The sequence below is a fragment of the Enterococcus cecorum genome, assembly GCF_052119425.1.
Taxonomy (GTDB): Bacteria; Bacillota; Bacilli; order Lactobacillales; family Enterococcaceae; genus Enterococcus_E; species Enterococcus_E cecorum_C.
Genome location: NZ_JBQKFH010000007.1, coordinates 1 through 57,671 on the forward strand (window position 1 = coordinate 1; position 57,671 = coordinate 57,671).

Here is a 57,671-nt window from a genome sequence, read left to right on the forward strand (position 1 = left end):
CTCCAGCGTTTCAAACTCTGCTAGCTCCTCAGCGTTTAACTCGGCTTTCTTTATGCGTCTATCGCCTGTGACTAGCTTAATAATGTTACTGTTCATTGTGGCTATATTCATACCTAGCCTTGCGCTTCCTTTATAGCGTGGGTGCTCTGCGATGGCTTGAGATAGTGCCTTTTGTGTTGGTTTGCTCGCCTCGTATTGTTGGCGGTATTTGGTCAATTCTTTCTTAATGCGTTCAAATTCATCAAGCAAAGCCATTTTATACGCTATAAACTTCTTGCCGTTGTAACCCATCGCCAAAAGGTTGAACCCTTTTTCAGTCAATAGATACATTGGATAGGTTCGCCCTCGTTCGTTGATGTATTCGGACTTGATGAAATATTGTTTCAGTTTGTTTTTAGTGATATGAATGTCTTTGTATCTTTCGTTTAATCTGTCCGTTTTTGGATTGATTATTTTTTCACTCCCCATTTTTGTGGAGTGAGATTTACTCACGGTTTCAATAATCGCTTGAATATCTCTCAAAATTGTGTCGTGTCTTTTCTCGAACCCTTTAGCAACTGTCAAACTGTCAATAGTCGCTGTGTCTTTGGTTACTTGGATGTTAAATTGATTTGTTGGTAAGTTCATCGTGCGCCCTCCTATCTCGGTTTTCTTGCATCTACTAGCCAATTAGTCAGCTTAACATAAACACTTTGGCGCACTCGGCTTACTTTTTCATTTTCGATAAGCCCTAATTGTTTTGAAGAAATGCCTATCTCTTGGCTTGCTTTTGCTAAAGTGATATTCTTTCTCGCTCGTGCTTCTCTTAACTGGGCTATCATTTCGGTTGTTAAGTCAATCATGGTTTCAGCTCCTTTTTTAAATTCTTAAATTCCGATTACAAGATATATCTTAATATCAGAATATAAGAATGTCAACAACAAAATTCTTAAATTCTGAAAATAAGATTTACTTAAGTTACAAAAAATGTTAAATTATTGAGTAGAAAGGCGGTGTTGAAGATGAATAGAATTAAAGAATTAAGGAAAAATAAAGGTGTAACTGTTAAAGAATTATCTGAAATAATCGGCATTTCTCAAAGTATGCTTTCTAATTACGAAAACGGTAATAGCAAGCCTAGAAATCAAGATACATGGGATAAGTTATCTGATTATTTCAATGTTTCAAAAGCTTATATAATGGGGCTTAGCGATTATAAAACAAGTGTTGCAAGTAGTGCACAAACTCTAAAAAAATTCGTAGAAAAAGGGGTTAGTTATCCTAAGGCTAACAGTTTAATAGCTGAATTTTTAGGCGAAAAGATGATTTTTGAATTCCAAGAAATTATGAACCTTGATAGTCAAGACCCTGAATATACAGATAAATACTTTATGATTATGGAAGCGCTAGAGGCTCTTTATGGGGCTGATGATGAAAGTAAATTATTGATATACTTTTGTTTTCTTGATAACAAACAGAAGAATGCTGTTTTGGAATTATTAGATTCTATTGTGGCAAATTACCAACCCTAACCCCCACCACATTAGCATTATAAGGCTGTATTTCTAACTACGCCCTGAGTCGGTGTTTTGCCTAGTCAGATATTTATTATTACGCCCTAAGTTCAACTTATACGGTGAACAACTCATTCAGCGTTTCTATTTGATAACTGTTAGTCAAAATTGACTTATAGTTTTTTTGCGTGACGGGTTGAAATATCCTGTCATGATGTGTTTTATAGGTTTTTCCGTTTTTTCGGATAAAGTCAATTCTTAGGTTTTCTGAGGTATTACCCTGATGTCTCACCTACCGTTTCGGTACTTTAGAATTTACCTGATGCACTAATTCGGTGCATGGGGGTAGCGTTTTGCGACTCCCTAAAATGAGGACTCATGTTTTAACCTGTACCCTAAATTAGGGCGGTGTTTGCCTAGCTGATAGAACAATTCGTTCGGTCAGATATGCTATGAAGTCGTAACTACGCACCAATGTACTTACAACTACGGAGGTACAAGGGTAGTTATAACTACGGTTGTTCCTAAATGGTGCAACGTTGCACTATTTGAAATTGTAAATTGTTTTTCTAGCACTGTTAACCGGCTCAAATTTGTACCCGTTGCTAAATGTTGCAACGTGTCAACATTTGAAATTATGCAACGTTACAAAATTCCTAACGTTTGGAAATTTCGGCATAAGTGTCGAAAATTCGCAAGATGTTGCGATGTCTATACTTCCCCAGATTATCGGGGAAACCTTCCCCAACTTACCAGGAAACTTCTCCACTCGTGGGGAATTATTTAAAAAGTTAGGTTTTATTAGGTTGGCCGTTCATTTTCTCACGGTTCGCTCTCGGTTCGTTTGAATACCTGCGTTTTATTGCATCGCGTTGAATTGTTATTATATATGTCAATTTCTCGCTGTTCACTCGCTGTTCATTTCTCGATGTCGGTTATTTGGTTTCTCGGGCTTCACTCGGGCTTCAAGGGTTACGATCAGCATTAATTGCACCATCGCCATCATTAAATATTTTAGTCATTCCACTTTTTTCTTGTGTACGCTCGATTTTAAGAAAGGACTGGAAACAATGGCAACTTTTAAGAAATACACAAAAGGCGATGGCACTTATTGGCAATTTAGGGCATATCTTGGCACTGATGAAGCAACGGGCAAACGTATTTCAACCACAAGAAGGGGCTTCAAGACTGAGAGAGAAGCGAAGAAGGCGTACAAGCAACTGTTAATTGACTACGAAAAAAACGGCGGTCTGAATAGCAAACCAACCGTAAACATAAAGACCTTTGAAGAGCTTTATAATTTATGGCTAGAAAGCTATCAAACCACCGTTAAAGAAAGTACATTTAACAACACCAAGCACTTCTTTGATAAGCACATTTTGCCATCTTTAGGCAAATACAAATTTGATAAAATCAGTATACCACAAGCACAAAAAGCTGTGAATGAGTGGGCTAAAAAAGTTAAAAGCTATGGTTTGTTTTTATCTTACTGTAAATCTGTAATGAATTATGGTATTTCTTTAGAATTACTTAAAGAAAACCCATTTAACCATGTTATCAAACCTAAAAAGAAAGATACCGATGTGTTAAAAGAGTTAGAAAAAAGCGACGAAAATTTTTTCACTAAAGATGAATTACAAAAGATTTTGAATTATCTAGATGAACAAGCAAAAATAGGCGATGAGTTACAAAGGCATGATAATTACTTAAATTACGCTATTATTCGCTTACTTGCTTTCAGCGGTTTGCGCATCAATGAAGCCCTAGCGTTACAATGGTCTGATGTTAGCTTTACTGATTACACGATCAGCATTACTAAAGCAATGTCTAGATGTAAAGGTGGATACAAACCATCAACACCAAAGACTAAAGCAAGTATTAGAACAATTCCGATAGATAGCACCACCATTCAAATATTAAAGGCATGGCGTACTATCCATAAAGAAATGCTATTCATGAATGGCAAGCGGTCTGAATATATTTTTTCTAGTTTTGAAGGTGTACCCCGTCATATTCGTACAATTGAAAAGATGTTAGATAAAACAATTGAAGCTGTCGGGGTTAAGCGCATCACTTTGCACGGATTGAGGCATACTCATGCTAGTTTGCTATTTGCTAGTGGTGTATCAATCAAAGAAGTGCAAACACGGCTAGGGCATTCAGATATTGAAACAACTATGAACATTTATATTCATGTTACACAAGAGCAACAAACAGAAACAGTTGAAAAACTCGCTAAATTTGCAAACTTCTAGCAAACAAAAAATATCATCGCCATACCTAAATTTTAAGGCGTGGCGATGGTATAATTTGGCTCGTGATGTTCAAAATGATGTTCATTAGTTGGAAAAGTGTTTTTATTGCTGATATATCAACAACCGTGAAATGCAATTCGTCTTACATCTTTAATAACGGATGGAAGAAAGAAAATGTCAAAAAAATTTTGAAAAAAAATAAAAAAATCCTCAACTAGCATCAAACTAGCTGAGGAAAGTTAGGATAGATTACGCTTCTGGTTGAATTTTGGCAATTTTTCCTTGTTCGATATAAACCATCAAAATAGAGATATCAGAAGGGTTGACGCCACTGATACGACTCGCTTGGGCAATGGTTTCCGGACGAATTTTAGATAATTTTTGACGGGCTTCGGTTGCTAGACTATTGATCGCATCATAGTCGATATTTTCTGGAATACGTTTGGCTTCCATGCGTTTTAATTTTTCGACTTTATCTAGAGCCTTCTTGATATAACCTTCATATTTGATTTGAATTTCGACTTGCTCGATTTCTTTATTGGTTAACTCAGGACCCGCTGGAATAAATTGCGTTAATTCTAAGTAGCTAACTTCTGGACGGCGTAGGAAATCCAGGGCTAAGACGCCATCTTTTAAGGCCGCTGCTTGCTTTTGAGCTAAAAATTCATTGATTTCTTTGGTTGGTTTTAAGCGAATTTCACTTAAACGTTTGATTTCTGCTTCGATATTGGCTTTTTTCGCTAAGTAGGCTTGGTATTGGTCTTCTTTGACTAAGCCGATTGCATGCCCCATTTCAGTTAGGCGCAAATCTGCATTATCATGACGCAAAATCAAGCGGTATTCAGCACGTGAAGTCAATAAACGATAAGGTTCGTTGGTGCCTTTTGTGACTAAATCATCAATCATCACACCGATATAGCCATCTGAACGACTTAATACAAATGGTTCTTTGCCTTGGACTTTCAATGCAGCGTTAATTCCGGCAATCAACCCTTGGCCGGCTGCTTCTTCATAACCACTGGTACCGTTTGTTTGGCCAGCAGTGAAAAGATTGGCAATTTTTTTCGTTTCAAGCGTTGGGCGCAATTGGTGAGGGACAACCACATCATATTCAATAGCATAACCTGTACGCATCATTTCCGCTTTTTCTAATCCAGCAATTGAGTGCAACATTTTCAATTGGACATCTTCAGGTAGCGAAGTAGAAAAGCCTTGTACGTAAACTTCTTCATTTTCTAGTCCTTCTGGTTCTAGGAAGAGTTGGTGGCGTGGTTTATCGTTAAAGCGCACAATCTTATCTTCAATCGATGGACAGTAACGCGCACCGACCCCTTTCACAATGCCGGTAAACATAGGCGCACGATGTAAGTTTTCTTGAATAATTTCATGGGTGCGTTTATTGGTATAGGTCAACCAACATGGTACTTGTTCTTGTTTATAGGCACTATCTGGCGTTGAGAAACTGAAATGGTTAGGTGTGGTATCGCCTGGTTGAATTTCAGTCACTGAGTAATCAATCGTGCTTGATTTGACGCGTGGTGGGGTACCGGTTTTAAAACGTGTGATTTCCAAACCTAATTCTTTCAAATGATCAGCAAGGCCAATGGATGGTTGCGAATTGTTTGGTCCGGATGAATATTTTAATTCCCCAATAATAATTTCTCCGCGTAATGCCGTACCAGTCGTGATGACTACCGCTTTTGCATCATATCGCGCACCTGTTGAAGTCACTACCCCTTTGCAGACATTATCTTCAACAATTAAACGTTCGACGATACCTTGACGCAAAGTAAGGTTTTCTTCTAATTCAATGGTATGTTTCATCGCGCGGTGGTAAGCATGTTTGTCTGCTTGTGCTCGTAATGCGCGGACAGCTGGCCCTTTCCCGGTGTTTAACATACGCATTTGGATATAGGTTTTGTCGATATTTTTTCCCATTTCGCCGCCGAGTGCATCGATTTCGCGCACGACCACGCCTTTTGCTGGGCCACCGACAGAAGGATTACATGGCATAAAAGCGACCATGTCTAAATTGATGGTAACTAATAGGGTTTTGTTTCCCATACGACTACTTGCTAAAGCTGCTTCACAACCCGCATGACCGGCACCGACAACGATGACATCATACGAACCTGCTTGATATTCTTCCATTGATTTGTTCACCTCTTGTTATTTTCCTAGACAGAATTGACTGAATAATTGTGTGATTAATTCATCTTGAACACTTTCACCCGTGATTTCTCCTAATAGATCCCAACAACGGGTTAAATCCATTTGTACTAAATCGACGGGCATCCCTGCATCAATGCCATTCTCCACTTCTTTTAGACTGGCTAGTGCTTGTTCTAAAAGGGAAATATGACGCGTATTGGAGACATAAGATGCTTCTTTGGATTGGGTTTGACCGGCGAAAAATAGGTCTTTAATGGCTTGTTCTAATTGCTCCAAACCATCTTGGGCCAACACGGAAATCGCAAAAACTGGGCTATCTTGGGCCACTTCTTGTAATTGTGCGCGGTCTAAAGCACTTGGTAAATCTGTTTTATTGAGCAAAATGATACGCTTGGATTGTTTGGTTAAATCTAATAGCGCTAAATCTTCTTTGGTTAGTGCTTCGGCTTGGTTTAAGACTAACAATACCAAATCGGCTTGTTGGAGGGCTTTTTTACTGCGCTCCACTCCGATTTTTTCCACGACATCTTCTGTTTGACGAATGCCGGCTGTATCAATCAGTTTCAGTGGTACGCCATTGACATTGACATATTCTTCGATGACATCGCGCGTCGTTCCGGCAATGTCAGTGACAATCGCTTTTTCTTCGTCCAATAAATAGTTTAATAGACTGGATTTCCCAACATTTGGCCGGCCGATAATCGCTGTCTGCAAGCCTTCACGCAAAATTTTTCCTTGCGTGGCGGTCTTTAGCAGCTGTTCGATTTTTTCTTCTATATGTTTGGCCGTGTTTAGCATCAACTGGCTGGTCATCTCTTCTACATCATCGTATTCTGGATAATCGATATTGACTTCAACTTGCGCCAGGGTTTCCAAAATTTCTTGACGTAAACTTTTAATCAAAGTCGATAAGCGTCCTTCTAATTGTTGGTAGGCCATTTGCATCGATTGGTCGGTTTTGGCTTGGATAAGGTCCATCACCGCTTCAGCTTGCGATAAGTCGATACGGCCATTTAAAAAAGCGCGTTTGGTAAATTCACCTGGTTCAGCAAGGCGGGCACCTTTGCGTAAAACCAGTTGTAAAATTTGATTGGTAACGACCATCCCACCGTGACAGTTGATTTCGATGATGTCTTCGCGAGTAAATGTTTTCGGTGCTTTTAAGACGCTGACCATGACTTCATCTAGAAATCCTTCTCGTTTGTCGTCATAGATATGGCCATAATGAATGGTATGGCTGTCGACTGGGCTGAGTTTTTTCTTGCCAGCGACAAATATTTCATCGGCAATCTCTAACGCTTGGCTCCCACTTAGGCGCACCATGCTGATGGCTCCTTCGCCGGGTGCTGTCGAAATCGCTGCAATCGTATCAAATTCTTTGGTAATCTGATCCATATTCTCCTCCGTTAATAATAAAACTACTACAAACCTACTAAATCAAACAGACTCAAGCGCGTGAAATAGGCTGTCAGCTAGGTAGATATTAGGGACTTTCCCGACGTTCTGGACAGACCTTATCCGCTCGTAGCTGACCGAGTCGCTTCACATCCTTTTAATCGGCGTTCAGCAGCTAGACATTGTGAAATTCGCCCTCCCACTTGCAAAAATCTCCTTTCATCCGATTTTCTCAGCGTGAGGTAAACACACGAATTTCTTCGAGGCTTCCCGAGCTGCTTTGCGACCTAACTAAAAAAGTGCCCACTCCACCTATTGTTTTCTCATAAATGAAAAGTAATAGGTAGACGAGCACTTTGACTGCCTGTCTGATTGAATTCGTTTGTAGATTATCATAGTTTCACGCAAAATTCAAGACAAAAGCGAAAAATAAAGATTTAACATTAAATAAACCTAATTTGTGAAGTTAGCCTAAGCATAGTTGTCGTATCTGTTGAAAATAGTATTCCCGCCCCTGTTCTACTTGAAGAAGGTGAATCAAACCTCGTATGTTTATATAAATATTCTTTTAATCTATTCCTATCGTATATATGGTAACAGACTATTTCTCCATCTTTTTTTACAATAATATAGCCACCATTAGCTTCATCCAAACCACTCCACTTAGTTTTTGGAACCATTCCAAGTGCAATTGCAACAAGTAAATCTTTAACCTTATATTCTACTAGTTCTTTATCTTCATAATAATGTTTACAATAATAATTTACAACATCTTCTACTCTCTTACCTTGAACAAAGTATGAACATAAAAATAAATTACTAAAGATTTCAGGCATTCTGAAATCTATCATACTTAAATTATGTGAAAATGTTGTATCCGCTAATCTAGAGAATTCTAGATTAATATTTTTTTCCTTCAAAAATAAAAGTCTATCTTTTATCTTTTGTTTTCCAGAGATACTATTTACTTTTTCTACAATATCAGTAGACAATTTTTCTGATGTAGTAAACTCTGACACAGTAGCTCCTGAAGCATTCAATAATGTTGGTGTATTACCAAGATACGACTTAATGCTGAAATCAATTACTGGCTTAAACCCCGTAAACTCATCATGTATTTGAATAGTAATATCACCTTTACTTGTACTTTTAGCTTTAATATTTTTTATACCAATTTTTTCTAAAAAAGAAGCTATATTAGGAATCTCGAAGCTACTTCCTTTTGCAGCTTTAATATTTTCTAATAATCGTGGTGCTTCTTTCAAAAATTCATTTATAGAAACTGAATATGACTCATTTTCAGTATTAATTATTATCTGACCGTCATCATTGTTTCTAACATATTCCACATTATCTCGAATAACTTTTAATATCACATAAAAGGTATTCTCTATTTTTTGTAAATTCTCATCTGCTGCATAAATTTTCCCTTCAGCTAGTGCAGAAAAAAATACATATAATTCAGACCATTCACCTTTATTAAATTTTTTCATAGCAAATTCCTCACAAATTAGATACTAACTTCATTTTTTTTGAAGTTGAAATAAAAAATGCCTTTTTCATCTCATCTGCAACTGCTTTTATCATTGGAACAGCAACAGAATTACCAAATTGTCTATACATTTGAGTTCGACTAACCGGAACAATAAATTCGTCTGGAAATCCCATCAATCTTTTACATTCTAATTGAGAGAATAATCTTACACCTGTTTCTCCATCTTTCACAAAAGTGCCTGTAAGTCTTTGAATTTTATGGTAACTTGCTACTAAGGTCTTTACTTGAATAGTTGAATTATAATCAACTAACTGAGGTTTTCCATCATCTTTTTTAAATAAATAACTTGATTGTAAATGTTCAGAAATAGCGTACCCCTTCACATTTTTTTCCAATATAGAATTAATTGGTATACGTATCATCGGATTGCCTTCAGGAATTTCAAAATCTACTATTCCCAAACTTTCATGAAATCCTACAATTACTACTCTCTTTCTCACCTGAGGCAACCCAAAATTTTGGGCATCTAGCACTTTCCAATACACTTTATAACCGTTGTTCTTTAATGATTCTATTATTATTTCAAATGTTTTTCCTTCTTGAATCGTCAATAACCCTTGAACATTCTCCAATAAAAACATTTTGGGTTTATGGTATTTAAGAATTCGTAGTACGTCGAAAAATAAAGTACCCTGTGTTGCATGTTCAAAACCTTCCCTCTTTCCAATGCTCGAAAAAGGTTGACAAGGAAAACCTGCTAATAAAACATCATGATTTGGAATATCCTTTTCAGAAATTTTAGTAATATCTCCAAAAGGAATTTCGTTAAAATTTGCCTCATATGTTTGTACAGCAAATTTATCCCATTCCGAACTAAAAACACACTTCGTACTTTCATCTTCAAAACCTTGCCGAATTCCCCCTATTCCGGCAAACAAATCTATAAACTTTAAAGTATTGTGCATATCTTCTTCGTCCTTTTTATTATAGTTAAATGATAGGTTACATAAGATTCTATCATAGATATGAACTTAATTCAAAGTTAACGAAGAAACATCAGTTCGCAAAAACAGCAACTCTATTTCATTTAGTATTATTGTAAAAAAATTAAGATTGAGCAAAAGCAAGAAAATAATAATTCATAATGAATATTTTGTAATTTAATATTTATAATTTAATAGCAATAAAAATAAATGATCTATTAGTTATATTCCACAAAAAAATGCTAGCTAGAGAAATACGACACGCAAAATAATTAAAAAATTCGAGATGAAGAATAATGGAAAGCATTCAATTTGAGGACTTTTTCAACAAGAATTAGACAAAGTACGCAATAATCTTCATCTACAAAAATGCGAGAAAAACTTGATTTCATCAGGTTTTGACGTTTCCTTAAACTGAGCAATTGTAAAACTTAGATGTTGCTTGTCAATTTGAACAAAAAGTCATAAAATAAAGGTAAATCAAGGAAAGTGAGGGATTGCTCATGAATGAAGAATCTCATATCTTATTATCTACTGGCAATGTCAATCGGCCTTATATTGTCCGTGATATCGCCTTTGCTACGGAAACTTTCGATAGCGATGTATTCAACAAATCCGAGGACTTAAATGCTTTATTAGCAGGCGTCAAGGAACAATTAAAAAAACGTGCGGATGAATATGGTGCCAGTGCGGTAATCAACTGCCACTTTGACCACAACCACATCAACACGCCAGACGGTAAACAATATATTAAGATTTTTGCCTATGGAACCATTGTACAATACACACAAACAACAATTGGTTAATAACTAAAAAGCCAGAGGAGAACCCTGTAAATCGCGTTTTCCTCTGGTTTAATTTTTATGCTTTCTCCTCATTATTTTTGATATAACGACTGAATTTGTACCATTGCAAAATAATTTGCGCGGCTAGTAATCCCATCATCGCAAAGTAGTACCAACGTCTATCTTCCTGAACCACACGATAGATGAACAGCGTAATCATGATTTGAAAAAGCAGAATAGACAAAAATGACGAAAAGATTTGTTTTTTCATGGCAACTTTCCCCTTTCTAAAATAAAACCGTTTTCAATATTATATCATAACTACTTTTTATCTGTCACTTTAAAACACAAGCAGCTTTACACCATTGAAATCAGGAAAAATAAAAAAACAGAGAATGACTCGTACGATACGGTCTTCCTCTGCCTTTTTTGAATGGAAAAATTGCCCATTCATTGATAAGAATGATTACCCTATGAATATACTGACTTTTCCTTTAAATGTCAAACCTATCTGAAAAATACCCGACAAACCATCTGTGCTTGTCTAGTGATTTGCGTTAAGGTGTAGTCTTTATCCATCGCCTGAGCTAACGGGACCAACTGCGAATGGATGCTAAAACTGGCCAAAAGTACCTCTGACATTTGCCCCAAATCTTCACCTAAAGCCCCACATAGCGCAATTGTAGGGACCTGGTATTGGTTGGCTATCTGTGCCACACCAAATGGAACTTTACCAAAAGCGGTTTGTGCATCCATCTTACCCTCGCCAGTAATCACCAAATCAGCACCGGCAATATGGGTGGCTAATTGCGTCAACTCACTGATTTTTTGAAAGCCTGGCGTAATTTGACCGCCTAAAAGCACCAAAGCACCTCCAAGCCCGCCTGCAGCTCCAGTCCCAGGAATTTGCTGCAAATCAATGCCTTGTGTTTGCTTAAGAAAATCAACTATTCTTTGTGCTTGTTTAGCCTGTTCATTCAAATAAGTCGGATTGCCCCCTTTTTGCGGACCAAATATTATACTAAAACCCGAACGTCCGGCATAAGGATTGGTCACGTCGGATAAAATCGTCAGCTGCACCTGGCTAAAATCTGCCATCTCGCTAAAATCTAGCTGCGAAAAAGCCATCAAATCCGCGCCCTTCACACCTAAACCCGCCAAGAGCCCCATCCCGCCATCAGAAGTCCCACTACCGCCTAGACAAATGATGATTTCAGTGACCTTGCGTTTCAAAGCATCTAATAATAATGCCGCCAAGCCAAATGTACTGGCTCGTTGAATCGTGTCCATGCTTGGAGTAATTTTATCAATGCCGACTACTTCTGCCACCTCAATTACCGCGATATCTTGACTCAATAAATAGTTGGCCGTGATAGGACGGTTTAATAAATCCACCGTGGCCACTTGGATGAATTCACCGCCTAATGCCTCATAAATCGCCTGCATACTTCCTTCGCCACCATCGGCAATCGCTTGGCAAGTCACGCTTATTTGCGGATTATATTGTGCAATGCCTTGTTTGACCGCTGCATTTAATTCTGCACTCGTCGCACACCCTTTATATGAATCAATCGCCACTACAACTTTTTTTACCATCGCTATGTTCCTTTATCATTTATAATTTCTTCAAGGCTTCCCGAGCTGCCTCACAACTTAGATTTACAACCTAATGAACGGTGTTTGGCAGCTAGACATTGTGAAATTCGCCCTCCCACTTGCAAAAATCTCCTTTCATCCGATTTTCGCAGTGGTAGGTAAGCACACGAATTTCTTCATGTCTTCCCAAGCTACCTCACAACCTTGATTGACGGTGTAAATCGACTAGCTACTTCGGCGTATAAGCCACCCCGTCTGGGAAAGTCTTAACTTTTGGGACTTTCCCGACGTGTTGGACAAACTTATCCTTATCGGTATCAATCAACTAAATACTCGGAAAATTCACCCTACTGCTTAAGAAAATCTCCTTTCATCCGATTTTCTAAGCAGTAGGTAACACATGAATTTTCTCGTATTTGCCCAAGTTGATTGATATCCTTTTGCTCGTAGCTGATCAAGTCGATTTACAACCTTATAAAAAAACGAGTATGTGCCTACATTCTTGCCACATACTCGTCATTGTTTTTTATAAAGTTTTCACTGGTTCAACCACTAAATAACGATAAGGTTCATCGCCTTCTGAATGGGTTTGAACATATGGCACGTTGCTTAAAGCCGCATGAATTTGTTTTCTTTCAAAAGCTGGCATTGGCTCTAAGAAAACTGGACGTTGACTGCGTTTGACTTGTTGTGCGGTACGATCAGCCAAACGTTTCAAAATCGCTTGACGTTTTTCACGATAATCCCCCACATTTAAAACAACAGATAATTTATTTTTAGCGATGCGGTGAACGTAAACTTGCACCAAATATTGTAACGCATTTAAAGTCTTGCCGTGTTTGCCAATTAAAATCCCTTGTTTTTTCGTATCTAATTGGAAAATCACTACACCATCTTCGCGTTTCATACGTACTAAAGCAGGTGCCCCTAATTTTTGACTTACTTCTGTCACATAGATAGCCACTTTTTTCAAGGCTTCTTCATCGCTTAGACCATCGTTTTCCAATGTTTCTTGGCTAGGCGCTGCATTTTCCTCAACTTCTTCAACGGCTACTTCTGCAGTTTCTTCTTGTACATTTTCTTCAGGAGTCTCCGTCATGACTTCTTTGATTTCTTCAACGATTTTTTCTGGTACCACTACTTCTTCTGTAGTTTCAGACACAACTGGCTCGATTTTGACTTGGGCATTTTTGCGGCCCATTCCTAAAAAGCCTTTTTTCCCTTCATCGATGACTTCAATGGCTACTTGCTCTTTGCTTAATCCTAAATCTTTTAAACCAATTGCAATTGCTTCATCTACCGTCGTTCCTACATAAACTGACATATGAAAGCCTCCTTATTTTTTCAATTTCTTCTTCATCGCTTTTTGTAAGGCACGTTTTTTCGCCCGTTCAGCACGAATTTTTTCCTCGCGCTCTTTTTTGATTTTGAATGGATTATTAATCAATAACGTTTGCACCACTTGGAAAGCATTGGAAACCGCCCAGTACAAGGCAACCCCACTGGCCAAGTTCACACCCATTGCTAAAATCATCAACGGCATGAAGTACGTCATAATCTTCATACTTGGATTTGACTGCACTTGGCTCATGCTTGAAAGATACATACTACCAAATGTAAAGACTGCCGCTAAGATCGGTAAAATGTAGTACGGGTCTTTTTGTCCGAGATGCAACCATAAAAATTCGCCTTGTTGTAAAGCCGGCACACGTGATAATGCTTGCCACAATGCCGTTAAGATTGGCAACTGAATGAGTAATGGCAAACATCCAAGATAAGGATTCGCACCATTTTCGGAATATAGTCTTGAGGTTTCTTCACGTAATTTATTTTGCGTTTCGATATCTTTAGACGCATATTTTTCTTGCAGTGCTTTTAACTGTGGCTGCAATTCTTGAACTTTTTGCATGCTCTTCATTTGCATACTCATCAATGGGAATAATAACAAACGGATAATCAAGGTAAAGATGATAATCCCCATTCCCGTATTGCCAAACGAAAGAAACTCAATCGCCTTAGCAAAATAATAAACAATATAACGGTCCCAAATGCCGGTACTATTGACACTGACTTCACTTGTCCCACAAGCACTTAGGAATAATACCATTGCTGCTAGACTCGACAGCAATATCATGCGCTTACTTTTTTTCACTCAATTTTTTCCACCCTTCATGCAATTTAACACATCTTATGCGTTATTTTCTTCTTGATAAATTTTGGCAAGTTTTAACACATGCTTCAAATTGGAGTAAATCTCAGCAGATGGCAAGTCCGCACAACTCGCCCTGGCAATCACGATAAAATCGATATCGCTTCTCAACTGATCTTTCATTTGATAAATACTCGCACGAATTTTTCGCTTCACCGCATTTCTTGTGACCGCATTGCCGACTTTTTTACCAACGGATAGGCCGACACGAAAATGAGGCTGCTCTGGTTTTTCGATAAAATAAACCACAAAGCGACGATTCGCAAATGAAGCACCTTGATTAAAAACCCTTTGAAATTCGGATTCTTTCTTCACTCGATACGATTTTCTCATAATTCGTCTAATCAATTCCTTTTTTTCTTACTCACTTGACTATTCTAACATATTTTATAGACAATCTTCATCCTATTTATGTAAAAATGGGCAAAAAAAAACCACTGTGTAATCCAGTGGCTTAAGCAGCTAAAACTTTTCTGCCTTTACGACGACGGCTAGCTAATACGCGACGACCGTTTTTAGTACTCATACGTTTACGGAATCCGTGAACTTTTTGACGTTTACGTTTGTTTGGTTGATAAGTTCTTTTCATATTTTACACCTCCAAAAAGAGTCTTTTTCTGCTATTTATACGACATACTAACTCAGTATAACGAGTCAAACGCCATTTTGTCAACTAAAATTTGAGTTTTACGCTTGAAAATTTCTCAAAATCATTACTTATTTAGAAAAAAATGTTTTTTCATTCTTACCAAATAAAGACAACGAATTCCTTATAGTTTATCCACATTTTCGTGATTTGCTGTGAATCCTCTGTGTATTTACTTTTTTCCACAAGCTAAAAATCCCCAGTCTTATCCACCACTTTTCCACAGAGCCACAGGTGTGGATGAATTTATTCAAGGTGTGGATAGTTTTTGTGGAAAAGTATCTCTTCCTTTTGCGCCCCTTCACTTCATGATTGAGGATAACTTTGTGCAAAACTCCCGACCTCACTCATAATATCCACAAAGTTTTATCTTTTGTGGATATCTTTTTGTGCTTTTTGCGTATAAAGTTTTACACAGATTACAATTCTGTGAAAAAAAGATAGAAATTCGCGCTAGACTGTGGAAAACTTGCCGTGAAAATGTTAAAGTATAGTTATCCACAATTTATCGGGGTCTTTGCGCCCAATTTTAGTGAGGAGGTTTTGTCATGCCTTCTTTAAATGAACTTTGGACACAGCTACAAAAAATTTATAAAGATGAGATGAGTACGGTGAGTTACAACACCTGGATTGAAAGTGCTCATCCTATTTCATTTGAAGGTAATGAACTATTAATTGAAGTTCCGAGTGCTTTACATAAAAAATATTGGGAAGACAATTTAGCGGGAAAAATCGTTGAAACTGGCTATCTATTATATGGTAGCGAGGTCATTCCTAATTTTTTGCCAGCCGATGAAAGACGTCAGCAAAAAACACAAGAGGCACAGCAAAAAACAGAGAAAAAGGAACAAAACAAACAAAAAACACTCCTAAATCCGAAATACACCTTTGATACCTTTGTCATCGGGAAAGGCAACCAGATGGCCCATGCAGCAGCCTTAGTCGTAGCCGAAGATCCAGGTTCGATTTATAATCCGCTGTTTTTCTACGGAGGTGTCGGTTTAGGGAAGACGCACTTGATGCACGCAATTGGCCATCAAATGCTGTTAAAACGCCCAAATGCCAAGATTAAATATGTCAGCAGCGAAAATTTCACCAACGATTTCATCTATTCTATTCAAAAAAATCGCATGGAAGAATTTCGGAATGAATATCGCACCGTTGACCTGCTTTTAGTCGATGATATTCAATTTTTGGTCAATAAAGAGGGCACCCAAGAAGAGTTTTTCAATACTTTTGAAGAGCTTTACCGCAATAACAAGCAGATTGTCCTCACTTCAGACCGTCTGCCAAATGAAATTCCGACCTTGCCAGAACGTTTGGTATCGCGCTTTGCCTGGGGATTATCCGTAGACATTACGCCGCCGGATTTGGAAACCAGAACCGCGATTTTGCGTACCAAAGCCGAGGCCGAAAACTTAGAAATTCCAGATGATACCCTTAGCTACATCGCCGGTCAAATCGATTCGAACATCCGTGAATTAGAAGGAGCCTTGGTGCGAGTACAAGCTTTTGCGACAATGCAAAATGCGGATATCACCACCAGTTTAGCCGCTGAAGCCTTGAAAGCACTGAAAAATAGCCAGCCATTAACCCAGGTAACGATTCAAGACATTCAAGAGCAAGTGGCGAAGTATTATCATGTACAAGTCAAGGATTTGAAAGGCAAAAAACGGGTCAAAACCATCGTCGTACCAAGACAAATTGCGATGTATCTAGCCCGCGAATTAACCGATCATTCTTTACCAAAAATCGGAGCAGAGTTTGGCGGCAAGGATCATACCACCGTCATCCATGCGCATGAAAAGATTCAGCAGCTTCTTGGCAGTAATACCCAACTACAAGAAGAAATCGCCGAAATCAAAAATGCACTCAATGGCTAATGTGGATAATTTGTGCGCAAGATTTAAAGTTGTCCACAAGTTTTCCACAGTGGATAAGCTTTATATTTCAAGGTTTTAGCCCTAGTTTTCCACAATAGTAACAAGCCTACTACTACTATTACTTTATATTTAATTAATATAATATAAAATAAGCGTACCAGATTAATAGAAAAGAGGATTTTCAACTGATGAAAGTAACCTTAAATAGAAGCGTCTTTATGCAAGAATTACAAACCGCATTAAGAGCCATCCCAGGAAAAGCAACCATGCCAATCTTAACTGGGGTCAAAATGGAACTTACCCCTGATGGTATCTACTTAACAGGTAGCGATGCGGATGTCTCTATTGAAACCTTTTTAAGTAAAGAGAGTGAAAAAGCCCAAATGCAAATTGAGCAAACGGGTTCTGTTGTAATACAGGCGAGATTTTTTAATGAAATCGTGCGTCGTTTGCCAGAAGATACGTTAACGATTGAATTATTAAGTAACCAACAAGTCAGCATCACCTCAGGAGAAGCGAATTTCGTGGTGGCTGGTTTAAGTGCCAGTGAATATCCACAATTACCGGAAGTTTCTAGCGCGACACCATTGAAATTGCCGATTCCATTATTAAACCAAGTGATAGCCGAAACCGTATTTGCAGTCTCAACCCAAGAAACACGCCCAATTTTAACTGGGGTACATTTTATTTTAGAAGAAAATCAATTAACAGCTGTAGCAACGGATTCTCATCGCCTAAGCCAACGTGTCATTCCATTAGAAGAAGCAGCTGCCAACTTTGATATGGTTATTCCAGGTAAGAGCTTAGTCGAATTGTCTCGTAGTTTGCCTGAACATGAAGAATTTGTAGAAATTTCCATTATGGATAATCAAGTGATGTTTACAACCAGTACGATGAAATTCTACTCACGCTTATTAGAAGGCAATTATCCTGATACGCGTCGTTTGATTCCTACTAATTTTGAAACGAGCATTACTTTTAACGGACCACAATTTTTACAATCCGTTGAACGTGCTTCTTTGCTATCTAATGAAGGTCGTTATAGCATTATTCGCCTATCAATTACCAATGAAGGCGTGATGTTATATGGTCGCTCTCCGGAATTAGGGAAGGTAGAAGAACGCTTATCTTATGAAAAAGTCGAAGGAGAACCGCTAGAAATTTCCTTCAATCCAGAATATATGAAAGCTGCCTTACGCGCGTTTAAAGACAGCCAAATCGTGATCCGCTTCTTATCTGCGGTCCGTCCATTTATCTTAGAACCAGCAGAAGACAACGGCAACTTCGTCCAACTCATCACACCCGTCCGAACGAATTAATCAAAGGATGTGAGCCGGGTCGGTCAGCTACGAGTTTAGAAGTAAATAAAGATAAACCCCAACTACGCTAAGCATCAAGCGTGTAGTTGGGGTTATTTTTTATAGGGTTGAATAAACACAAAAAGAATTAGGATATTTATCATTGGATATTTATCATAATTATGCTAAAATCAGGGGAGAGGAGTGATTTATTATGAATCTTATTAGACCCGTTTCTGATTTAAGAAATAATTTTGCTGATATTTCAAAAACAGTACATGAAACTGCTCAACCCGTCTTTCTGACAAAAAACGGTTATGGTGACATGGTTGTTTTAAGTATGGAGGCATTTGAAAACTTACAACTTGAAAGTGAAGTATACTTTAAGCTACAGGAAGCAGAAAAAGAGGCTGAACTAACAGATAAGCGTTATTCTTCAAAAGAGGTTTTAAAGGCGATGAAGGACGCTATTGGAGGAGAATAAATTGTATAAATTAGAATATCTGCCTATAGCAAAAAAAGATATGGTTGAAATAGTTCAGTATATTAGTAAAGAGTTACAAAATCCTGAAGCAGCTACTCGTTTGGCTATGAATCTGACTGAAGCAGCAGAAAGTTTGCTTACTTTTCCATATTCAACTCCAGTTTACCAACCAATTCGCTCTGTGAAACATGAGTACCGAAAGATTTTGGTGCAAAATTACTTGATTTTTTACTGGATTGATGAAGAAAAAAAGTTAGTAACAATTGCTCGAGTTATTTATGCAAAACGAAATTATAATAGATTATTAGATTGATTCATTTGAATACTTGAATAGAAGTAACATAACTTGTTCAGTCATATTTTAAGTATGATTGACTATCAAATAAACCCCAACTACGCCAAGCATCAAGCGTGTAGTTGGGGTTATTTGATATCCAGCATTATGAATGCGTTTTTTCAAGATAGTGTTTGAAAAAAGTAGTTATGAGAGCTAAAAGATACTGTCGCGATAGATTTACTTATTTTGCAAATTTTATCTTGTATTTGGAAATAAAATATGTTATCCTTTTGAAACATTAAAAAAAAGTGAGAAGAAGGTGAAAGAATGAGACAGAAAAATGTGGATTTGCAAAACTCGAATCGTATCATGCTGTCGAGTATTACTTCAAGGGTAGGAAATGCGGTATTTGATTATGCCAACAAGATGATTTTGGTCTCCGTTTTTGCGAGTAGGCCGTTGTTGATGTCTTTGTATCAGTCCTCAGAAACAATGATTGGGATTGTCTTTAATTTATTTGCAGGTGCTTTTGCTGATAAAGTGAACCGTAAAAAAATCTTGATCGTCACTGACTTTTTGAGTGGGATAACTTGTTTGATTGGCTTTTTATTCTTAGATACGCCTTATTTGTACTTGGCGATGCTAGTTGGTAATATCGTACTTGCGATTTTGTCCACGTATAACAGCCCGAGCTACAATGCGATGATTAAGGAAAGTATTACCGAAGATTATATCGAGACGCACTTTTCACGTTTTACGCTGGCGAAGGAAATTTTCTCGATTGCCTCGCCAAGTATTGGGGTCCTCGTCTGGCAGTTGTTTGGCTTAAAAGTTTCTTACCTGTTTAATGCGGCAACGTTTCTGTTCTCGGCTTTCATCTCTAGTAAAATCGTGATTCAGCTACCTCCAAGCAAGAAAAAGCCCCAAGAATCTATCTTCAAACAAATTGCAGAAGGGTTGCAGTACATGTTCAAGCACAAAACGATTATGTATCTGTTAATTATTTCGGCGATGGTGAATTTCTTTTTGAGTGGGTATAACTTAAGTATGCCTTATTTAAATAACTATTTTGCTAAAGAGATGAGCAACTTTTTCGGCGCAGCGTTAATTGCTGAATCGGTTGGAGCGATTGTCTTTTCAGCTGTGAATACCAAACTTTCAAAAAATAAACAAAAAGAAGTTTCGCAAAATAAAATGTTATTATTCTTAGTTTTGTGTGGCTTATCAATTGCACTTTTACCCTTGCAAGATGCCGTGTTCAAAAATGCTTACCTATCCTTGGTGCCGTTTGCTTTGATGGGTGGTTTTTTAACTATGTTTAATATCCAGTTCTTTACGATTGTTCAAAAGAGTGTTGATAGCGAATATGTTGGAAGAGTATACTCTGTTATTTTCACAATTGCCATTCTCTTTATGCCAGTCGGATCGATTGTATTTGGCTTTATCTTAAATCCGGCCAATCTGCTTGTGATGCTGATTTGTGGCATCGGCGTCATCCTTTCAGTGGTCTTATACAAACTACTGCTGCTAGGTAAATAATCATGAAAAGTACCGTCAAGTAAGGGTTTCTTGCTTGGCGTATTTTTTTGCTTTCAATCGGTGGGTGAAATGGCCGCTTTTTTGTTATGCTTTGGCTATTTTCAGAAAAGCTTTACCAAACGTACGAGCGGCTAGTTTTATGTTTAAGCAGATTTGGCCGAAAGCAAGCAAAAAACCTTAAAAGCACTAAAATAGCTGAAATCGAAAAATAACCGTTTAAAACTGGATATTCATTTGTTTTCTGACCGCAAAAAAGGTATAATATCTATGTACGCCTTAAAAAGAATTGAGGATGAAAATGAAACAAAAAATTTTCTTACAAAGTGAATTTATGACACTTGGGCAGCTATTAAAAGAAGCCAATATTATCGCAAGTGGTGGACAGGCTAAATGGTATTTGGCGGAAAATGCGGTGTATGTCGATGGTGAGTTAGAAAACCGCCGTGGCCGCAAGCTGTATGCCGGAATGATGGTCGAAACAAGCGAAGGGACGTTCTTTATCAGCGAACCTGAGAAAAATGAGGAAGCAGATCATGTTTCTGAATAAACTACAATTAAAGCATTTTCGCAATTATGAGGAATTAAGTCTAGATTTCAAGAAGAATTTAGTGATTTTTTTGGGAGATAATGCGCAGGGCAAGACCAATATTTTAGAAAGTATTTATTGCCTGGCGCTTACCAAAAGTCATCGTACCAACAACGAACAAGAGTTGATTTCCTTTGAGGGCGATCAGGCTTATTTATTTGGTGAAGTCAAAAAAGGTCACCAGCAGATACCTTTAGAGTTATTTTTAACCAAGAAGGGCCGCAAATGCAAGGTCAATCATATCGAACAAAAACTTTTAAGCAGCTATATCGGACAAATGAATGTGATTTTATTTGCCCCAGAAGATCTTTCCTTAGTCAAGGGTAGTCCTCAAGTTCGCCGCAAGTTTCTCGATATGGAGATTGGCCAGATGAATCGGGTCTATTTATATGAGTTGCAACAGTATCAAAAAATCTTAAAGCAGCGCAATCAATATTTGAAACAGGCAGCCATCAACCAGAAATTTGATGCTGTTTATTTTGAAATATTGACCGAACAACTCGTCGAACATGGCAGCAAAGTGTTATTGACCCGCGCGCAGTTCACGAAAGAATTGGAGCATTGGGCAAATGGTTTGCATCAAAAAATCAGTCATGAAAAAGAAACCTTGACCTTGCGCTATGATAGCACGCTGAAATCATTGGATACGCTGGATTTAGCGCAAATTCAAGCGGAATACCAATCCAAGTTAGCTGAACAACTCGACAAAGAGCGTCAACGCCAAAGCACGTTAATTGGCCCTCATCGTGATGATTTGTTATTCTTTATCAATGGCAAAAACGTGCAAAACTTTGGCTCACAAGGTCAACAGCGTACCACAGCTTTAAGTGTCAAATTGGCAGAGATTGACCTGATGCATCAAGAAACGGGTGAATATCCGATTTTGTTATTAGATGATGTGATGAGTGAGTTAGATGATTTAAGACAGCTCCATCTTTTACAGACGATTGAAAACAAGGTGCAGACTTTCTTAACGACCACGACTCTCAATCATTTAAAAGATAAAATGACATTAGAACCAGAGATTTATTATGTTTCACATGGAACAATTCAAACCAAAGCAAGTGAAGAAAGGAGCGGACTTTAGATTTTTCTAGAGTCAAATGTGAGTAAATGGCAGATGAAAAGAAAGATTTAGCTGAATTAGCAAAACAATATGATGCCAGCCAAATCCAAGTATTAGAAGGCCTGGAAGCTGTTAGAAAACGTCCAGGAATGTATATCGGCTCAACCAGTTCAGAAGGTTTGCATCACCTTGTCTGGGAAATCGTGGATAATTCCATCGATGAAGCCCTAGCTGGTTTTGCGACAAATATTCAAGTCATCGTAGAAAAAGATAACAGTATTACCGTAATTGATGACGGTCGGGGGATTCCTGTAGATATTCAAGAAAAAACGGGCCGCCCTGCAGTGGAAACCGTCTTTACTGTCTTGCATGCCGGTGGGAAATTCGGCGGTGGCGGATATAAGGTATCTGGGGGACTACACGGGGTAGGTTCCTCCGTTGTGAATGCCTTGTCCACTAGCTTAGATGTCAAAGTCTACAAAGATGGCAAAATTTATTATCAAGAATATCGCCGCGGTCATGTCGTGGATGATTTGAAAGTAATCGGTGAGACTGAGCGCCACGGGACGACGGTTCATTTCGTGCCAGATCCTGAAATTTTTACCGAAACGATCGAATATAATTTTGATAAATTAGCCACACGTATTAGAGAATTAGCCTTTTTAAATCGTGGCTTACACATTTCCATTGAAGATACTCGCTCAGAAGAACCTGAAAAGCGCGAATATTATTTTGAAGGTGGGATTAAGAGTTATGTCGAATATCTCAACCAAAATAAGACCGTGTTATTTGATGAACCAATTTATTTGGAAGGCGAGCAACAAGATATTACCGTTGAAGTTTCCTTACAGTATACGGATGGCTACCACAGCAATCTTTTAAGTTTTGCGAATAATATCCATACGTATGAAGGGGGCACGCACGAGTCAGGATTCAAGACCGCTTTAACACGGGTGGTCAATGATTATGCCCGCAAGCAAAAGTTGATGAAAGAAAATGATGAAAACTTAAGCGGGGAAGATGTGCGTGAAGGGATTACCGCGGTGATTTCCGTGAAGCATCCTGATCCACAATTTGAAGGACAAACCAAAACAAAATTGGGGAATTCCGAAGTTAGAGCTGTAACCGATCGTCTATTTTCTGAGCATTTATTGAAATTCTTGATGGAAAATCCAACGGTCGGCAAGCAAATCGTCGAAAAAGGCTTACTAGCTTCCAAAGCGCGCTTGGCAGCCAAACGTGCACGCGAAATGACACGTCGCAAGGGTGCGCTAGAAATCAGCAACTTACCAGGTAAATTGGCGGATTGTTCAAGCAATGATCCAGAGCAATGCGAATTATTCATAGTCGAAGGGGATTCTGCCGGTGGTTCTGCTAAACAAGGGCGTAACCGAGAATTCCAAGCCATTTTGCCAATCCGCGGGAAAATTTTAAACGTAGAAAAAGCTAGCATGGATAAAATTTTAGCCAATGATGAAATTCGCTCGTTATTTACAGCGATGGGGACTGGGTTTGGCGAAGATTTTGATGTCAGCAAGGCTCGTTATCATAAATTAGTGATTATGACCGATGCCGATGTCGATGGCGCCCATATCCGTACACTTTTATTAACGTTATTTTATCGTTATATGCGTCCGGTGGTGGAAGCCGGCTATGTTTATATCGCGCAACCACCTTTATATGGGGTGAAACAAGGCAAGAATATTACTTATGTGCAGCCAGGAAAAGATGCGGAAGAAAATCTGAAAAAAGTCATTGAAAGCCTACCGCAAACACCTAAACCAAGCGTTCAACGTTACAAAGGTCTAGGGGAAATGGATGATCATCAACTTTGGGAAACTACGATGAATCCAGAAAACCGCTTGATGCTTCGAGTGAGTGTGGAAGATGCGATTGAAGCGGACCAAATCTTTGAAATGCTGATGGGTGATAAAGTCGAACCACGGCGCGCCTTTATTGAAGAAAATGCGCATTATGTACAGAACTTAGATATTTAATCAGGAGGGAAGAATCGAAAATGGAAGATAAAAATCAAAATATTCATGACGTCAATCTAGCCAGCGAGATGAAAACCTCTTTTATTGATTATGCCATGAGTGTTATCGTTGCCCGGGCTTTACCAGATGTTCGTGACGGATTAAAGCCGGTGCATCGACGTATTTTATATGGAATGAATGAACTAGGAGTTACCCCAGATAAACCGCACAAAAAATCAGCGCGTATCGTCGGGGATGTTATGGGTAAATACCATCCACACGGGGATAGTGCGATTTACGAGTCAATGGTGCGGATGGCGCAACCATTTAGTTATCGAAATATGCTTGTCGATGGTCACGGAAACTTCGGATCAGTCGATGGCGATAGTGCGGCGGCGATGCGTTATACCGAGGCCCGCATGAGTAAACTCGCTTTGGAAATGATTCGTGATATTAATAAAAACACCGTTGATTTCCAAGGCAACTATGATGATAGTGAAAAAGAACCCGTTGTCTTGCCTTCTCGTTTTCCAAATTTATTGGTCAATGGGACGACCGGGATTGCCGTGGGGATGGCGACGAATATTCCACCGCATAACTTACGCGAAGTCATCGGGGCGTTGAATTTATTAATGGACAATCCTGAGGTGACGACCAACGAATTGATGGAAGTCCTACCTGGGCCAGACTTTCCAACGGGTGGTTTGGTGATGGGCAAATCAGGTATCCGCCGCGCTTATGAAACAGGTAAGGGTACGATTACGGTGCGTGCCAAAGTCGAAATCACGCAGATGCCAAACGGAAAAGAACGCATCTTAGTGACCGAGTTACCTTATATGGTCAACAAAGCCAAATTAATTGAACGTATTTCTGAATTGCATCGTGACAAACGCGTCGAAGGGATTACTGATTTGCGCGATGAATCCAACCGCGAAGGCATGCGAATTGTCATCGATGTGCGCCGCGATGTGAGTGCTTCAGTGATTTTAAATAACTTATACAAACTCACTGCCTTGCAATCTTCATTTGGGATTAATATGCTAGCCATCGAAAACGGGGTGCCAAAGATTTTAAGTCTAAAACGCATCTTGGTCGATTATCTAGAGTTCCAAAAAGAAGTCATCACCAGACGTACTGAATTTGAAAAGAAAAAAGCTGAAGCCCGTGCCCATATCTTAGAAGGTTTGCGCATTGCTTTAGATCATATTGATGAAATTATTCATATTATTCGTAGTTCGAATTCCGATGATGAAGCGAAACAAACAATGATTGAACGTTTTGCTTTCAGCGATCGTCAAGCCCAAGCGATTTTGGATATGCGTTTGCGTCGTTTGACCGGTTTGGAACGTGAGAAGATTGAAAATGAATACCAAGATTTACTTGCTTTGATTGCGGATTTAGCCGATATCTTAGCTAAACCAGAACGTGTCGTAGAAATTATCAGAACAGAACTAGGTGAAATCGGTGCGCGTTTTGGCGATGACCGCAGAACCGAATTACTAGTCGGTGAAGTCTTGAGTTTAGAAGATGAAGACTTAATTGAAGAAGAAGAAGTTGTTATTACATTAACGAATAAAGGTTATATTAAACGCCTGGCGAAGAGTGAATTTAGAGCTCAACGTCGCGGCGGTCGAGGGGTACAAGGAATGGGCGTCCACGATGAAGACTTTGTGAAAACACTGGTCTCTTGTTCAACACATGACACGCTCTTATTCTTTACTAACCAAGGAAAAGTTTATAAAGCAAAAGGTTACGAAATTCCAGAATACGGTCGTGCTGCCAAAGGAATTCCAGTGATTAACTTGCTAGGCATTGATTCTAATGAGTTGATTCAAGCGATTATCCCAGTCAGCAGCCAACCAACAGCCGGTCGTTACCTATTCTTTACTACTAAATATGGTGTGGTAAAACGTACCGAAGTGACTGCCTTTTCAAATATTCGCAGCAACGGTTTGATTGCGATTGGCTTAAAAGAAGGCGATGAACTGGTTAATATTGTCGAGACCAATGGCGAAAATACAATTATTATTGGTACGCATGATGGTTATTCCGTCCGCTTTGAAGAAAGTCAAGTTCGTGATATGGGACGTACGGCTGCTGGGGTACGCGGAATTAAGTTGCGTGAAGGCGATTATGTCGTTGGAAGCTCAGTCATTAGCGATAACCAAGAAGTGCTGGTCATTACCGAAAATGGTTATGGCAAACGCACCGCAGCGAGTGAATATCCAGTCAAAGGCCGCGGTGGTAAAGGAATTAAGACGGCCAATATTACCGAGAAAAATGGCCCACTTGCTGGACTGACAACCGTTGATGGTAGCGAAGACATCCTATTGATTACCGATAAAGGGGTTATCATCCGCTTTAACGTTGATTCTGTCTCACAAACCGGCCGTGCGACTTTGGGTGTGCGTCTAATGAAGATGGAAGAAGATACCAAAGTTGTAACCATGGCAACCGTTGAACCAGAAGAAGACGAAGATGTGTCAGAAGATCAAGCAAATACTGAAAGTTCAGAGGCTCCGGATACACCAGACGAAACAGAATAAAAAGTTCCACGTGAAACAATGAAAAACTCACAGCTAACTCTTGTATTGGAGGAAGCTGTGAGTTTTTTTGCGTTGTTGTATGCCTTGAAATCAACTAGTCTCACTATTAGACAGGAAGCGTTTGATTGCCTATTTTTCGGATATTTAGGTTCAATTCATTGCTTTCAAAGGATTTTTTCGCGTATAATAAAGAAGTTCATGAAAGAAAGAAGGGCTGAAAATGGAAAAAGCAGCGTTACAATCCTGGGTAAAAGCGCAGTTTGAGATTGAAGGCGAGCGGATTTTTAACAAACATCCTGAATTTTTAGTATTCAGACATGCTCGCAATCAAAAATGGTTTGCCTTATACATGAAAATCCCTCCTGAAAAACTTGGACTAGCAGAAGATGAGATATCTTTTCCAAAAGACTCGCTACTTGAGATTGTCAATGTCAAAGTCAATCCCGAGGAGCGTGAAATCCTGACCAGTCAAACAGGGGTTTATCCTGGCTATCATATGAACAAAAAATACTGGATTAGCCTGGATATTCACAAAGTTCAGGAACCTTTACTCAAAGATTTAATCCAAGAAAGTTATCTGAGGACCTTATGAAGAAAAAGAAAATATTACGTGTATTTATCGCTTTAATTTCGTTATTTTTGTTTGTGTTTATTAGTTATTTAGCTTATCTCTTTTTCAGCTATCATCGCTTACCAGATAATCAAGAAATAGCAATCGAACAAGCACAGAAAGCAACAAATAAAAATAACGTTAAAAAGAAATATAAAATTACAACTTTTAATATTGGATATGCAGCCAACCCCCACAATTATAGCTTCTTTATGGATGGTGGAAAGTATGCACGTGGATTTAGCAAAGAAAATGTGCAACAAAACTTGGAGGGAATCATTCGACAGGTTCAAAAGACGCAGCCAGATTTTGTGTTACTGCAAGAAGTAGATTCAGATGCCACGCGTTCTTATCATATTCCTCAAGAAAAGCAAATTATGCAAGCCATGCCCGAAATGAATGCCGCCTTTGCATTAAACTATGATTCGGCGTATTTGTTTTACCCATTTACCGAACCCATCGGCAAGAGTCAGAGTGGTTTGTTGACACTTAGTCGCGAAACGATTCATAAAAGTACGCGTTATCAATTACCGATTGAAACCAATTTGAATAAATTCACCGATTATGACCGTGCCTTTACGATTAGCTTAATAGCTACCACGCCTAAACCACTGGCATTAATCAATGTGCATTTGTCGGCCTTTACTAAAGATCAGTCCATCCAAGCAGCCCAAATCAAAAAATTAGCCAAATACATGCAGCTTTATCAGCAAAAAGGTTATGGAGTGATTGTCGGTGGTGATTATAATCATGATGTATTAGGAGATACCCCAAGTCTGTTTGGTACGAAAAAACAAACACTGACTTGGACGCATCCCTTCCCTAAAGCCGACCTTCCAGCTGGTTTTACCTTGGTGAATCAAGATATTGTCGCCGCGAAAATTCCTTCCGTCCGCGCCAATGACCGTCCCTTTACCAAAGATAGCTATGTGAATTTGGTCGATGGCTTTATCGTGTCAGAAGATATTCAAGTCAATCACCTCAAAGTTTGGGACCATCATTTCCAATATTCCGACCACAACCCAGTAACGATGACATTTGAAATTAAGTAAAATGCAACACCGCCAACACTTAAGCGCGCTATGCAAGTGCTGGCGGTGTTTTTTATTAGGAAGAATGAGCGGTGTAGAAATTGAAAAAGATATCTTGTGGATGGTTGCCCCAATGTTCCCCAAAGATTGTCAACCCACCTGCATTTTTGGCTTGCTTATCAACTGCAATTTTAAAAGTAATAAAATCTAAGTGATCAATGGCGACTTCATTTAAGTTACAATTCGAAACTTTTTCCCCATCAATCGAAGTATCATAGCGATTAATACGAATATGTTTCAGCAAGCCGTATTGACTGAAAGCATCATTCCACCAAGCTGGCGTATATTTCCCACGGACGTCAGAATAATTTCCAGGTACGGTATACGAACCAATTTTGATATCATTTAAATAAAAATCGATATCACTCGGCCAGTAGTTATTGGAAATTGGAAATTCCGAAGCCAACTCTAAAGAAATATCCAGCATTTCTACACGTTCTTGATGACTGAATGGATTTGGGATTTTATATTCTAAAAAGCCGTTGTTCAGCCAAATAATACTTGCATTGACACGATCCTGGTCTAAAAATGATTTCGGTTCATCTAAAGCACCGATGACTTGTTGTGCAGTGGCCATGCCGCAAGAAGGCTCAGCATAAAAATCGACAAAATGCCCAATTTTTACTTTCACCGATTGCAAAGATAAATCAGGGAATATTTTTTCAGGAAAATGAATTTGAATTTGATCCACTTTTAAGCGAATGTATTTTTTGCGCCATTCTTCGCCGATGCCTTGCTCGATGACAATCAATTGCGCTTTTTCTAATATTTTAATATGTTTCGTCATCACAGCATTTGAAATATTTAATTCTTCCGCAATATCAGAAATACTGCGCCGATTTTTACCGATAATATTTAAGATTTCTAAGCGCGTTTCGTTGGCTAAGGCTTCGTAAACGGGTAAAGAAGTATTGTCTAATGATAAATCCATAATTATCTAACCTTTCTATGTTCCTCCGTATGTTTGTTCTTAGTATAGCGTAAATTATCTATTTTTTCAATATTGTAAAATGATACTTTGCTTGTTTTTTAACAAATTTCCGTTTATGATTTTACATAAACAAAAAATGATTAATTGTAAAAAATACTTTAAAAACAATGTTGACAACGTTTTCTAAGTATGTTAATTTTAGCGTGTAAGGGATAAGTTGTTGAATCGTTCGTTTAAATCGTAAAATGACTTATCTAAGAAAATAAATATCGTTTTACGTTTTAGTAAAATGAATTACGGAGGCAAAATTATGAAAATCTCAAAAGCAGTCAAATTATTAGGAACGATGTTAGTGTGTGCAAGTTTCTTAGCAGCATGTGGCAAATCAGATGACAGTGCTAAAGAATCTAAAGAAATTTTGCTTTGGTCTTCTACAACTGGTCCTGATGGTGAAAAAATTAAGAAAACCATCGATAATTACAATGCGACGAAACCAGCTTATAAGGTGAAAATTGTCAGCATGCAAGCCGATACTTTTAACTCTAAATTAACAACAGCAGGAAAAACTGGAAAAGGAGTCCCTGATTTAGCACTTGTTGCTTCAGAAGCCTTGCCTAGTTATCAGAAAAAAGGCATGCTTGAAAGCTGGGATAGCATGATTAAAGGGACAGACTTAAATGAAGATAAGTATGTAAAAGCAGCTTGGGAAACCGGTCAAGTAGACAAGAAACAATATGGCATTCCAGCGACCATGGGTTCTTGGGTGATGTATTACAATCAAGATTTAGTAGATAAATACGCTCCTGGTGCAACAGATGACGGGATTGTGACTTATGAAGAAATCGAAGCAGCAGGCGCCAAAGCTAAAGCCGATGGTATTTATAGCTATGGATATACTTGGGGCATGCAAAATTACTCCAACCTATACTTACAAATGGGCGGTCAATGGTTAACCGATAAGAAATTAAATATCAATAATGACTACTCATATAAAGCTGTAGGTGAATTCAAGAAATTATTCGATGAAGGCTATATGGTTCCAGATGGAGAAGATGCCAACAAACTATTTGTCAACCAAAAATTAATTTTCTTACCAGAAGGCACTTGGATGTTGAGCAATATGCAAAAAATTACTGATTTCAAATGGGGCGAAACGTTCACTCCGCAATGGGATGCCAACCACATTGTCCAAGGTTCTGGGGTTGACCAATTTGCAATGTTCAAGACAAAAACTAAACGCTCTGAAGACAAACAAAAAGGTATGGTTGATTTCTTAACATGGTTACAATCGAATCAATTGGAATGGATTAAATCAGGTGCCAACCCAACCGCTTTAGCAATGTTAGAAAATGAAGAATATACGAAGATGCCTCAATCTTTCTTGCTAAAAACACCAAAAGGACAAGATTCACTTGCTATCAATACCCAAGATGGTCTAACTTATGTGTTCTCAGAATATGACAAACGTTCATGGGATATGATTACTGGTAAAGCAGACATTAAAGATACCTTTGGGGAAATTCAACAAATTGTAGATCAAAAAATGCAATAATCGCTAAAAGGTAAAGAGGCTGCATCATCTATCCTGCAGCCTCTTTTTAAAAATATTTTTACATAAAGTTTCAGCAATCAGAAAGGGGAAAAGAATCATGAAGTCAAAAGCAAAAATGAATCTGTGGCCGGCCTTATTTATCGGTCCGCATATGTTACTGTTTTTAGTCTTTTTCTTAGCACCTGCCATTATCGGGATTTATGTCTCTTTTACCCATTGGGATTTGTATAATAGCCCAGTATTTACGGGATTAGATAATTATAAGACGATTTTATTTGATAAAACATCCATTTACCATACGCAATTTATGAATGGGATGAAAAACACCTTACTTTTTGTACTTTTCTCCGTTCCAGGATGTATTATTATTCCTTTATTATTAGCAGTTGGCCTACATGCGAAGCCAAAATTTAATCGCACTTTTCAATCTATTTTATATTTACCGACTTTATTTGCGATTTCAGCAGTCATGATTATTTGGAGTTTCTTACAAAGCCGTTCATTCGGTCCTATCAGAGCTTTGTTTGGTGTCGATATTAATTTTGCCGGTACACAACCATGGGCCTGGATTTTATTAGTGTTAGTTACGATTTGGTGGACTTCAGGTGGTAATTTGATTATCTATGTAGCTGCATTAAATGGCGTGGCAAAAGAGCAATTAGAAGCAGCGGATTTAGATGGTGCGAATGTGGTCATCAAATTTTTCAAAATCGTTTTACCAAATATCAGAAATCAATTAATTTTTACAACGGTGATGACAACCATTGCCCAGTTCAATATTTATGGACAACCATTGATGTTAACGCAAGGGGGACCAAATAACTCAACGCGTGTGCTGATGATGTATATTCAAGAAAACGCCTTTGGTAGTAGCGATTCTTATGCAGGTATTTCTTCGGCGATGGCGATTTTATTAGGGTTAGGAATTATGGTTGTGTCAGTGATTCAATTTATTATCATGCGTAGACTAGAAAAATAGGAGGAAAAGAGAATGAAACAGAATCGAGTAGGAAAAATTATCGCCTTTATTATTTTAGCAATCGTCTGTCTCGTTTGGATTTTTCCATTAGTCTGGGCGGTACTCACTTCCTTTAAATCAGATGTTGAGATTCAAAAGGTCGGTTTTAGCTTACTTCCAAAACACTGGACAGTAGAAAATTATTTGAAATTACTCTTTGGAAATGATTCTTCCCCAGTTTTATCCTGGTTTATCAATTCATTAATTATTTCATTGTCACATACCGTTTTAGTATTGTTTATCGTTTCTTTTGCAGCTTATGGCTATACACGTCTGACTTTTAAAGGTCGCGATGTCTTATTCAGCATTCTTTTAGGAACGATGATGTTTCCCAGTGTGATGAATTTGATTCCAAACTTCAAAATTGTCGATACGTTAGGTTGGACCAATACCTTCTTATCAGTTATTGTTCCAGGTGCTGCGGGGGTTTATAATATCTTTCTTGTTCGTCAATTTATTTTAGGTATTCCAAAAGAGCTAGATGAATCAGCCGTGGTGGATGGCGCCAATGAATTTCAAATTTTCTATTACATTATCTTACCGTTGATTCGTCCGGTATTAACGGTGGTGGCGCTATTTAGCTTCACAGGTTCATGGAATGATTTCCTATGGCCATCTATTGTGATTAGCGACATTGATAAATTACCTATCACACCAGGTTTACAATTATTACAAGGACAATACTTAACTTATCCTGGTATCGCTACAGCCGGTGCCTTGTTAGCCTTGATTCCAACCTTTATTTTGTACTTAATTGCGCAAAAGAGTTTTATGGAATCCATGTCGCTACAAAGTGGGATTAAATAAGGAATTCAGGGGGAAAAGAAATGACAGAAAAAGGTTATCCACGTCCACAGCTTGTCAGAAGTCAGTGGGAAAATTTAAATGGCAGTTGGCAATTTGCTTTTGATGATGAAAATGTTGGGCAAAAAGAGCGATGGTATCAAGACAATCAAGCATTTGATTTAACGATTGAAGTGCCGTTTGTCTATCAAGCCGCCTTAAGTGGGATTCATCAAAGAAAGTCTCATCCAGTGGTATGGTATCAAAAAGAACTTTCTTTAGTAAAAAATCCTAAAAAGCGTTATCTATTGCATTTCGGAGCGGTCGATTATGAAGCTGATGTATATGTAAATGGCCAACATGTCTGCAACCATATCGGTGGGCATACCTCTTTTGAATGTGATATTACTGATTATTTAAACGATACCGCAAACCAACAATTGACAGTGCGCGCCTATGATCCGTTGCATGAAGAATCAATCCCTCGGGGCAAACAGTTCTGGGAAGAAGAATCTACGGGCATTTGGTATACCAATTCTACAGGGATTTGGCAGACAGTTTGGTTAGAAGAAGTCCATCCGCTTTATCTCACTCGCTTACAACTCACTCCTCATTTCGATGAAGGAAAGGTGCAAATTCAAACAACCCTTTCGCAAACAACAGGTACAGAGGATGTAAAATTAGCTTATCAGATTTATTTTAAAGATATGTTGATTACAAGCGGTACACAAAACTTTCACCAAGGGAAAAATGACTTCTGCGTAGATGTGATTCAAGAACATATTTTTAGAACGAATTTTCACCATGATGGTTGGAGTTGGACACCAGAAAATCCGAATTTATTTGATGTACAATGCCAACTTTATCAAAATGAGCAGCAGATTGATGAAGTGCGTTCTTATTTTGGGATGCGCAAGGTTCACACAGCCAACGGTATGGTCTATCTCAACAATAAACCATATTATCAAAAATTGGTATTAGATCAAGGTTACTGGCCAGAGGGATTACTAACGGCGCCAAGTGATGATGATTTTGTGAAAGATATTCAACTAGCCAAAGAAATGGGCTTTAACGGTTGTCGGAAACATCAAAAAACGGAAGATCCGCGCTTTTTATACTGGGCAGATCAACTAGGTTATCTTGTCTGGGGTGAATGTGCGGCCCCTGCTATTTATAATTCAGATGCTATAACACGCTCGATGAAAGAATGGATGGAAATCATTGAGCGAGATTATAATCATCCATGCATTGTAACATGGGTGCCAATCAATGAAAGTTGGGGCGTTCCTAGGATTTCATTTAACCGTCAAGAACAACATTTTTCACAAGCGATGTATCATTTTATTCATTCATTAGATACGACGCGCTTAGTCATTTCTAATGATGGTTGGGCCGCGACTGAAACCGATATTTGTGCCATTCACAATTATATGCATGGTCAAAAAGAAGAAGTCAGCAAGTACCAGTATTTTAAAGAAACTTTGCATACAAGAGAAAACCTCATCCATCATCATTCTACAGCTTGGCCAATTTTTGCAGAAGGCTTCAGCTATCAAAATCAACCTATTTTACTCACGGAATTTGGTGGAATTGGTTTTGATGTGTCTGGACAACCTGGTTGGGGCTATACTTCAGTCAATAATGAGGATGAATTTATTGAAGATTATCAACGGATTATGACGGCGGTCTACCAATCACGAGGCTTATGGGGCTATTGCTACACACAAATAACCGATGTGGAACAAGAAATCAATGGCTTATTGACCTATGATCGTCAACCAAAATGCGATTTAAGTAAGATTAAGGCCATTAATGATCAATATCATATTCCAGTTGTTGAATAACTTATTCCCCTCTCAAAGTAGCCAATCCAGGTAGTGGGTATTTTCTTTGAGAGGGATTATTTTGTTTATTAGGGAGGAATTCAATTGAAAAAATGGCTGTTACTCAGTGCGATTTTAACGAGTGGCTTGCTTTTAGGAGCTTGCCAATCAAAAGAAGTAGCAACTTTTACGCCAACCAAGGAAATGACCAATATCGTGGATAATAACGGTGCGGATCCATTTGTTTGCTACGAAAATGGCATGTACTATTATACGAAAACAACCGGCGACTCAGTGGTGCTTTGGCGTAGCAAGGATTTGGAGACTGTTTTTACCGGTGAAGAGAAAACTATTTTTAAAATGCCAAAAGAACTAGAAAGTATTTGGGCTCCAGAACTTCACTATCTCAATGGACAATGGGTCGTTTATTTTGCTGCCAATCGCTCCAAGGAAACGCACCGCATGTATGCTCTAACTAACTCTTCTAAAGATCCTTATAAAGGTGAATGGCAACTTTCTTTAGTTAAAGGGATGGATGATAAGTTTGCTATCGATGGCACTGTATTAACTATCAAGAATCAGCATTACTTTATTTGGTCTGGATGGCCAGGGTATGAAAATGTGACGCAAAATCTATATATTAGTCCCATGATTTCACCAACCGAAGTTCAAAAACAAAAGATTGAACTCTCTCATCCTGAATATGAATGGGAAATGCGTCAAAAACCTTTAATCAATGAAGGACCACAAGTAACTATCAAAAAGGATACCATTCATCTGATTTATTCAGCTAGCGGAAGTTGGGATAATGATTATTGCTTGGGTGAATTAACTGCTAAAGTAGATGCTGACCTTTTAAATCCTAAATCTTGGCATAAAGCAAACCAACCTATTTTAAAGAGTAATGCAGAAGTCTATGGGCCGGGGCATCATTCTATTGTTCCTTCAAAAGATGGCAAAGAAGATTGGATTATCTATCATACAGCACGTTGGGATCACAGTGGTTGGAATCGTTTGATAAGAATGAATCAAGTCCATTGGCAAGCAGACCAAATCAAGCTAAGTTCACCAACTGTTGATGACAAACGAATCAAGCGTCCAAGCCCACAACAATTATCCCGTTTTGTTTTAGCTGCTACTCAAGCACAAAAGACAAAAGGTTTATCTCAAATAAAAGATGACTATGCACTTAATCATCAGGTCATTACAGGCTTTGAAGATCCAGAAGACAAGTTGATCTTCACTTTTAAGACACCCAAATCAGCAAATTATACCTTGATAGCTTACGTCAAAACGGAGAATTATGAAGATCCAGAAAATATTTTGGAAGGAAAATTTACTGTGAATCAAGAAGAAAAAATCGCCAAAATTTATCCTTCACAATATTACCAACCCGTGCAAGTCAAAGTGAAATTGCAAAAAGGCACGCAAACCATTCAATTTCAATCAAATATTGGGGTAGATACGTTGAGTGTGGATCGGATGGAAATTATCGAACATAAAGGATGATGACAATGGAATTAAAAAACTATTTATTAGAAAATGAATATTTGAAACTCGAAGTGCTAAATATCGGCTGTGCCATTCATCGACTCTGGGTAAAAGATGCTAGTGGGCAATTTCGAGATGTTGTTTTAGGCTATGAGCATATGAAAGATTACTTAAATAATTCCAATACGTATTTTGGTGTTGTTGTTGGACGAAATGCCAATAGAATCGCCCAGGCTCAAGTTGAAATTGAAGGAAAAAACTATCAACTAGAGGCCAATGAGGGAGAAAACACCTTGCATAGCGGACTTCATGGCTTTCATGAACGGATTTGGCAAGTGGCAAAGCAAAGCCCAACAGCAATTATTTTTGTGTTGCACAGCCCTCATCTAGACCAAGGTTTCCCTGGAAATTTAGACATGAAGGTAACCTATCAATTAAATGAGAATCAAATAATCATTACTTATGAAGGAGAAAGTGATGCGACGACCATATTTAATCCAACCAACCATGCTTACTTTAATCTAAATGGGCATAATAGTGGTGATATTGAGGGACATCAGCTACAAATCCCAGCCCAAACCATTACCCCGATTATGCAAAATACTCTGATTCCAACAGGTGAATTCATGCCAGTCATCGATACCCCATTTGACCTTCATCAAGGAAAAACAGTGAAACAAGCCTTAAGTCAAACGCATGAACAGTTGACCTTTGCTGGTGGAATCGATCATAATTTCATTTTGGATCAATCCGCAACAATTAGATTATTAGGTGATGAAAGTGGCATTGAGTTATCGGTTTGTACAGATTTACCAGGCGTGCAAGTGTATACAGGCAATTTTATTGAAAATGAATCAGGCAAAGAGGAGGCTGTTTATCAAAAACATGCAGGCATTTGCTTAGAAACCCAATTTTTCCCAGATACACCACATCATGCCAAGTTCCCAACAAGTTTGATTGCCGCTCATACACCAACAAAGCATTGGACGAGCTATACATTTACCAATCAAAAGAATAGCTAAATCAAAAAAATAATCATAAAAAATTTTTAAAGAAAAAAGCTTTTGTCCCTTTTTCGCGTATTTATTAAGTAGCAAGGTAATTTATAAAAAATGCGTGAAAAACCTTTGCAATTCTTTGAAAATCTGTGTATAATAAATCATTGTGAGTAGCTAAGTCTGCTCTCTCTGCTCTTGATGTGAATACAAGGGCCAAAGTCCATAGGGAGGTGAACATATCAATGGAAAATACGAAATATGAAATTCTTTACATTATTCGTCCAAACATTGATGAAGAAGCAAAATCTGCTTTAATCGAACGTTTCGATGCAATCTTAAAAGATAACGGAGCTGAAGTTCTTGAATCTAAAGATTGGGAAAAACGCCGTTTCGCTTATGAAATGAATGGATTCCGCGAAGGTATCTATCACATCGTTAAAGTATCTTCTCCATCAAGCGCTAGCGCTGTTAGCGAATTTGATCGTCTTGCTAAAATCAATGAAGACATCATTCGTCACATGATTGTTAAAGAAGAAGCTTAAGAATGTTTCACGTGAAACAAAAACGATGGGAGATGAATAGCCTTGATTAATAATGTTGTATTAGTAGGTAGATTAACAAGAGACCCTGATTTACGTTACACTTCTTCTGGCGTTGCGGTGGCTACTTTTAGTTTAGCTGTGAACCGTAATTTTACCAGCCAAAATGGAGAAAGAGAAACGGACTTTATCAATTGTGTCATTTGGCGTAAACCAGCTGAAACCTTAGCAAATTACGCTAGAAAAGGGACATTAATTGGTTTGACCGGACGTATTCAAACGAGAAATTATGAAAACCAACAAGGTCAACGTGTATACGTAACTGAAGTGGTTGCCGATAATTTCCAATTATTAGAGTCTAAAGCAGTCAACGATCAACGTCGTCAAGCTGCCGGAAACTTTGATAATAATGTCTCACAACCATTTAACAATAATAACAATAGCTTTGATCAGCCAGCTTCATCTCAACCATTTAGTGGAATGCCTGGCTTTGACCGTGATGCAAGTAACACACCACTTGGCGGATCAAGCATTGACATTTCAGATGATGATTTACCATTCTAATTAATTTTTGTAATAAGGAGGGAAATAGAATGGCACAACAACGTAGAGGCGGTCGTAAACGTCGTAAAGTAGACTATCTTGCAGCAAATCACATTGAACATGTTGATTATAAAGATGTTGAATTATTAAAGAGATTTATCTCAGAACGTGGAAAAATCTTACCTCGTCGCGTAACTGGTACTGGTGCTAAAAACCAACGTAAATTAACAGTTGCTATCAAACGCGCACGTATCATGGGATTACTTCCATTCGTTAACGAAGACTAATATAAATACCAACACCTCAGAACCACTTCGAATGGCTCTGAGGTGTTTTTTTTCGCTTTTGAGGTAGTTTTTGGGTCATTTAATCCTTATGTGAGAAATTCATCCATATTTTTTGGATAGTTTCTCCATTTTACTTAAAATCATGCTATAATCGTTCTTACTGAAAAAAACGAAACGAGGGATGCACATGGAAAATCGGCTAATTGCGCATAGTTTAATTGGAAAAAACGAGAAGTATTTGTTGATCAAACGTAGCGAAATCAAGCGCGGTAAGAAAAATTTTTATCCGTCTTATTGGGACATTCCTGGTGGGACGGTGGAAGATGGCGAGCTTCCTAGACAGGCGGCGATTCGTGAATGTCAAGAAGAGGTCGGCTTAAGGATTGTGATTGACAAAGTTATTCATGAAGATAGCAATGTAGATAAGGACAAGGTTTTTACGCGCCTGGTGTATCGTGGACAATTATCGGAAAACAACGAAGATTTAGCGATTACTTTAGACCCGCAAGAACATACGGATTATCGCTGGGTGACAAGTTTAGCGGATTTACCTGGTGAAAAAATTGTGCCCTATTTGTATGAGATATTGGGAGAAACAATGGAAAGGGGAAATTAATCTTTGCTAGGCATATTACAGTCGATGAAGTATTAAAGCCGATAGAAACCATTTCGTATCACACTGGCTTGAAGTTCCTGGCTCCATTTGTCATTACCGGTGCAATGCAATTAGATGAAGAAAGTCTAGTTGGACGAGCCAAATCATTTGTAGAAATATTAAGTGAAATAAGCTAGTTAATCATCAGACCTTCGCTTTTCGGAGGCCTTTTGTTTCACGTGAAAATAATAAAATCACAAACCAAAAATAACAAAACAACCTAATTAATCGATCTTTTGTGCAAAATTTGACGCAGTGTGGTAAAATAATAGCATTAGGACTAGGAAAGAAGAGTGAAACGTACTTGGCAGCAAGAATGTCACTAAGTACGAGTGAGGGTGAAAAATGACTGCAATAGGAATAATTTCCATCGATAATTATGACGATGTGATTGATAAGCTAGATGATAAGGAAAGCTCGTATCTCAATACTTTGATTACTTCGGTGATTTCCGATTGGGCGAGTGAGCATGAAGTCTATTATCGCCGAATCAATGCTGAGCGTCATTTATTTATTGCGCGTGAAGCAGATATTGAGCAGATGAAGACGCAAAAATTTGACCTTTTAGCCACTTTTAAAAATAAAGCTAGAGAACGTGAATTGTTATTGACGATGAGTATGGGGATTGCTTATGGTCAGGCCTCGCTGAAAGAAATTGGTGAAGTGGCACAAGATAATCTTGATTTGGCCTTAATTCGTGGTGGCGATCAAGTTGTCGTGAAGGATGCTGATCCAATGAGTAGTCCACAATTTTTCGGTGGCGATAGTGATGCGACGATTAAAAGAACAAGAGTCCGTTCGAAAGCCATGAGTACTGCGCTAAAACGAGTCCTTTTAGAAAACGATAAAATCTTTGTCATGGGTCATCGTTTCCCAGATATGGATGCCTTGGGAGCGAGCTTTGGGATTGCTTGCTTTGCCAAATTAATCCATAAAAAATGTTGGGTCATCATTAATCCTGAAGAAGTCACACCAGAATTGCAGCGAGGACTGAGAGAAATTGAACAATATCCCGAACTTTCCAGTCAATTAATTACCAGCGAAGAAGCACTAGAATTATTAGATAACAAAAGCTTGCTAGTGATGGTGGATTATCATCGTCCGTCTATGTCGATTTCGCAAAAAGTTTATGATGCCTTTGAGAAAATTGTCGTGATTGACCATCATCGTCGGGGCGAAGAATATCCAGCCAAGCCATTATTAAATTACATTGAAGCCTCTGCATCTTCTGCTAGTGAGTTGGTTTCTGAATTGCTAGAGTATCAGTTAAATAGTGAAACACGGATTTCGAAGTTTGTCGCAACGATGATGTTGGCGGGAATGTATGTCGATACGAAGAATTTTACGTTTCGTTCTTCAGCAAGGACTTTTGATATTGCCAGTTTCTTAAAATCACAAGGTGCCGATGAAAGCAAAGTCCAATATCTATTGAGTTCGGATTTGGATTCGTATTTAGAAATGAGCGAGTTAATCAGTACTTGTCAAAATAGCGCACCAGGCATTGTGTATGCGATGGGCAAAGAAAACAAAATCTATGGTAAGGTGACAACGGCTAAGGCTGCGGATACCTTGATTTCGATGATTGGTGTCGAGGCCGCTTTTGTGATTACCCGCCAAGATGAGGAAGTTATTGGGATATCAGCACGCAGTAGTGGCAAGGTTAATGTCCAAAAAATTATGGAAGCATTGGGTGGCGGTGGTCATTTTACCAATGCTGCGACGAAAATTTTGGGCGAATCGCTTGAAAAAGTTGAAGAAATGCTTTTAAATGAAGTTAAGCAAATTGAAATAGAGTAGGAAGTGAAACAGATGAAAGTTATTTTTCTAGAAGATGTGAAGGGTAAAGGTAAAAAGGGCGATGTGAAAGAAGTCCCAACCGGATATGCCCAAAACTATCTAATCAAGAACAAATTAGCCAAAGAAGCCAACAAAGAAAACATGGCGGAATTAAAAGGCAAACAAAAAGCTCAAGCCAAACACGAAGCAGAAGAATTGGCTAAAGCAAAAGAATTAAAAGCTTTTATCGAAAAAGAAGAAACAGTGGTCGTAATCAAAGCTAAAGCCGGAAGCGATGGCCGTTTATTTGGATCTATTCCTTCTAAACAAATCACGGATGCATTCTTTGATCAATACAAAATCAAAATTGACAAACGTAAAGTCGATTTGAAGCAACCAATCCGTGCATTAGGTTTTACCAATGTGGAAGTGAAATTACATCATGATGTGTCAGCGAAAATCCGCGTACATGTCGTGGAAGAATAATCCAGCATACGATGAAAAAATTGGAGCGTCGATTCAATATGGGCGCTCTTTTTATGTTTAAGGAGAGTTAGATGAAGATTTCAGAACATTTTGGCGTGTACGGTGTTTGTATTCGTAATAACCAATTGCTATGCGTAAAAAAACATGGAGGTCCGTATAATGGGCGCTATGATTTACCTGGTGGCAGTCGCAAAAATGGGGAAAGCTTGTTAGATACACTTTATCGGGAAATGAGCGAGGAAACTAGTTATCAAGTGAGTCAAATTTATGACAGTGCGCTCTATGACTCATTTGTAAAAATCAACGAGGATGAATTCAACCATCATATTTTTGGCCTATATAAAGTTGAGTTAGAAAAAGCCAATCATCAAGCAATAGAAAAATATCTTAACGGTAATGAGGCTAACGATTCTTTAGGCGAAGAATGGGTAGAGCTGAATGAACTAAATGAACAAAATGCTTCCCCGCTAATCTTGAAAGTATTGGCAACGTCAGAAGATTTTCAAGCCAAGCGATATCCAGACTGGGAAATATATTAAAGTGTTTGTAAATTGGTAGTAGTATTCACGCTACCAATTTTTTATTCATATATTTATACAAATTCCTGCTAATCTTTGCTATACTATTAGTTGAGAAAAATTCAAAACGGAAATCAATTTAACGTTATTTTATAAATCTTTAAGGGGTGTTTTTGATGAATGAAATGTGGCAAGAAAATGTACCACCACAAGATATTGAAGCAGAACAAGCCGTCTTGGGTGCCATTTTTCTAGATGCGGAGGCCTTGGTCGAAGCGATGGCCGTAATTGAGCCGCAAGATTTCTATCGACGCGCCCATCAGATTATTTTTCGGTCGATGATTGCCTTAAATGATCGCAACGAAAATATCGATATTATCACACTAAAATCACAAATCGAATCTGAGAACACTCTGGAAGATGTGGGTGGAATTAGTTATTTAACCGAGTTATCGCAAGTCACGCCGACTGCTTCTGGGGTGGCGCATTATGCGAAAATCGTGAAGGATAAATCGACTTTACGGGAATTGATTCAAGCGGCTACCAAGATTGTCAAAGAAGGTTACAGTCAAGAAGGCAGTGTAGAAGAAATTGTCGAGGCGGCCGAAAAAGGAATTTTAAATGTCTCGGAAAAGCGTAATAGTACAGGATTTCAGGCAATTGCGGATGTCTTGAATAGCACCATGGAGCATATTGATAGGTTATCCCAACAAAATGAAGATATCACTGGTCTGCCAACGGGATATCCAGAGCTTGATAAGATGACTGCCGGCTTGCAACCAGAAGAATTGATTATTTTAGCGGCTCGTCCAGCGGTGGGGAAAACAGCTTTTGCCCTAAATATTGCGCAAAATATTGGTACGCGGACCGATCGCAGTGTGGCTATTTTTAGTTTGGAAATGGGGGCCGAGTCTTTGGTGAACCGGATGCTGTGTGCGGAAGGAACCATTGAGGCTGGGCATTTGCGAACAGGACAGTTGACCGAACAAGAGTGGCATAACTTGATTATGGCGATGGGAAGTTTGTCGAATACGAGTATTTTTATTGATGATACGCCTGGGATTAAAGTTTCAGAAATTCGAGCAAGATGTCGGCGTTTAGCACAGGAAAAAGGGAATCTCGGTTTGATTTTGATTGATTATTTGCAGCTGATTGAAGGTTCTGGTCGAGAAAGTCGCCAACAAGAAGTCTCTGAAATCTCTCGTCAATTGAAAAAATTAGCCAAAGAATTAAAAGTACCGGTTATCGCGCTTTCTCAGTTGTCTCGTAGTGTGGAGCAACGTCAAGATAAGCGGCCGGTATTAAGTGATATCCGTGAGTCGGGTTCCATTGAGCAAGATGCCGATATCGTAGCCTTTTTATACCGTGAAGATTATTACCAACGTCAAGGCACCGAAGAAGATAAAAATGAAGAGGAACAAGCTGTTAACGACGTGATTGAAGTCATTATTGAGAAAAACCGTAGTGGCGCGCGCGGTACAGTAGAGCTGCTCTTTAAAAAAGAATACAATAAATTCGCTTCTATCTCCAGACGCGATGATTACTAAAAAAGTCCAGCACAACCCAAGTGAAAAATGGGAAATGCTGGGCTTTTTTCTACGGTCCGGTAACACCACCCACACAAAAATACATAAACCCCACTCTTCTTACTTGAAAAACTTCAGTACATCCTTGTTTGGCATCATGGTAGGTTACTTGATAATTTTTTTAATGAATATAGGGATTATCAGAGGGTGTATATAGTCTATCAGTTGGCTCAATCTTCATCATTATTGTATGGTAAACATCAAGTGTAAAAAAAGTAAATTCAGTACGTATCGCCATCTTTGTGAAGTGAACGTTTTGTTTGGGCGGACCTTACCTCTTCCATAAGTAGCACATCCATATTTCTTTTCTATGTGATAACAAGATTTTTTTATGTAAACTATCAAGAAAATCTATTCTATCTCTTCCAATCTTCAATTTGTGAAATAAAAGCGAAATCGGTTGCGCTGAACAAACCCATAATGTTATAAACAAATAAAGTGTTTACAAATTTAAAAATCTAGTATATAATCTTGTTAACGAAATCGGTTGCGTAAAGGCAATCAGAAAAAAGAGAGGTTATAAAATGAAAAAATTATTTAGTTTTGAGTTTTGGCAAAAATTCGGTAAGGCCTTGATGGTGGTCGTTGCCGTAATGCCAGCTGCAGGTTTAATGATTAGTATTGGGAAAACCATTCCTTTAATTAATCCAAATGTAGCCGCTTTAGTCACAACAGGCGGTGTCATTGAAAACATCGGTTGGGCTATTATTGGGAACTTACATCTATTATTTGCCTTAGCCATTGGTGGTAGCTGGGCGAAAGAAAGAGCTGGCGGTGCATTTGCGGCTGGGATTTCTTTTGTCTTAATTAACCGGATTACTGGTTCGATTTTTGGGGTAACCAGTGAAATGCTCAATGATCCAAAAGCTTTCACCCACACATTATTTGGTACCAAAATCATGGTCAAAGGTTTCTTTACCAGCGTATTAGAAGCACCAGCCTTAAATATGGGGGTATTCGTAGGGATTATCGCCGGATTTGTCGGAGCGATGGCCTATAATAAATACTATAATTACCGTAAATTACCAGATGCTTTATCTTTCTTCAATGGTAAACGCTTTGTTCCATTTGTCGTGATTTTATGGTCAGCTATTTGTGCGATTGTTTTAAGTTTTGTTTGGCCAGTCATCCAAGCAGGAATTAACAATTTTGGACTATGGATTGCTCAGTCACAAGATACGGCACCCGTTTTAGCACCATTCTTATATGGTACTTTAGAACGTCTATTGCTCCCATTTGGCTTGCATCACATGTTGACAATTCCAATCAACTATACAGCCTTAGGTGGCACTTATGAAATTTTATCTGGCGCACAAGCAGGAACAAAAGTATTCGGGCAAGATCCACTTTGGTTAGCTTGGGCCACTGATTTGGTGAACTTAAAAGGTGCTGGCGATATGAGTCAATATCAATATGTGTTAACCCATTGGACACCAGCGCGTTTCAAAGTAGGTCAAATGATTGGTTCTACAGGTATTTTGATGGGGATGACTTTAGCAATGTATCGCAATGTAGATGCAGATAAACGTCATTTGTATAAATCAATGTTTGTATCTGCCGCTCTTGCAGTATTCTTAACAGGGGTTACAGAACCAATTGAATTTATGTTTATGTTTGCGGCCGTCCCATTATATGTGGTTTATGCCTTTATCCAAGGGGCTGCCTTTGCAAGTGCTGACTTGATTTCGCTACGTGTACACTCATTTGGGAATATTGAATTACTCACTCGTACACCATTAGCCATCAAAGCAGGTCTAGGCGGCGATTTAATTAACTTTATTTTAGTATCCATTGGTTTTGGGGTATTCACGTACTTCTTAGCAAACTTTTTAATCAAGAAATTCAACTTTGCGACACCAGGACGTAACGGAAACTATGATTTAGACACAACAGATAATGCAGAAACACCAACCGCAGTTCAAGGAAATGATCAAGCTTTTGCGATTATCAACTTACTTGGCGGCAAACCAAATATTGTCGATGTAGATGCTTGTATGACCCGTCTAAGAGTAACGGTCAAAGATAATACGAAAGTCGGTAAAGAAGACCAATGGAAAGCAGTCGGAGCGATGGGCTTAATTGTAAAAGACAATGGCGTTCAAGCGGTTTATGGTCCAAAAGCTGATGTATTGAAATCTGATATTCAAGATATTTTAGACTCAGGCATGGACATTCCTGAAGTGAACGTCGCTGCCAAAGAAGAAACGAAAGCGAAAACCGCAGCTACAGGGGAAAGCGTGGATTTAGTCGCAGTGGCTAACGGAGAAGTCATCGCGATTGAAGCAGTTGCAGATCCAGTCTTTTCAGGTAAAATGATGGGTGATGGTTTTGCGGTGGAACCAACTGATGGCACAATCGTTTCTCCAGTAAATGGTACGATTAAGAGCGTCTTTCCTACTAAGCACGCTATCGGAATTGAAACCAAAGAAGGTGTCGAAGTCTTAGTACACATGGGAATCGATACGGTGAGTCTTGAAGGGAAACCATTTAGTGTTAAAGTCAAAGAAGGCGATCAAGTACAAGCCGGACAAGTCTTAGCACAAGTGGATCTAGAAGCGTTACAACAAGCGGACAAAAAAGCCACGATGATTGTCGTCTTTACCAATATGGATAAAATCCAAGCCTTTGAACTTACCCAAAAAGGCAGTCAACAATCAGGAAATACGATTGGAAAATTAAGTATATAATCTCGTATAAAGCAAGTGGTAAGTTTTTTAGACTAGCCACTTGCTTTGTTTTTTTAGTATAATTTTAGTGGTAACCTATGAAGAATTGAGGATATACATATGAAAGCAATCACTTTAAATACCCACAGTTGGATGGAAGCAGAGCCTAAGGAAAAGTTAGCACAAATCGTGGACTTTTTGGCCACTCAAGAGGCGGATGTTATTGCCTTACAAGAGGTCAATCAATTAATCAGCGCAAAAGAAATCATTCCGGATGACTATTTTTGCCCGCAAGAAAAGCAGCATCCTATCCGTGAAGATAATTTTGCCTATCTCATCGTCCAAGCATTGCGTAAACGAGGCTTAAATTATTATTGGAGCTATAGTTATGCCCATGTTGGTTATGATATTTATGAGGAGGGCTTAGCGATTCTATCTAAAGAGGCGCAAACACCTAAAGAAGTCGTTACCTCCAATGAAGAATATGTTAAGCACTTAACTCGTAAAATCTTAATTGCCCAAACCCAAAGTGCCATCGTGGTCTGCGGTCATTATTCCTGGGCGGGCGAACTAGGCTTTGATTACGAATGGCAAAAGACAATCGCAGCCTTAGAAAATGCGCCATTACCCATCATTTTAATGGGTGACTTTAATAATCCGGCGGGAAGTTCTGAGCACGCGCAAATCTTAGCTTCTCCTTTGAATTTGCAAGATACTTTCTTACAAGCCAAAGAACGCTATGGTGAATTTACCGTGGTGAAAAAAATTGACGGTTGGCGCGAAAATAATGATTTATTGCGCATCGACTTTATTTTTGTCGCAAAAGAGTTTCACGTGGAACAGTACCAAGTCATCTTTGACGGCCATCGTGGCAGCGTAGTCAGCGACCATTTTGGGGTTCTTGCGGTTTTTGAATAAGTACAGAATAGATGAATTCTTGGCAAATCAAGCGAGGGTTCATCTTTTTTTGATTTTTCGTCTTTTTGTGTAAATTTAGAGGGGTTAAAAATAAATGTTCGGTTTTTAGTCGTAAAACAAAACGATTTTAAAATATTATTCGAATTTTCGTTGCAACTCCTTTGAAATCTTGTTACAATGTACATGAAGTGCTTTTTGGCACAGCTAGGTTTTGAAGGATTCAAAGCAAACTTGCTAGCATATTTAGGAGGAATTCATATGTCATCTGTAGTGGTTGTAGGTACCCAGTGGGGAGATGAAGGTAAAGGAAAAATTACTGACTTTTTAAGTGAAAATGCGGAAGTGATTGCCCGTTATCAAGGAGGAGACAATGCCGGTCATACGATTAAGTTCAATGGTGTGACTTACAAATTGCACTTGATTCCCTCTGGTATTTTTTATAAAGATAAGATTAGCGTGATTGGTAACGGTGTGGTCGTCAATCCGAAATCATTAGTGAAGGAATTGGCTTACTTACATGAACGCAATATTACCACGGATAATTTACGTATTTCTGACCGTGCGCACGTGATTTTACCTTATCACATTCAGTTAGATGCCCTACAAGAAGAAGCAAAAGGCGATAAAAAAATTGGAACAACGATTAAAGGCATCGGACCTGCTTACATGGATAAAGCGGCTCGTGTGGGGATTCGTATTGCGGATTTATTAGACCGTGAAATCTTTGAAGAACGTCTGCGCATAAATCTAGCAGAAAAGAATCGTTTATTTGAAAAAATGTACGGGGCTGATCCAATTGCCTTTGAAGATATTTTTGAAGAATATTATGAATACGGTCAACAAATCAAACAATATGTCTGCGATACTTCAGTGATTTTAAATGATGCGCTAGACCAAGGTAAACGTGTCTTGTTTGAAGGAGCGCAAGGAGTTATGTTAGATATTGACCAAGGAACGTATCCATTTGTTACGTCTTCTAATCCGGTTGCTGGTGGGGTAACGATTGGTAGCGGGGTTGGCCCATCTAAAATTAATAAAGTCGTTGGGGTATGTAAAGCTTATACTTCTCGTGTGGGCGATGGACCTTTCCCAACAGAATTATTTGATGAAATTGGTCACCAAATCCGTGAAGTTGGCCATGAATATGGTACTACTACCGGTCGTCCGCGTCGTGTTGGTTGGTTTGACTCTGTTGTGATGCGTCATTCTAAACGCGTATCTGGTATTACGAACCTTTGCTTGAATTCAATTGATGTCTTGAGTGGCTTAGAAACAGTGAAAATCTGTACCGCTTATGAATTAGATGGTGAATTGATTTATCATTATCCAGCAAGTTTGAAAGAATTACAACGCTGCAAACCAGTCTATGAGGAATTACCAGGTTGGTCTGAAGATATCACCAACTGTAAGAGCCTATCTGATTTACCAGAAAACGCGCGTAATTATGTCCGCCGCGTATCTGAATTAGTCGGTGTGCGCATCTCTACTTTCTCTGTCGGCCCAGACCGTACCCAAACCAACGTCTTAGAAAGCGTCTGGTCACAAATTTAAACCTATCCCAATACAATCATCAAAGCAGGTATCGTGCATTAAGGCGCTACCTGCTTTTTTTGAGTAAAGAGGAAAATTCTTTGACAGTTGCAAGGTATAAAAACCTCTGAAAACCTTGCGCGCCAAAGGATAGATGGATTTGATTCGTCTGAGAAAGTGTTGTATGTGATACAGAACAGAATAATTATTTGAAAAGTATGCACATGTCTAAAAGATAAAAATAAATGAACAAGCCTTCCAAAAATTTTGGGAGGTTTTTTCGCGCTTTTGAGATTTTTTTGCGTATTTAATAAGTAGCAGCAAAAAAATTATACTCCAGATACTATACTAGATGATTTTTGGATTTTTTGAGTCCAATGGCGAGTTGACTGTTCGTACTTCTTTTGATATCCAATGAAAAGGTTTTATAGTATAATAAATTTGTGGAGAAGAAAGGATATTTTCATGAAAAAAGAAAATAAAAATCCAGTGTATTTTGGATTGACCAACGATGTTATCTTTGGTTGGATTATGAAAAGTGAGGAGAACTGTTTAGCGATTATCCGTGCGATTTTGCCAGAACTAAACATTACCAGCATTGTTCATAAAGAAATCCAGCACGACATTACCCCAGTAACCTCCGCTCGCGGTGTCCGATTTGATGCCGTGGTTAAAGATGACCAAAAACGTTATTATGATATTGAAATGCAGGTGGAAAATACCGGCGACTTAGGAAGACGTGCACGCTATTATCAATCACAAATTGATAATGAAACCTTAATGAAAGGACAAACATTCCATGATCTGAAAGAAAGTTTTGTTATTTTCTTATGTGCATTTGATCCGTTTAGTCATGGATTACGCCGCTATCAATTCCATCAATACGAAGACACGATTCGGGATTTACGTTTAGATACGTATTCACATGTGCTATTTGTCAATTCAAAGGGTACGGAAGGTGAAGTATCAAATGATTTGGCGGGGATTATCGATGTGATGAACCAAAAGCCTAATCAAACCAATCCCCTAGCAAGCAAATTAATGAAGGAAATTGATTATTATAACCAAAATTCAGAAAAGAGGCGAGAATTGATGGATTACGCAACAAGACTTTTAGATGAACGCTTAATTGGTGAAAAAATTGGTGAGGAAAAAGGAAGGCAAGAAGGAAGAATAGAAGCAACAAATCGAAATGCAAGAAATATAATTATTGCATTTAAAGCGAATCAAGCTGAGCCGAGTTATATTTTTCAATTTGTCAAAAATGCATTTAAAGATGACTTTACTGATGAAGAAATCCAACAAATGATAGATGACGTGGAAGATAACGAGTAAGTAGTTATCACCTACGTTCACCAGTGGATTATTACAAAAACAGCGCACTTAGTTTCAAATAGTGCGCTGTTTTCGGTAATGGCGGATTTTTTTACCGTCTCTTAATAATCTATCGTATAGAGTGGAGAGTACTGTAAATTCTTTGACAGTTGCAAGTTTCAAAAATCGCTGTAACCCTTGCGCACCAAAGGATATCCGTGTTTAGTGGTCGCTCAAAAGTGTTGTATGTGGTACAAATAAACAGAGTCACTATTTGATATGAAAATAAATCAACAAGCCTTCCAAAAATTTGGGAGGTTTTTTCACGCTTTTGAAGATTTTTTACGTATTTAATAAGTAGAGGCAAAAAGTCGCTAAAAATACATATTCACATGATAAATACGATGAAAATAGTCTCTTAGTTGAAGATGATGCGCGTAATGTGTATAATATCTGATGTAAAGAACACGAATTAGGGGTATTTAACCATAGAGGAGTAGCTATGAGAGCAAGCATGTTTGTAATTGATGCTACAGGAAATCATGTTGTACTAATAAAAAGAGTAAAGGCTGGAAGAGAGTATTTTGTTGTACCCGGCGGAACTGTTGAAGAAAACGAGACCCTTCACTTAGCTGCAATTAGAGAAATACAGGAAGAATTAGACATGGATGTTAGCGTCTCAAGTATATTTGAGACGTTGGATGAGGAAGACAACACATTCTTCTTTGCTAAGACTGATTATCAGAAGGGAGAACTTTTTATTCATGGAGAAGAAAAGGGAAGAAGTAGTTCTGATAATATCTATAAACCAATGTGGGTTAAAATTAATCAACTATTAAAAATGGAAGTATTTCCAGAATTTGATAGTGCAGTAATATCACAAATATTTAGGAAAAATTTAAGATGAGTAAGCCGTTTTTTTATTTTGAAGGAGCCAATGAAGTTGGTAATAACGACATTATTAGAACTGCTTTCCAATTACCGGGAAACAAATGCTTAAACTAGCTAAAAAGAATGGTTGGAAAGAAGTTAGACAAAAAGGAAGTCACCATATTTTGCAAAAAGATGGCTTTCCTGTAGTGGTTGTTCCTGTGCATGGAAATGAAGATTTAAAAAAAGGACTTGAGCAATCATTATTGAAAGATTTAGGAATCACTCTAGATAAATAGTATTGAAAGGAAAATGTATGATGAAGAAAACGTATCCTGCAATTTTTATACCTGAGGAAAGTGGCTTTTCAGTTGTTTTTCCTGAATTTAGTGGTGGTACGCAAGGAAAGGATTTAGAAGATGCCATGTTTCAAGCAAAAGAAATGCTAGATGGTATGCTGTCTTATTATATTGAAGAGAATATTCCTTTGCCTATCCCCTCAGATATTCACGAGATTCAAATAGACGATGAAGCTAGTTTTGTGACTTTAGTGCAAGGTGATCCTACAAGATTCCTTGAGAAGAAGACAATTCGAAAAAATATTACAATTCCTGAATGGTTAGCGGTAAGAGGCGAGAGAGATGGTGTGAATTTTTCTCAGTTACTAACAGAATCACTATTTGAAAAGTATGCGCATGTCTAAAAGATAAAAATAAATCAACAAGCCTTCCAAAAAATTTTGGGAGGTTTTTTCGCGTATTTAATAAGGTGAGGCAAAAAAGTAATAAGACTTCTAGATGAACGCAGCGTTGGTAATCGTGAAGCAACTGAAAAAATGATTGAATTGATGAAAGATATTGAAAGTAAATAAGCATCTGAAAGATTTAGAGCTCCTACTTTCTTAATTGGATAAGTATAAAAAGCGCCCTGTTTTGAGATTTCGGGGCGCTTTTTCATATTCGATTTTTAAGGATACTATATTTTATTTGTGCTTTTTATAGTTTTATTCTAACTAGCAGCATCTAATATATTTAGGGAATATTCAAGAATAAAGTTCATTCAGGAATGATTTTGCTGTTGTTCAGGAATGATTTTCCCGCTACAATGAAAGTTATGGCACACTATTCCTGTAAATATTTATTTGGAGGAATGATGAAAATGAAAAAATTAAGTTTAAAATGGGAAAAATGTCCAAAAGAGAAATTAGAGAAAGTGGTAGGGGGAAAAAATGTGGGTTCTGTAGGAAAAGTTCCATCAAATTTAGCACAATGTATCTTCTCTTTTTTTAAAAAATGTGGATAAGGACGTAATAATATAGGGAGGAATAACTTAATGTTAATCGATACAAAAGCTTACTTATTAAAATTATTTTTAGAAAACTTTATATTTGTTTTTATATTTTATATGACAAATGCCAAAATATCTAAAAAAAAGTATTGGTTAATGGTGTTAATGGTTGTAATAAAATTTTTCTTAGATATATTTATTTTCTTTACAGAGTTTATTCCTATTGCATTTGGATACTATATTTTAAGAAAATCAAAAATAGATAGAGTAATAGCACTTAATAAAGCTTTATTATGTACATTATGCAGCTTTTTTATATTTATTTTTAGTTCAACAGTGCTACTATCTGTCATATCAAATCAATATAGTAATCTATCATATATTTTTATTTTCATACAAGTGATTCTTGATTATATGTTAGCGGGTCTATTTGTTTATCTTTACAAAAGGTTTAATATTGATACTTTGATAGAAAAAAACAGTTCTAATCTCACTATTTTTTTTGGTATGTATGTTATTATTTTCGTTAGTTTTATAGACTATACTGCACATAAGCGTGAAATTTTTGATCAATTTGTGTTAGGAATTCTAATATTTTTAGTACTACAAACACTTTTTGTATCGGCTTTGTTCATTTGGATGACGATTAAACAAAAAGAACGCTACGATCAAAAAATCAAAAACCAAGAGCTCATCTATCTGAAAAAATATACAGACTCTCTGGAAAAAGACCAGGAACAATCTGCGAGGTTCAGACATGATTATAAAAATTTGATTCTAAGTTTAAAAGAAAAAGCCGAATTTTCACAAGATATTGCGCTTAAAGAAAAAATTGAATCGTTGGAGCACTATTCTCAACCATATTTAACAGATAAATTTGCTTACCGCTATTTAAAAAATGTCAAAAATGATTATGTTAAAAGTTTGTTGATTTCTAAATTATATACAGCTAGTCAAAAGTATATTCATTGTACTTTTGAATGTCCTAATGTGATTCAAAACATACCGATGGATATCTTTGATTTTGTGAGGGTTCTAGGTATTTTAATTGATAATGCGCTAGAAGCTGCGGAAGAAAGTGAACAAAAAGAGCTAGCCATTGCCATTTATCAGGATAAAGAACAAATGGAAATCTCTATCATTAATAGCTGCAACCAAGCTAAAAAATCGATTAACCAATTAACACAAAAAGGGGTTACCACCAAAAAAGGGCATAGTGGTTTAGGTTTGTCGAATATAGAAGAAATTAATAGAAAAAATGAAAATATGTTTGTCAATTATCAAATGGAAGCAGAACAATTCATTGCCCATGTTGTTCTTATAGTAAAAGAGGAGGACTTATGAAATACCCAATTATTTTATGCGAAGATGACCTTTTACAATTACATCAGTTAGAAAGAGTGATTGATAAATTTATACTTTTCCATGATGAAATCTTTGAAGTCGTGTTGTCTGCGCAAAAACCTTCAGAAGTGGAGGCTTATTTAAAACAATTTCATCCCAAGCAAGGCATTTATTTTTTAGATGTAGATTTAAAAGCAGAGATGGATGGGATGGAATTAGCACAAATAATTAGAAAACATGATGTTCAGGCTAAAATTATTTTTGTAACTACGCATGATGAAGTACTGCCGATTACCTTCAAAAGAAAACTAGAAGCATTAGGTTTTGTTCAAAAAGATCAAGATTATGATGAATACAAAAAAGAAATTGTCGAATTATTATTGTTAGCGCAAGAAAGAATTGATGCAGCGAAGGTTTCAAAAAATCAAGCCTTTGTATTTTCGATAGGCTCACAAACCTTTACTTTTGACATCAATGACATTTATTTTTTAGAAGCGTCTTCTATGCCACATCGCTTATCTTTAACCACTAAAAATGGCCAGTACGAATTTTATGGTAAATTAACTGATTTTGAGGAAAAATACGAAGCGTTGACTAGAATTAATCGTTCATGTTTAGCCAATCTGAAAAATGTTCAAAAAACTGATTTTAAAGCAAAAGAAGTCTATTTCACTGAAGAGGTCCATCGAAGTTTTTCATCATCAAAAACCAAGTCGATTAAAGCGTTTCTGAATACCATGTTTTAGGATACTTCCTTTATTATTAATACGTTAAAAGAATATTCAATGCTCATTTGTTTTGGCTTGAATATTCTTTTTTTATTCTCTAAAAAAATTTTTTTTATTTTTTTTGAGCAAATTTGGGCAACTTTCCTCTACCCCCCAAAAAAAGTTCATAAAAGCATTCCTGAACACTCATAAATCTATTCTTGAATTAATAATACAAAAGTTCTTTTATGTGGAAAGAAAGATTTTAAGCAGTTTAAGAACGATTTTCCCACTCGCTTAATAACTATGCAATAATATGGTTGTCAAAGAGACAATACTATAGATAATGGAAGATTATATTATGAAAACAAGAGAATTATTAACAGAAAAACAAATGAAGAGAGTTGTAGGAGGAGGTCCTGCAAAGAATTTTATTTATGGAATGGGCCAAGGTGCGATGGGAGGTGCTAGTTTAGGAGCTGCAATATGTGCCCCGACAGGAGTAGCAGCTGGAGCTTGTGCTGTAGTAGGTGGTTTAGTAGGTGGTGTTATAGGATATAATGCTCCATAAGATAATAAAGTATTTACTTTTTTTAAAATTAGATAAATTAGATAAATTAGATATTTTTATAATTTCTTATACTTTAATCGTTTTACTAGGATTATATAATCCTTTTAGTAACAAAGAACATTTTTTAACGTATTTATTTTTTGATTTATCAATACCGTTATTAATAATGGTTGGGCTAATTCATAGTAAGAATAAATATAAATAATAAAGTCAAACTCCTTGCTACCATTCAAGGAGTTTGATTTTTATGGTGTACCAAGTATGGTGCACTTTCTTTCTGGTGTAAGTACAGACACGGGTATTTACTACCAAGTATAACGAATCACAAGCCGACAGCATTAGTGTCTAAGGGTAGAAAGCAGTATAGCAAAGTCTACAATCCTGCGAACAGAAAATGAAAACAGGCTAAATGGTGGATGAGATTGCTTAATAAATCGAAGTCTTGAAGGTAAATATAAAAACAAGACAGGTCGTGTGACGAAAGAATTATATCTTACCTTGGGAGATTCAGATAGCATGAATAATTTAGAAATGATGTTTCAGGGATTTTGAGTGATAACATACAAAATTGTTCAAAGTGGAGTTATATTTTATTAGCTAATACAGGATTTTATAAAAAATTTTTTTAAGCAAATTTTGGCAATTTTCTTCTAAATCCCCCAAAAAACTGCATAAAAGTATTCCTGAACGCCCATAAATCTCTTCTTGAATGAAAAACTCAGAGAATGATATCTCTTAAAAGAAAGATTTTAAGCAGTTTAAGAACGATTTTCCCACTCGCTCAATAGCTATGTAATAATATGATTGTCAACGAGATAAATGTTTTAGCGAAATTTATTATGAAAAATTATCAAATTTTAACAACAAAACAAATGGAGAAAGTTGCAGGAGGGTATACTAGTAAACAATGTCTAAAAGATATTGGCAAAAGTGTGCTTACAGGAATTGGCGCAGGTGCAACATTCGGCTTAGCTACTGGCGGATGGACTGCAGCACCTGGAGCATTTGTCGGTGCTCACGTTGGAACTATTGCTGGAAGTTTAATCTGCATTGGCGGTATGTTAGGAAACTAATAAAACGAAGGGGAGATAATAAATATGAATCAAATCAAAAGTACCAAGTTGAGTAATATGGAATTACAACAAATTATTGGTGGAAAGATTAACTGGGGTTATGTGGCCGGTTATGCAGCAGGTTCATTTACACTAGGATTATTTGGAGGACTTCCTGGTGCACTAATTTCCGGAGCATGTGGAATTGGTATAGGTATAATAGACGAACTATGATTATGAATGTTATATATAAAGAATTATTTATCGCTCTAATTTATTTAGTTTCTCTTTTATCTACCTGCTATTTTATAAAAGATAAAAAAAAGAGAAAAATAACTATAGCGACTTTAACAATGATATATTTGATGAGATTTATATAGACTAATTCTTTGATATAATCTAGAAATTAGAAATAATTAGCTTTAACAATATCAATATTTACTTCTTTTTCGATGAAAATTTAACATTGAATTAAGTCACTTAGGTAAATCAATTGATATAATCCCCATAACTGTAAAAATTAATTGGAGTAGTTTAAGATGAAATTCTTATTTGGTTTATTATATTTAATGTTTGCCATCGTTGTTTTAGTACAGATGATAAGAACAGAAAAAAAGTTTCAATATAAGCCTTTAATTGTATGTCTTTATTATGTATTTTGCACTATAATTACAGTATTTGTAGCAGAAAAATATTATGTCTTTGGATTGATGGGATTTCTAGTTATTTACGGATTAAATAAAATAAAAATTAGATAGCTGAGAATTGTTGGCTTGCTATTGATATTGTCAAACTAAGAAAAAAATAAAACAGTATGTAAGAGCTGCTAAACATAGTAGCTCTTACATATAAGAAAAGAGGAATCATATTGGAAAGAATAAAAAAGTGTCTTTATTAATTATATTAACTGTTTTTTGTAGTTTTATGAGCTTCGAAACATATTTTGATTTAAATGCAAAAGAATTAGCAAATCAACAGTTCAAATGGCTAATCATTGATAGTATATTTGCAATTTTATTATTTATACTAACCTATCTTATTTATAAAAAAACAAAACATTCAGAACTGGAGGTTACACTTAAAAATAAAATAGTTATCACCATTGGATTTACATTTTTAGCACTATTAATTAACCATTCTTATGGACTATTAATCGATACCACACCAAACCAAGAATTGATAAACGATGCAATGGCTAAAGTACCTATTTTAGTAGCTTTTCAGACGCGATTATTTGCTCCTATTACAGAAGAAATTATTTGGCGTGGTATTTTTATGAATTTATTTTTTACACAAAATACTCCGTTAGCTAAATTCATGCGCGTGTTTTTATCTGGTCTTCTATTTGGTTTTGTGCATACATATAGTTTTGGAATAGAGTTATTACTATACAGTATTATGGGATGGGTATTAGCGAGCGTTTATCACTTTACTAAAGATATTCGTTGTCCAATCATTGTCCATTTAGCTTTAAATAACATTTAATCATGAACTTAAGGTAAAATTTTTTTGAAATTACGTGGAGAAACGAAAAATGAATATTAAAATAGACTGTAAATATATAATAAAAGATTTTTTAGTGAATGTAGTGGCATTTATTATTTTGTCTCCAATAATTAAGTTTCATTCATTTTCTAGTCTATTGCTTGATTTTCTTATATGGACAATCAACTGGTATGCTATGTCAATTCTCATTTTTGGTAAACTAAAAAAATATAAAGGAGAATAGTAACAAAAATTAGATACTTAGGCACTATGCAAGCATGATGCGACTTCTCTTTAGTACCTGCAAGTGTAGTGAACCGCAAGCCGACAGCAATAATATCTAGGGGAGAAAGCATGTAGCAAAGTCAACAAGCCTACGAACAGAAATGGAATACAAGTCTAAATGGTGGATGAGATTGCTTAATATATCGAAGTCTTAAAGGTAAACGTAAAGCCAACATGGGTTAAGTGATGAAAGAATTGTATCTTTACTTGAGAGTTCTAGGTAGCACGAATTATTTGATGTGTGTTTCCATTAGTTACAAATGTTTAATGA

General features: G+C 37.4%; 55 protein-coding genes. 42 read left to right on the forward strand and 13 right to left on the reverse strand.

Going from position 1 to position 57,671, the window contains the following annotated elements; translation table 11 throughout:
• A partial coding sequence (locus ACTQZM_RS02580; RefSeq protein ID WP_441652816.1) for a Rha family transcriptional regulator occupies positions 1 to 627 on the reverse strand: 627 nt, incomplete at its 3' end.
• 11 nt (positions 628 to 638) lie between these two features.
• Complete coding sequence (locus ACTQZM_RS02585; protein ID WP_441652817.1) at positions 639 to 842, reverse strand: helix-turn-helix domain-containing protein; 204 nt, start codon at positions 840 to 842, stop codon at positions 639 to 641.
• A 159-nt stretch (positions 843 to 1,001) separates the two neighbouring features.
• Between ACTQZM_RS02585 and ACTQZM_RS02590 the strand changes: the two genes are divergently transcribed.
• Entirely contained in the window at positions 1,002 to 1,511 is a 510-nt protein-coding gene (locus tag ACTQZM_RS02590) for a helix-turn-helix domain-containing protein (protein WP_441652818.1), read from the forward strand.
• A gap of 1,052 nt (positions 1,512 to 2,563) precedes the next feature.
• Complete coding sequence (locus tag ACTQZM_RS02595; RefSeq protein WP_441652819.1) at positions 2,564 to 3,748, forward strand: tyrosine-type recombinase/integrase; 1,185 nt, start codon at positions 2,564 to 2,566, stop codon at positions 3,746 to 3,748.
• 249 nt (positions 3,749 to 3,997) lie between these two features.
• Here the strand turns inward: ACTQZM_RS02595 and mnmG are convergent, their stop codons facing one another.
• From mnmG to ACTQZM_RS02615, 4 genes are all read right to left on the reverse strand, one after another.
• Complete coding sequence (gene mnmG / locus ACTQZM_RS02600; RefSeq protein WP_441652820.1) at positions 3,998 to 5,899, reverse strand: tRNA uridine-5-carboxymethylaminomethyl(34) synthesis enzyme MnmG; 1,902 nt, start codon at positions 5,897 to 5,899, stop codon at positions 3,998 to 4,000.
• An 18-nt stretch (positions 5,900 to 5,917) separates the two neighbouring features.
• Complete coding sequence (gene mnmE, locus ACTQZM_RS02605; protein WP_441652821.1) at positions 5,918 to 7,315, reverse strand: tRNA uridine-5-carboxymethylaminomethyl(34) synthesis GTPase MnmE; 1,398 nt, start codon at positions 7,313 to 7,315, stop codon at positions 5,918 to 5,920.
• 443 nt (positions 7,316 to 7,758) lie between these two features.
• Entirely contained in the window at positions 7,759 to 8,808 is a 1,050-nt protein-coding gene (locus ACTQZM_RS02610) for an HpaII family restriction endonuclease (RefSeq protein WP_171299970.1), read from the reverse strand.
• Positions 8,809 to 8,818: 10 nt separating this feature from the next.
• On the reverse strand, positions 8,819 to 9,775 hold the full coding sequence (locus ACTQZM_RS02615) for a DNA cytosine methyltransferase (protein WP_171299968.1): 957 nt from the start codon (positions 9,773 to 9,775) through the stop codon (positions 8,819 to 8,821).
• A 521-nt stretch (positions 9,776 to 10,296) separates the two neighbouring features.
• On the opposite strand from ACTQZM_RS02615, the gene ACTQZM_RS02620 reads away from it, so the two are divergent.
• Complete coding sequence (locus ACTQZM_RS02620) at positions 10,297 to 10,599, forward strand: heavy metal-binding domain-containing protein (RefSeq protein WP_016250488.1); 303 nt, start codon at positions 10,297 to 10,299, stop codon at positions 10,597 to 10,599.
• A gap of 55 nt (positions 10,600 to 10,654) precedes the next feature.
• On the opposite strand, the gene ACTQZM_RS02625 is transcribed toward ACTQZM_RS02620, so the two are convergent.
• The 6 genes from ACTQZM_RS02625 to rpmH form a co-directional block, all read right to left on the reverse strand.
• Positions 10,655 to 10,849 carry a hypothetical protein gene (locus ACTQZM_RS02625; protein ID WP_441652822.1) on the reverse strand — a complete coding sequence of 65 codons (195 nt, stop codon included), beginning with the start codon at positions 10,847 to 10,849 and terminating at the stop codon, positions 10,655 to 10,657.
• 236 nt (positions 10,850 to 11,085) lie between these two features.
• A complete protein-coding gene (locus ACTQZM_RS02630; protein WP_441652823.1) occupies positions 11,086 to 12,174 on the reverse strand; it encodes a glycerate kinase family protein in 1,089 nt (362 codons plus the stop codon).
• Between the two features lie 526 nt (positions 12,175 to 12,700).
• On the reverse strand, positions 12,701 to 13,498 hold the full coding sequence (gene jag, locus ACTQZM_RS02635) for an RNA-binding cell elongation regulator Jag/EloR (RefSeq protein WP_349279439.1): 798 nt from the start codon (positions 13,496 to 13,498) through the stop codon (positions 12,701 to 12,703).
• Positions 13,499 to 13,510: 12 nt separating this feature from the next.
• On the reverse strand, positions 13,511 to 14,326 hold the full coding sequence (locus tag ACTQZM_RS02640) for a YidC/Oxa1 family membrane protein insertase (protein WP_248626405.1): 816 nt from the start codon (positions 14,324 to 14,326) through the stop codon (positions 13,511 to 13,513).
• Between the two features lie 36 nt (positions 14,327 to 14,362).
• Positions 14,363 to 14,716 carry a ribonuclease P protein component gene (rnpA, locus tag ACTQZM_RS02645; RefSeq protein WP_016250482.1) on the reverse strand — a complete coding sequence of 118 codons (354 nt, stop codon included), beginning with the start codon at positions 14,714 to 14,716 and terminating at the stop codon, positions 14,363 to 14,365.
• A 121-nt stretch (positions 14,717 to 14,837) separates the two neighbouring features.
• Positions 14,838 to 14,972, reverse strand: coding sequence for a 50S ribosomal protein L34 (gene rpmH, locus ACTQZM_RS02650; RefSeq protein WP_006703104.1), 135 nt, complete (start codon positions 14,970 to 14,972; stop codon positions 14,838 to 14,840).
• Between the two features lie 605 nt (positions 14,973 to 15,577).
• On the opposite strand from rpmH, the gene dnaA reads away from it, so the two are divergent.
• The 11 genes from dnaA to ACTQZM_RS02705 all read left to right on the forward strand — a co-directional run bounded on the left by dnaA (position 15,578) and on the right by ACTQZM_RS02705 (position 28,346).
• Complete coding sequence (gene dnaA, locus ACTQZM_RS02655) at positions 15,578 to 16,912, forward strand: chromosomal replication initiator protein DnaA (RefSeq protein ID WP_113784805.1); 1,335 nt, start codon at positions 15,578 to 15,580, stop codon at positions 16,910 to 16,912.
• 188 nt (positions 16,913 to 17,100) lie between these two features.
• A complete protein-coding gene (gene dnaN / locus ACTQZM_RS02660) occupies positions 17,101 to 18,231 on the forward strand; it encodes a DNA polymerase III subunit beta (protein WP_441652824.1) in 1,131 nt (376 codons plus the stop codon).
• Between the two features lie 193 nt (positions 18,232 to 18,424).
• A complete protein-coding gene (locus tag ACTQZM_RS02665; protein ID WP_441652825.1) occupies positions 18,425 to 18,694 on the forward strand; it encodes a type II toxin-antitoxin system Phd/YefM family antitoxin in 270 nt (89 codons plus the stop codon).
• Position 18,695: 1 nt separating this feature from the next.
• Complete coding sequence (locus ACTQZM_RS02670; RefSeq protein WP_113784809.1) at positions 18,696 to 19,007, forward strand: type II toxin-antitoxin system RelE/ParE family toxin; 312 nt, start codon at positions 18,696 to 18,698, stop codon at positions 19,005 to 19,007.
• A 291-nt stretch (positions 19,008 to 19,298) separates the two neighbouring features.
• On the forward strand, positions 19,299 to 20,510 hold the full coding sequence (locus ACTQZM_RS02675; protein ID WP_441652826.1) for an MFS transporter: 1,212 nt from the start codon (positions 19,299 to 19,301) through the stop codon (positions 20,508 to 20,510).
• A gap of 298 nt (positions 20,511 to 20,808) precedes the next feature.
• Complete coding sequence (gene yaaA, locus ACTQZM_RS02680; RefSeq protein ID WP_047334537.1) at positions 20,809 to 21,057, forward strand: S4 domain-containing protein YaaA; 249 nt, start codon at positions 20,809 to 20,811, stop codon at positions 21,055 to 21,057.
• Positions 21,044 to 22,183, forward strand: a complete 1,140-nt coding sequence (gene recF / locus ACTQZM_RS02685) for a DNA replication/repair protein RecF (RefSeq protein WP_441652827.1) — start codon at positions 21,044 to 21,046, stop codon at positions 22,181 to 22,183. Before yaaA ends, recF begins: the two co-directional genes overlap by 14 nt.
• A 26-nt stretch (positions 22,184 to 22,209) precedes the next feature.
• Complete coding sequence (gene gyrB / locus ACTQZM_RS02690) at positions 22,210 to 24,159, forward strand: DNA topoisomerase (ATP-hydrolyzing) subunit B (RefSeq protein WP_441652828.1); 1,950 nt, start codon at positions 22,210 to 22,212, stop codon at positions 24,157 to 24,159.
• A 20-nt stretch (positions 24,160 to 24,179) separates the two neighbouring features.
• A complete protein-coding gene (gene gyrA, locus ACTQZM_RS02695; RefSeq protein ID WP_441652829.1) occupies positions 24,180 to 26,684 on the forward strand; it encodes a DNA gyrase subunit A in 2,505 nt (834 codons plus the stop codon).
• 220 nt (positions 26,685 to 26,904) lie between these two features.
• Positions 26,905 to 27,276, forward strand: a complete 372-nt coding sequence (locus tag ACTQZM_RS02700) for an MmcQ/YjbR family DNA-binding protein (protein ID WP_347943846.1) — start codon at positions 26,905 to 26,907, stop codon at positions 27,274 to 27,276.
• The gene (locus ACTQZM_RS02705) at positions 27,273 to 28,346 is read left to right on the forward strand and encodes an endonuclease/exonuclease/phosphatase family protein (RefSeq protein ID WP_441652830.1); all 1,074 of its coding nucleotides are present in this window, start codon (positions 27,273 to 27,275) and stop codon (positions 28,344 to 28,346) included. The genes ACTQZM_RS02700 and ACTQZM_RS02705 overlap by 4 nt, the downstream gene beginning before the upstream one ends.
• A gap of 55 nt (positions 28,347 to 28,401) precedes the next feature.
• Here the strand turns inward: ACTQZM_RS02705 and ACTQZM_RS02710 are convergent, their stop codons facing one another.
• Complete coding sequence (locus tag ACTQZM_RS02710) at positions 28,402 to 29,316, reverse strand: ArsR/SmtB family transcription factor (protein WP_300119181.1); 915 nt, start codon at positions 29,314 to 29,316, stop codon at positions 28,402 to 28,404.
• A 310-nt stretch (positions 29,317 to 29,626) separates the two neighbouring features.
• Here ACTQZM_RS02710 and ACTQZM_RS02715 point away from each other — a divergent pair, with 310 nt between their 5' ends.
• From ACTQZM_RS02715 to ACTQZM_RS02850, 28 genes are all read left to right on the forward strand, one after another.
• The gene (locus ACTQZM_RS02715; RefSeq protein WP_281956572.1) at positions 29,627 to 30,868 is read left to right on the forward strand and encodes an extracellular solute-binding protein; all 1,242 of its coding nucleotides are present in this window, start codon (positions 29,627 to 29,629) and stop codon (positions 30,866 to 30,868) included.
• A gap of 97 nt (positions 30,869 to 30,965) precedes the next feature.
• Positions 30,966 to 31,847 (forward strand): carbohydrate ABC transporter permease, encoded by an 882-nt coding sequence (locus ACTQZM_RS02720; RefSeq protein ID WP_281956573.1) that lies wholly within the window; start codon positions 30,966 to 30,968, stop codon positions 31,845 to 31,847.
• A gap of 12 nt (positions 31,848 to 31,859) precedes the next feature.
• A complete protein-coding gene (locus ACTQZM_RS02725) occupies positions 31,860 to 32,693 on the forward strand; it encodes a carbohydrate ABC transporter permease (protein ID WP_281956574.1) in 834 nt (277 codons plus the stop codon).
• A 20-nt stretch (positions 32,694 to 32,713) separates the two neighbouring features.
• Positions 32,714 to 34,513, forward strand: coding sequence for a glycoside hydrolase family 2 protein (locus ACTQZM_RS02730; RefSeq protein ID WP_441652831.1), 1,800 nt, complete (start codon positions 32,714 to 32,716; stop codon positions 34,511 to 34,513).
• Positions 34,514 to 34,597: 84 nt separating this feature from the next.
• Positions 34,598 to 36,001: a family 43 glycosylhydrolase gene (locus tag ACTQZM_RS02735; RefSeq protein WP_441652832.1), complete on the forward strand. Its 1,404-nt coding sequence runs from the start codon at positions 34,598 to 34,600 to the stop codon at positions 35,999 to 36,001.
• A gap of 5 nt (positions 36,002 to 36,006) precedes the next feature.
• Positions 36,007 to 37,005, forward strand: coding sequence for an aldose epimerase family protein (locus tag ACTQZM_RS02740; RefSeq protein WP_281956577.1), 999 nt, complete (start codon positions 36,007 to 36,009; stop codon positions 37,003 to 37,005).
• A 218-nt stretch (positions 37,006 to 37,223) separates the two neighbouring features.
• A complete protein-coding gene (gene rpsF, locus ACTQZM_RS02745) occupies positions 37,224 to 37,523 on the forward strand; it encodes a 30S ribosomal protein S6 (protein WP_016250468.1) in 300 nt (99 codons plus the stop codon).
• 42 nt (positions 37,524 to 37,565) lie between these two features.
• Positions 37,566 to 38,084 carry a single-stranded DNA-binding protein gene (ssb, locus tag ACTQZM_RS02750; RefSeq protein ID WP_016250467.1) on the forward strand — a complete coding sequence of 173 codons (519 nt, stop codon included), beginning with the start codon at positions 37,566 to 37,568 and terminating at the stop codon, positions 38,082 to 38,084.
• A 29-nt stretch (positions 38,085 to 38,113) separates the two neighbouring features.
• A complete protein-coding gene (gene rpsR, locus ACTQZM_RS02755; protein WP_016250466.1) occupies positions 38,114 to 38,350 on the forward strand; it encodes a 30S ribosomal protein S18 in 237 nt (78 codons plus the stop codon).
• Positions 38,351 to 38,537: 187 nt separating this feature from the next.
• Positions 38,538 to 38,966, forward strand: a complete 429-nt coding sequence (locus ACTQZM_RS02760) for an NUDIX hydrolase (protein ID WP_441652833.1) — start codon at positions 38,538 to 38,540, stop codon at positions 38,964 to 38,966.
• A 384-nt stretch (positions 38,967 to 39,350) separates the two neighbouring features.
• Entirely contained in the window at positions 39,351 to 40,802 is a 1,452-nt protein-coding gene (locus tag ACTQZM_RS02765) for a DHH family phosphoesterase (protein WP_441652834.1), read from the forward strand.
• A 12-nt stretch (positions 40,803 to 40,814) separates the two neighbouring features.
• Complete coding sequence (gene rplI, locus ACTQZM_RS02770) at positions 40,815 to 41,267, forward strand: 50S ribosomal protein L9 (RefSeq protein WP_016250461.1); 453 nt, start codon at positions 40,815 to 40,817, stop codon at positions 41,265 to 41,267.
• A 71-nt stretch (positions 41,268 to 41,338) separates the two neighbouring features.
• A complete protein-coding gene (locus ACTQZM_RS02775) occupies positions 41,339 to 41,806 on the forward strand; it encodes an NUDIX hydrolase (protein ID WP_047334527.1) in 468 nt (155 codons plus the stop codon).
• Between the two features lie 155 nt (positions 41,807 to 41,961).
• Complete coding sequence (gene dnaB, locus ACTQZM_RS02780; RefSeq protein WP_289538954.1) at positions 41,962 to 43,332, forward strand: replicative DNA helicase; 1,371 nt, start codon at positions 41,962 to 41,964, stop codon at positions 43,330 to 43,332.
• Between the two features lie 563 nt (positions 43,333 to 43,895).
• A complete protein-coding gene (locus ACTQZM_RS02785) occupies positions 43,896 to 46,058 on the forward strand; it encodes a PTS transporter subunit IIBC (protein WP_441652835.1) in 2,163 nt (720 codons plus the stop codon).
• Positions 46,059 to 46,157: 99 nt separating this feature from the next.
• A complete protein-coding gene (locus tag ACTQZM_RS02790) occupies positions 46,158 to 46,955 on the forward strand; it encodes an endonuclease/exonuclease/phosphatase family protein (protein ID WP_047334523.1) in 798 nt (265 codons plus the stop codon).
• A gap of 258 nt (positions 46,956 to 47,213) precedes the next feature.
• Entirely contained in the window at positions 47,214 to 48,506 is a 1,293-nt protein-coding gene (locus tag ACTQZM_RS02795; RefSeq protein ID WP_047241769.1) for an adenylosuccinate synthase, read from the forward strand.
• Positions 48,507 to 48,950: 444 nt separating this feature from the next.
• On the forward strand, positions 48,951 to 49,820 hold the full coding sequence (locus tag ACTQZM_RS02800) for an Rpn family recombination-promoting nuclease/putative transposase (protein ID WP_441652836.1): 870 nt from the start codon (positions 48,951 to 48,953) through the stop codon (positions 49,818 to 49,820).
• Between the two features lie 481 nt (positions 49,821 to 50,301).
• Positions 50,302 to 50,706, forward strand: coding sequence for an NUDIX domain-containing protein (locus ACTQZM_RS02805; RefSeq protein WP_441652837.1), 405 nt, complete (start codon positions 50,302 to 50,304; stop codon positions 50,704 to 50,706).
• Positions 50,707 to 50,791: 85 nt separating this feature from the next.
• Positions 50,792 to 50,968, forward strand: a complete 177-nt coding sequence (locus tag ACTQZM_RS02810) for a type II toxin-antitoxin system HicA family toxin (RefSeq protein WP_441652838.1) — start codon at positions 50,792 to 50,794, stop codon at positions 50,966 to 50,968.
• Between the two features lie 20 nt (positions 50,969 to 50,988).
• Complete coding sequence (locus ACTQZM_RS02815) at positions 50,989 to 51,372, forward strand: type II toxin-antitoxin system HicB family antitoxin (RefSeq protein WP_441652853.1); 384 nt, start codon at positions 50,989 to 50,991, stop codon at positions 51,370 to 51,372.
• 455 nt (positions 51,373 to 51,827) lie between these two features.
• Positions 51,828 to 51,971: an EntF family bacteriocin induction factor gene (locus ACTQZM_RS02820; RefSeq protein WP_441652839.1), complete on the forward strand. Its 144-nt coding sequence runs from the start codon at positions 51,828 to 51,830 to the stop codon at positions 51,969 to 51,971.
• Positions 51,972 to 52,001: 30 nt separating this feature from the next.
• Positions 52,002 to 53,300: a sensor histidine kinase gene (locus tag ACTQZM_RS02825; protein WP_441652840.1), complete on the forward strand. Its 1,299-nt coding sequence runs from the start codon at positions 52,002 to 52,004 to the stop codon at positions 53,298 to 53,300.
• Positions 53,297 to 54,046 (forward strand): response regulator transcription factor, encoded by a 750-nt coding sequence (locus ACTQZM_RS02830; protein ID WP_441652841.1) that lies wholly within the window; start codon positions 53,297 to 53,299, stop codon positions 54,044 to 54,046. The genes ACTQZM_RS02825 and ACTQZM_RS02830 overlap by 4 nt, the downstream gene beginning before the upstream one ends.
• A gap of 322 nt (positions 54,047 to 54,368) precedes the next feature.
• The gene (locus tag ACTQZM_RS02835; RefSeq protein WP_441652842.1) at positions 54,369 to 54,578 is read left to right on the forward strand and encodes a hypothetical protein; all 210 of its coding nucleotides are present in this window, start codon (positions 54,369 to 54,371) and stop codon (positions 54,576 to 54,578) included.
• Between the two features lie 839 nt (positions 54,579 to 55,417).
• On the forward strand, positions 55,418 to 55,651 hold the full coding sequence (locus tag ACTQZM_RS02840; protein WP_441652843.1) for a Blp family class II bacteriocin: 234 nt from the start codon (positions 55,418 to 55,420) through the stop codon (positions 55,649 to 55,651).
• 24 nt (positions 55,652 to 55,675) lie between these two features.
• Positions 55,676 to 55,864 (forward strand): class IIb bacteriocin, lactobin A/cerein 7B family, encoded by a 189-nt coding sequence (locus ACTQZM_RS02845; protein WP_441652844.1) that lies wholly within the window; start codon positions 55,676 to 55,678, stop codon positions 55,862 to 55,864.
• 651 nt (positions 55,865 to 56,515) lie between these two features.
• The gene (locus tag ACTQZM_RS02850) at positions 56,516 to 57,115 is read left to right on the forward strand and encodes a CPBP family intramembrane glutamic endopeptidase (protein WP_441652845.1); all 600 of its coding nucleotides are present in this window, start codon (positions 56,516 to 56,518) and stop codon (positions 57,113 to 57,115) included.
• The last annotated feature ends 556 nt before the right edge of the window (positions 57,116 to 57,671 follow it).

What these genes read in the sequence shown, in the direction of transcription:
- ACTQZM_RS02585 (WP_441652817.1), bottom strand. Translation starts at nt 842, where the DNA reads ATGATTGACTTAACAACCGAAATGATAGCCCAGTTAAGAGAAGCACGA.
- ACTQZM_RS02590 (WP_441652818.1), top strand. Translation starts at nt 1,002, where the DNA reads ATGAATAGAATTAAAGAATTAAGGAAAAATAAAGGTGTAACTGTTAAA.
- ACTQZM_RS02595 (WP_441652819.1), top strand. Translation starts at nt 2,564, where the DNA reads ATGGCAACTTTTAAGAAATACACAAAAGGCGATGGCACTTATTGGCAA.
- mnmG (WP_441652820.1), bottom strand. Translation starts at nt 5,899, where the DNA reads ATGGAAGAATATCAAGCAGGTTCGTATGATGTCATCGTTGTCGGTGCC.
- mnmE (WP_441652821.1), bottom strand. Translation starts at nt 7,315, where the DNA reads ATGGATCAGATTACCAAAGAATTTGATACGATTGCAGCGATTTCGACA.
- ACTQZM_RS02610 (WP_171299970.1), bottom strand. Translation starts at nt 8,808, where the DNA reads ATGAAAAAATTTAATAAAGGTGAATGGTCTGAATTATATGTATTTTTT.
- ACTQZM_RS02615 (WP_171299968.1), bottom strand. Translation starts at nt 9,775, where the DNA reads ATGCACAATACTTTAAAGTTTATAGATTTGTTTGCCGGAATAGGGGGA.
- ACTQZM_RS02620 (WP_016250488.1), top strand. Translation starts at nt 10,297, where the DNA reads ATGAATGAAGAATCTCATATCTTATTATCTACTGGCAATGTCAATCGG.
- ACTQZM_RS02625 (WP_441652822.1), bottom strand. Translation starts at nt 10,849, where the DNA reads ATGAAAAAACAAATCTTTTCGTCATTTTTGTCTATTCTGCTTTTTCAA.
- ACTQZM_RS02630 (WP_441652823.1), bottom strand. Translation starts at nt 12,174, where the DNA reads ATGGTAAAAAAAGTTGTAGTGGCGATTGATTCATATAAAGGGTGTGCG.
- jag (WP_349279439.1), bottom strand. Translation starts at nt 13,498, where the DNA reads ATGTCAGTTTATGTAGGAACGACGGTAGATGAAGCAATTGCAATTGGT.
- rnpA (WP_016250482.1), bottom strand. Translation starts at nt 14,716, where the DNA reads ATGAGAAAATCGTATCGAGTGAAGAAAGAATCCGAATTTCAAAGGGTT.
- rpmH (WP_006703104.1), bottom strand. Translation starts at nt 14,972, where the DNA reads ATGAAAAGAACTTATCAACCAAACAAACGTAAACGTCAAAAAGTTCAC.
- dnaA (WP_113784805.1), top strand. Translation starts at nt 15,578, where the DNA reads ATGCCTTCTTTAAATGAACTTTGGACACAGCTACAAAAAATTTATAAA.
- dnaN (WP_441652824.1), top strand. Translation starts at nt 17,101, where the DNA reads ATGAAAGTAACCTTAAATAGAAGCGTCTTTATGCAAGAATTACAAACC.
- ACTQZM_RS02665 (WP_441652825.1), top strand. Translation starts at nt 18,425, where the DNA reads ATGAATCTTATTAGACCCGTTTCTGATTTAAGAAATAATTTTGCTGAT.
- ACTQZM_RS02675 (WP_441652826.1), top strand. Translation starts at nt 19,299, where the DNA reads ATGAGACAGAAAAATGTGGATTTGCAAAACTCGAATCGTATCATGCTG.
- yaaA (WP_047334537.1), top strand. Translation starts at nt 20,809, where the DNA reads ATGAAACAAAAAATTTTCTTACAAAGTGAATTTATGACACTTGGGCAG.
- recF (WP_441652827.1), top strand. Translation starts at nt 21,044, where the DNA reads ATGTTTCTGAATAAACTACAATTAAAGCATTTTCGCAATTATGAGGAA.
- gyrB (WP_441652828.1), top strand. Translation starts at nt 22,210, where the DNA reads ATGGCAGATGAAAAGAAAGATTTAGCTGAATTAGCAAAACAATATGAT.
- gyrA (WP_441652829.1), top strand. Translation starts at nt 24,180, where the DNA reads ATGGAAGATAAAAATCAAAATATTCATGACGTCAATCTAGCCAGCGAG.
- ACTQZM_RS02700 (WP_347943846.1), top strand. Translation starts at nt 26,905, where the DNA reads ATGGAAAAAGCAGCGTTACAATCCTGGGTAAAAGCGCAGTTTGAGATT.
- ACTQZM_RS02705 (WP_441652830.1), top strand. Translation starts at nt 27,273, where the DNA reads ATGAAGAAAAAGAAAATATTACGTGTATTTATCGCTTTAATTTCGTTA.
- ACTQZM_RS02710 (WP_300119181.1), bottom strand. Translation starts at nt 29,316, where the DNA reads ATGGATTTATCATTAGACAATACTTCTTTACCCGTTTACGAAGCCTTA.
- ACTQZM_RS02715 (WP_281956572.1), top strand. Translation starts at nt 29,627, where the DNA reads ATGAAAATCTCAAAAGCAGTCAAATTATTAGGAACGATGTTAGTGTGT.
- ACTQZM_RS02720 (WP_281956573.1), top strand. Translation starts at nt 30,966, where the DNA reads ATGAAGTCAAAAGCAAAAATGAATCTGTGGCCGGCCTTATTTATCGGT.
- ACTQZM_RS02725 (WP_281956574.1), top strand. Translation starts at nt 31,860, where the DNA reads ATGAAACAGAATCGAGTAGGAAAAATTATCGCCTTTATTATTTTAGCA.
- ACTQZM_RS02730 (WP_441652831.1), top strand. Translation starts at nt 32,714, where the DNA reads ATGACAGAAAAAGGTTATCCACGTCCACAGCTTGTCAGAAGTCAGTGG.
- ACTQZM_RS02740 (WP_281956577.1), top strand. Translation starts at nt 36,007, where the DNA reads ATGGAATTAAAAAACTATTTATTAGAAAATGAATATTTGAAACTCGAA.
- rpsF (WP_016250468.1), top strand. Translation starts at nt 37,224, where the DNA reads ATGGAAAATACGAAATATGAAATTCTTTACATTATTCGTCCAAACATT.
- rpsR (WP_016250466.1), top strand. Translation starts at nt 38,114, where the DNA reads ATGGCACAACAACGTAGAGGCGGTCGTAAACGTCGTAAAGTAGACTAT.
- ACTQZM_RS02760 (WP_441652833.1), top strand. Translation starts at nt 38,538, where the DNA reads ATGGAAAATCGGCTAATTGCGCATAGTTTAATTGGAAAAAACGAGAAG.
- ACTQZM_RS02765 (WP_441652834.1), top strand. Translation starts at nt 39,351, where the DNA reads ATGACTGCAATAGGAATAATTTCCATCGATAATTATGACGATGTGATT.
- rplI (WP_016250461.1), top strand. Translation starts at nt 40,815, where the DNA reads ATGAAAGTTATTTTTCTAGAAGATGTGAAGGGTAAAGGTAAAAAGGGC.
- ACTQZM_RS02775 (WP_047334527.1), top strand. Translation starts at nt 41,339, where the DNA reads ATGAAGATTTCAGAACATTTTGGCGTGTACGGTGTTTGTATTCGTAAT.
- dnaB (WP_289538954.1), top strand. Translation starts at nt 41,962, where the DNA reads ATGAATGAAATGTGGCAAGAAAATGTACCACCACAAGATATTGAAGCA.
- ACTQZM_RS02785 (WP_441652835.1), top strand. Translation starts at nt 43,896, where the DNA reads ATGAAAAAATTATTTAGTTTTGAGTTTTGGCAAAAATTCGGTAAGGCC.
- ACTQZM_RS02790 (WP_047334523.1), top strand. Translation starts at nt 46,158, where the DNA reads ATGAAAGCAATCACTTTAAATACCCACAGTTGGATGGAAGCAGAGCCT.
- ACTQZM_RS02795 (WP_047241769.1), top strand. Translation starts at nt 47,214, where the DNA reads ATGTCATCTGTAGTGGTTGTAGGTACCCAGTGGGGAGATGAAGGTAAA.
- ACTQZM_RS02800 (WP_441652836.1), top strand. Translation starts at nt 48,951, where the DNA reads ATGAAAAAAGAAAATAAAAATCCAGTGTATTTTGGATTGACCAACGAT.
- ACTQZM_RS02805 (WP_441652837.1), top strand. Translation starts at nt 50,302, where the DNA reads ATGAGAGCAAGCATGTTTGTAATTGATGCTACAGGAAATCATGTTGTA.
- ACTQZM_RS02810 (WP_441652838.1), top strand. Translation starts at nt 50,792, where the DNA reads ATGCTTAAACTAGCTAAAAAGAATGGTTGGAAAGAAGTTAGACAAAAA.
- ACTQZM_RS02815 (WP_441652853.1), top strand. Translation starts at nt 50,989, where the DNA reads ATGAAGAAAACGTATCCTGCAATTTTTATACCTGAGGAAAGTGGCTTT.
- ACTQZM_RS02820 (WP_441652839.1), top strand. Translation starts at nt 51,828, where the DNA reads ATGAAAAAATTAAGTTTAAAATGGGAAAAATGTCCAAAAGAGAAATTA.
- ACTQZM_RS02825 (WP_441652840.1), top strand. Translation starts at nt 52,002, where the DNA reads ATGTTAATCGATACAAAAGCTTACTTATTAAAATTATTTTTAGAAAAC.
- ACTQZM_RS02830 (WP_441652841.1), top strand. Translation starts at nt 53,297, where the DNA reads ATGAAATACCCAATTATTTTATGCGAAGATGACCTTTTACAATTACAT.
- ACTQZM_RS02835 (WP_441652842.1), top strand. Translation starts at nt 54,369, where the DNA reads ATGAAAACAAGAGAATTATTAACAGAAAAACAAATGAAGAGAGTTGTA.
- ACTQZM_RS02840 (WP_441652843.1), top strand. Translation starts at nt 55,418, where the DNA reads ATGAAAAATTATCAAATTTTAACAACAAAACAAATGGAGAAAGTTGCA.
- ACTQZM_RS02845 (WP_441652844.1), top strand. Translation starts at nt 55,676, where the DNA reads ATGAATCAAATCAAAAGTACCAAGTTGAGTAATATGGAATTACAACAA.